The following is a 55,738-nucleotide window of genomic DNA, read 5'->3' as shown; positions in this document are numbered from 1 at the left end:
GGTCAGCCCGGCTGCGGCCCGCAGCAGCTGGTCCATTTCCGAGGCATCCAGTGCCTCGGCTGAAATCAATTCCACCCGGGAAAGCTCGCTGGGCTCGCCCGGCAGGATGGTAACAGCGCCGTCCACAACGTTTACAACGCGCCAGCCATCCCGGGTATGAATAACGGCCTTGAAGCGCAGCAGCCGGTCATCCATGGCCATCGCCAGTATCACATTTTCCTCCAGCATCAACTCAGGATGAATCCGCCAGCCTATACTATTGTGACCTTGCCCCCGGTTGGTAACCCATTGCCATGGGTTCTCATGAATTGACGGCGGCGGTGGTGTATCCGCCTCCTTGCCATGGTGGTGATGGTGCGCATGAGGCTCAGACACCTCGGGTAACGCGGCCGTGCCATCAAGCCAGCCAACCGAAAGGTGGCCATGGTTGGTGTGATACACCGGACGGCCCTCCGGTGCAAGCCGGACCGCCCATTGATCAAATGCGTGCACCTGGTTGTCTGTGCACAAGTCCGTCTTGTTCGCGACCAATATATCCGCCGCCGCCACCTGGTCCCGGAACTGAACGTTGTCCTGCACCCTGGGGTCTTCCAGTTTACGGGGGTCGACCAGGGTGATCACCGGGCCCAGTTTCAAGACGTCCTGATAATACTCGCCCGTCAGGGTATCCAGAATCTGGGAGGGATGGCCAAGACCGGTGGGTTCGATCAACAGCCGGTCGGGCTTGGCCCGGGCAATCAGCTGGTTAAGGCCAATCTGCATGGGCAGGCCGGCAACACAACACATGCAGCCGCCGGGAATTTCCCGTACCACGGCTCCCTCGGTCTCCAGGATGGCGCCGTCGATCCCAACCTCACCAAACTCGTTCACCAAAACCGCCCAAACCTCGCCTTCCGGCTTCTGCCGGAGCAAATCAAGGATGGCGGTGGTTTTGCCTACACCAAGAAAACCAAGGATCAGATTGGTAGGAACAGGACGGACGGGATCAGACATGAGTGCGGCCTCAAAAGCGTTACAACATAACAAAAATGAGGCACCCAGTACCAGTGGGGGCGCAACAACAAAAGCCAAACCATTCGATCAGCTCAGAATCGCCATAGAAGCCAGGCCAAAGCAACGATTACAACAATAAACCAGCGAGCATAATGATCCGGCTTGTCCTGCTCGTCGCGCTGCGAGGCTGCTACCACCCGGTCGGATTCGTACTCATCAATCAGAACTCTGGCCCGGTAAACATCCTCATCGTCCACATGAACATTGCTGAATCCGGCAGCACCAATCTCCCCCATCGCACCCTGCAGGTAGTGCCCGCCCACATAGGTGTCGATGCCATTGGCCTCCAACATGCCGGCAACAATGTGTGCCTCGGTGATATCCCGGGCCCGATAGGCTATTTGCAAGATGACTTTCCTCTGTATGCTTGGCCATGGTACGAAGATAGTTTCAGCATAGTTCCCTTTTTACAGGGCCCCAAAAGGAAAACCCATGCTCTGGATTCTGCTCGCTGTTGTTGCGCTCATCGTTCTCTCAACCTTCTTGCTGTTCCGGGTGCATGACCTTTCCCACTACGATGGCGGTGACTGGGCGGTGCGGGAAGTGGCTCCGAACCCCGCCCACGACGAGGTGATGGAACGCATCAAAGACATGGGGCGAGCGTCCCGGGGCCTGAAGGGCAAAGCCCGCCTGATTGCACTCAGAAATCATCTGGACAGTCTCGGTGAAGGTGTAGAGGTTAAATCCGAGATTCGCCACAACGATCAACCCCGGGGCGAATGGGTGATTGCACCGGGTGCCGATACCCGCCGCCGGGTGCTCTACATTCACGGTGGCGCCTGGGCCGCAGGAAGCCCCCGCAGTCATCGCGCCATTACCGACCGGTTCTCACAACTGGCCAATGCGGCGGTGTTTGCGTTGGATTACCGGTTGATGCCGGAACACCGTTTTATGGACGGCATTCGCGACTGCCGCCAGGCCTATACCTGGCTGCTGAACCACGGCCCGGATGGCGAAGAGAAGGCGGAGTTCATGGTGGTAGCGGGCGATTCTGCCGGTGGAAGCCATACCCTGTCTCTGCTGGCCTGGATTCGGGACAATGGGGTGCGCCAGGCCGATGCAGCTGTTGCCCTGTCACCGTCCACAGACCTCACCCTGACCGCCCCCAGCAACCGGGAAAATATCCGTACCGATCCCTTACTTGGGCCGGTTTTCGGAGGGTTGTCGAAGATTCCGCTACCGGTACTCTGGTGGGGTACCCTGGCGGCGTTTCGCATTTCCCCCACCAATCCCGTGGCGTCGCCCCTGCGCGGAAACCTTAACGACTTGCCGCCCACGCTGATTCACGCCAGCAGCACGGAGATGCTGCTGGACAACGCCACCCGATATGCCGCCAAAGCCCGGGCCGAAGGCTCTCCGGTGCAACTTCACACCTGGCAGAACATGGTGCACGTATGGCACATCTTCTCACCCCTGCTGCCGGAAGCGGAACAAGCCTTTGAGGACATCGGTGAGTTTCTGAGCCAGGTGGAGACGCAACACGCCTGAGGTTGCCTCAGACGGGGGGCGCAGCCTTGTCGTTGCACTGACGGACCACGGAGGCCACGTCGCTCGCAGGCACCGGACGGCTGAACAGGTAACCCTGGAAGCGCCCGCAGCCCATCGCCACCAGCGTTGAGAACTGGGCTTGCTCTTCCACCCCCTCGGCAACCAGGCGCATGCGATGATTCTTGCCAATGGCAATGATGCTCTCGACCATGTTTCGGGCAGGCTCGTCATCAATGATGTTATCCACAAAGCTCTTGTCGATCTTCAGTTCATCGATCGGCAGCTTGCGCAACAGGCTCAGGGACGAATAACCGGTACCGAAATCGTCCATGGACAAACTGATGCCTTCGCGCCGAAGGTGTTCCAGCACTGGGATGACCTGGTCAAAACCTGCCATGAAAACCGTTTCGGTGATCTCCAGGGTCAGGTAGTGGGGGTGCACGCCATGCTTTTGCAATTCAGACAACACCAGATCGGCAAAGCCTGACTGCATAAACTGCATGGCGGAGATGTTCACCGACAGCTCCAATGGCATTCGCGCCTGGTCAAGAATCGTCCGGAAGTCTGAGAGACTCCGGCCCAACACATAGTTGCCGAGCTCCACCATCAAGCCACAGGATTCTGCCACTTCAACAAATTCATTGGGCGGCACATACCCGAGCTCTTCATCATCCCACCGGGCCAGCGCCTCAACGCCCACTACCCGGCCACAGGCGTCCAGCTGCGGCTGGTACGCCATAAATATCCTGCCCTGGTGAATAGCCCCACGAAGTCGCTGTTCAATGTGCACGCGCCGCAAATAGCCTGCCTCAAATTCGTTCCGGTACAGGCACACATCGTTGCGGGTCCTCTTGGCCTGGTATAGCGCCAGGTGGGCACTTCGAATAACGCTGTTGAATGAATCTCCGTGGTCCGGAAACGCAGCAGCCCCCACACTGGCGCCCAATTGGAGCCCCATTGGTCCGGTGGCCATATGGCGGGCCAGCCCTCGCAGCAGATCGCTACAGAATGCCAGCAGCTTCTCAGGCTCATGGATACGGCTGATCACTGCGAACTCATCACCGCCAAGTCGCGATGCGCCGTATTGTTCACTGGTCAGCTCACGTAAACACCGGGCGAACTCGCTCAGTACCTTGTCGCCGTGTTCCTGCCCGAATCGATCGTTGATACCTCGAAAATTATCGATGTCGAGCAAGACAACGCCAAAGCCCTCGTCGCGATTCACAAGCTGCTGGATCTGGTCAATCATGCCTACCCGGTTGAGTAACGACGTCAGGTCATCGTGACGAGATTGATACATCAGGGCCGAGCGGCGTTTTTTCTCTGCGCGCTCGATCTGGCGCACGAGATAGAAGAGCAGGAAGAATAGGGCGACAAACACCGCCAACAACACCAGGGCACGATCCAGAAAGGTACTCCAGACCGAACGAATATTGGATTCAGAAACAATCCAGAGTTCATAGTCCGGGGAATACCAGGCGCCACCAATGAACGTATCACCGTCTCTATGGCTGTAATAGATACTGGGTTCCGGGCTTACTTTCAGTTCCTCAAGAGACGCATCATTGGCCGCTATCAGGCCTTGCCTGTCCTCTTCACGCTGTTCCGGTGTCCGCTGGATGTGGGCGTACATATCCGGCGTGACGCCTTCGCTGGACATAAACTGCAAATAGCCATCGTGCTCCCGGAAGATCATCACAGAGTCGTCCGCTCCGGTGTGCAGATTGTTCCCGAACACCCCTTTTTCGCCATCGGCGCGGATTCCGGCAGACATCACCGCAATCACTTCGCCGCTGGCATCCCTTATGGCTTTGCGGGCGGGAATAATCCAGGCCCCGACCGCCGGCAAATAGTAGGTGCGGCCCACCACCAACCGATCAGACTCCATAGCCCGCTGGAAGCCGTCCCGGGATTCCTCCTGCTCCAACAGGTTCGGCATCAGGCTGACATCCACAGTGGATGTCACTTTCACCAATTGCCCATCCGGCAAGGCCATACCGAAACCTGCGAGCGCCGGGCTGGCCTCCATGATATTGTCGAGAAAGGGCAACACCTCGGGGGTGTCGTTGACAAGATCCAGGCGCACAAGCTCAGCGGCGGCTACGTCCAGGATCAACTCCTGGGTACGTAACACGTTGATGGCAGATTGACTGATTAGCTCAACGCGGGACTGATGGTGAGCTTCCTGGGCACGCAGTGTGGATTGCCAGATACTGGTCAGGATAAACGACAGGACAAGCACACCAACAGCAACAACCAGCCAGAACAACATCCAAAGATTGCGCTTGAAGATTCCCAAATTAACTCCGCCAGAGTGGTTGTTGTTAAAGCTATTCCTCTGTTACTGACGTGAGTATAGGCAGAAAAACGGACTTCGCACGATCACTTGAATTTCACAGACCTGAAAACGCCAGCTGCAGGGCGATGGCGAGCATCATCAAACCAATAACACCATCAATCACCCGCCAGGCGCCCGGCCGCGACAGTAACGGTGCCAGCGAAGAACCCAGCCAGGCCAGCCCACCAAACCAGATAACGGACGCGCTGCTTGCGCCTGCAACAAAACTGGGGGCACTCGATTGCTGAGCACCCACCGCAGGAATCAGCAATAAGGTATCCAGATAAACCTGAGGGTTGAGCAGGGTGACCGCCAGAGTAGTCAACAGCACGCCTTTCAGACTTCTTCGGGCCTCTGCCCCAGCTTGAAGCGCTGCCCTGCCCCGTCCAGCCCTGACAAATGCCTGAATCGCCAACCAGCCCAGGAATACCACACCGAGCCAGCGCAACATCTCCAGAGCTTCTGGCATAGCCATCAAGGCAGCGGTTACTCCAAACATACCCAGAGTGAACAGCAGGATATCGGACGTCATGCATACGCCGGCCGACCACCAGTGATGCTCGCGACGAACCGCCTGGCTCAGTACGTAGGCATTCTGTGCACCAATTGCGACAATAATACCGCCACACACCAGCAAACCGGTCAGATAACTTTCAAACACGCCCGCTCCTCCGAAGATTGAGGGGCCAGACTAACCGCAAACCTATATACTTGAAATTCATCCTGCTAATAGTACATTAATTATACTTATGATTGATTACAAGCTGCTGGAAGCACTAGCAACCGTGGTTGAATGCGGCGGATTTGAGCGTGCCGGGGATACCCTGGGGCTCACTCAGTCCGCAGTTTCCCAGCGCATTCGTACACTGGAGATCAGACTGGGCCAACCGGTGTTGGTTCGCAGTCCCACCCTCGCGCCAACCCCCGCCGGCCGGCGGCTGCTCAATCACGTTCAACAGGTACAACTACTCGAAAGAGACCTGGCCAGAACTTTGCCAGCTTTGACCGAACGAGCCAGCCGATTACGCATTGCGCTGAACGCGGACAGTCTGGCGACCTGGTGGGCCCATGTCATCGGCGAAGTATGCATTGAAGACGAATTGCTGCTGGATCTCGTGATTGAAGATCAGGATATTGGCCTGCGGCGGATGCGGGAGGGCGATGTTGCAGCCTGCCTTTGCAGCAGCCCACAACCCCTTGCCGGCGCTCGATGCGTTGCGCTGGGCACAATGCATTATCTCCCCCTGGCAACGCCCGACTATGTCCGCCGCTATTTTCCGGACGGCATCAATCCTCAAAGCCTGAAACAAGCCCCGGCAATTGTCTTCGGGCCAGATGACCTGCTCCAACACCGCTTTCTTGCGCAATGTGGATACGATGGCGCCTTTCCCCACCATCTGTGTCCCTCATCGGAGGGTTTCGTGAAGCTCGCCTGCGCGGGGCTGGGATACGGCATGATCCCGGAGATACAGGCAACCCGGGAGCTGAAATCTGGAGAGCTGGTCAGTCTCGCCCTGGGACAATCACTGGAGGTGCCACTCTACTGGCATTTCTGGCGCCATAGCGGAGAAGCTCTGGAACGCCTGACTCAGGCACTTACCAACAACCGATTACTTGAGAAAAGTCCTCACACGCAGGTCAGGCCCTGACACCAAACCAGTGCGGATACCTCAGCAGGCAGTATATCGCCAACATGTCATAAACCGCATGCCACACCATGACCAGCTCAAGACTGCCGCTGAGCTGGTAGGCGGCACCCAGCACCAGGCCCAGGCCCGTAGCGACCAGAAAGTAGGTGAATGACACATAGTGTACAAGGCCGAACAGCACAGACGCCGCCAGTACCGCCGTCCAGGGCCCGGTGTATTGCAGCAACCAGCCCTGAACCGCGCCCCGGAACAGGAGTTCTTCACCAACGCCGGCGAGCACAGCCAATGCCAATAACACCGGCCAGCGGTAACCGGACACAAAATCATAGAGCGCTTGCATCTGGCTGCTGAGGTCATCGGGAAACAACCAGGAGTTCTGGGTCAGCAACAGCAGCGAAAGATAGGTAACAGCAGCACCAATCACGCCAAACAAAACCGCCTCGGCAAGGCTCAAGCCGCCAGACAGTATCGGAATACCGAACAGCCAGATGGCCAGAAGGCCAACCACACCAATGCCGCCCTGAAACAAAAGGGCGGCAGATGTTGAGATTGAAGAGCTCCGGCGGTCAGGCATGGATCAGTTAGAGAACAGATCCTTGACCGGGAACAGGTCATCGTAAACGGGCGCCTGTTTCTGGGCCTTTGCCTGAAAGGATTTCATCATGTCGGTGGGGCGGAACATGCCAGACTGCCAGGTAGCCATGTACTTGAGGCTGTCTTCCACACTGTGATCACGGCTGAAGTTAATCATCTCCTTGCAACCGGTTACCGCCAGGGGCGAATTGGCCGCAATCTGCGCTGCAATGGCCATGACGCCCTCCAGCATCGCTTCCTGGGATTCGTATACCGTGTTTACGAAACCAAGACGATGAGCTTCCTCTGCCCCGAACTTACGCCCAGTGTAGGCCAGTTCCCGCACCACGCCCTCGGGCATCAGCTTGGGCAGGCGCTGCAGGGTGCCCACATCGGCGGTCATGCCCAGCTCGGTTTCCTTGATGGTGAAATAGGCATCCGCGGTGCAGTAACGGCTGTCGGCCGCACACACCAGATCCAGGGCACCGCCAATGCAGCCGCCATGAACCGCTGCCAATACCGGGAGCCGCACTCTTTCCAGGGATGTGAGGGTATCCTGCAGCTGCAGCACCACCCGGCGAAGGTTCTCCGCCATCCGGCCCGGATCACCGCTCATGGGCACGGATTTGGGATCGGAGAATACGCCCAGGTCCATACCGGCGGAAAAGTGTTTGCCGGTGGAGGAAATCACAATCACCCGGGCATCGGTATTGGCTTCGATGTCCTGCACACAGCGGGGCAGTTCCAGCCAGAACGCCTTGTTCATGGTGTTCAGGGCTTCCGGGCGGCTGAACTGCACGTGGGCAATCTGGTCTTTCACTTCGATGTTAAAGCTTTCGTAGTTGGCTAGCTCAGACAAGGTGTGACTCCTTTGATTCTGTCGTTCTTGGATTGTGTTAGTACTGGCTGACAAACAGGGCAGCTGCCAGTGCCAGGCTGAGGAACGCCACGATCAGGTTGATGGTCATTCCCCAGCGGGCGTTATAGCCATTGGGAAATTCTTCCGGGCTCAGGGTTTTCAACACCGCTGCAAACTGGCGGGTGGCGTAAAAGGCTGTTGCGGCACCCAGCAGAATGAACAGCATCCCCAACCAATACATGGCCACCAGGTTCATGCTGTTGCCCGTCTCCGGTGCCAATGCCGCCAGCAGCAAACCCGCCCGCTCTACCAGAAAGCCGAAGGCTGTCAGCCCAAGGCTGGTGCGGTTCCAGGCCAACAGAGTGCGCTCTGCGGCGAACAGTACCCGGGGGTCTTTCAGGTCAGACATGGTGCGGCACGTATCCTCTAGGCAAAAGGTTTCGTATCATTAGGGGGCACATTACCGCGAAACGAGGCACGATGGAATTTACTTTCCTGGGCACATCCGCCGGAACACCAACCCGGTCACGCAATGTCACCGGACTGGCCCTGAGCCGCTCCGGCCCCAAACCCTGGTACCTGATCGACTGCGGTGAGGGTACCCAGCACCAACTGATGCGCACCCGGTATTCGGTGATGCAGCTACGTGCCATTTTCATCACTCACATCCATGGCGACCATATTTTCGGCCTGCCCGGTCTGCTCACCAGTGCCTCCATGCTCGGCCGCACAGAACCGCTGGATATCATTGCCCCGCCACAGGTCCGCCGCTTTATTGATGCGGTGATTGAAAACAGTGATTCGAGCCTGAGCTACCCGCTGAACTTCATCAACTCCGAGGCGTTGGATTTCTACTGGCAGGATGACCGTATGGGCGTTACCAACGTGGCGCTCTCCCACCGGGTAGCCTGCCGGGCCTATGTTTTTACCGAAAGAAATCTGGAGCGGCAGTTAAAGCAGGAGAAACTGGCGGCGGACGGCATAGAGGCTGGCCCGGCCTGGGGCGATCTGCAAAAGGGCAACGACGTGTTGCTGGATGACGGCCGGTTACTGAGGAGCGACGACTACACGCACATACCCAGAACCGCCCGGCGCATCATTGTGGGTGGCGATAACGACACACCGGAGCTTCTGAAAGAGGCCAGCCAAGGCACTCATGTACTCATCCACGAAGCCACGTATACACAGGACGTGGCCGACCGGGTTGGCCCCTGGCCCCAACACAGCTCAGCCCAACAGGTAGCCCGATTCGCCCAGAGCGTGAAACTGCCTAACCTGGTGCTGACTCATTTCAGCTCACGCTACCAGTCGGTACCTGGCGGCACGCCCCATATTAATCAATTGGCAGCGGAGGCGTTACAGCACTACAGAGGCCACCTGTTCCTGGCCAAAGATTTCGATACCTATCGTTTGGACAAAGACCTGACGCTGAACAAGCTCGATGACCACTGATTACCCGTTGTACCCGGGCGGCATCACCACCCATTCCGGGTCTTCAAATTCACCCAAAGGCCGGATCTCCACAAACGGCGCCGCGCTTTTGATGATGTCCATAATCCGGGGGTCCTTGGTTGCGTCCATGGCATCCCGGTCTGCCTTGCTGTCCCAGCTGGCGATGGCAATCAGCTTGTTCGGCTCACCGATCTTCCGGTGCAATTCAGTGCCCCGCGCCCCCGGCGCCTGCTGAATCAGCTCGCTGGCTCTTACCCAGGCATCTGCATAATCCTCCGCCGTGTGGCCGTCCTTCACGGTGACTTCAAAAATATACTTCATAAAGCTGCCTCTGATTTGCCGACCTGTCGTTTCATGGTCCAGACTTGAAGACATAAGTTCAAATTCTGAGCAATGGAGACTGAACCATGTACAAAAAAATACTCGTACCTGTGGATCTTTCTCACATGGACAAGATTCCCAAAACCCTGAGCACCGCCATCGACATGGCAAAGCACTATCAGGCAAGCCTGTGCTACGTGACGGTCACCAATAGCACGCCCGGCGCCGCCGCCCACAACCCGAAAGAGCTTGCCGAGAAACTTGCCGGGTTTGCCCATGAGCAAGGCCAAGCCCACGGCATAAAAACGGACGCCAAGGTACTTGAGTCTGTCGATACGGCCGTGGAACTGGATTCCAAGTTACTTGGCGCCATCAAAGATACTGGCGCAGACCTTGTTGTGATGGCATCGCACACGCCCGGACTGGGAGATAAGCTGCACCTGCTGCGTTCTAACGCCGCTGAGATCGTAAAACACAGCGACATTTCGGTTTTCGTGGTTCGCTGATCGTTGAGGTAGACTGGCCAGACACGCCTGGGGAAGTTGTTGATGTCTGCGCCTGTCATTTTTGCTGTCTTTGCCACCACTCTGCTTGCCGGGTCGTTGTTTTACCTGTTTTTCTATCGCACCTGGCGGCGAAAGCGGGAACTGCAGCAGCCCTTCCCCAAGCCCTGGCGCAGCTGTCTGAAAAAGCAGCTCCCCGCCTACAAACGGCTATCACCCCAGCAAAGAAAACGGCTTGAGCGCCTGGTGCAGCTGTTTGTCTCAGAGAAGGACTATTACGGCTGCGATGGCTTTGAGGTAGACGACAGAGTACGCGTGACCATCGCTGGCCACGCCTGCCTGCTGATTCTGGAACGGCCGTTTTCAGACTACGACGAGGTGCAGAGTATTCTGGTGTATCCGGACGTCTACCGGGCTCAGGGCACTGAGAGCGACGGCCTGGTGGTAAGCCACAGTGACCAGGTCCGCGCCGGCGAAGCTTCCTCCCGTGGCCAGGTGGTACTGGCCTGGAGCGAGTGCGAAAACGCCATCGCCGAGCCACACAGCCCCCATAATGTGATCCTTCACGAATTCGCCCACCAGCTGGACTACCTGGACGGCACCGCCGATGGCGCACCACCACTGTATGGCGAGCAGGCCCGGAACTGGCAGGAAACCATGACCAAGGCCTGGGACCACCTGCAACATCGGCTGGCACACCACCACAAGCCCTGGCTTGACCCTTACGGAGCCACTGAACCCGCTGAGTTCTTTGCGGTACTGACGGAAACTTTCTTTCAACAACCGGAACATCTGCTTGAAGCCCAACCAGACGTCTACAAAGCCCTGTGCGGCTATTATCGGCTGGACCCGAGAGACTTCAGCCGCCAACGCCCTTAACAGCCATCACCCTTTACACCAAGCCGGTCCAGGTACAGGTGCAACTCCTGCTCGCTGATGTTCACGTATTCCAGCACTCGGCCGTAGAGCATCACCGTAGGCACATTGCGGCCACCCAGCTCCTTCTGGGTTTCACTGAGGACGTAAAGTATCGTCCTTTCGGTTTTTGTGAGACCATCCCGCGCATCGGGGATTACCTCGTCTATTCCGCGTAAACTGCTCATATTTCTGAATCCGGTAAGCTGCCCATGGAAATCAAAGTCAATTATCTCGACAACCTGAGGCTTGAGGCCAAATTCGACGATTTCACCGTCGTCTCAGACCAGCCCGTCCGCTACAAGGGCGATGGCTCGGCACCCGGCCCCTTTGATTATTTCCTGGCCTCGTCCGCCATGTGCGCAGCCTACTTTGTAAAGGTTTACTGCAACGCCCGGGATATTCCCACAGATAACATCCGCCTGTCGCAAAACAACATTGTAGACCCGGAAAACCGCTACAAGCAGATTTTCAAGATTCAGGTGGAGCTGCCGGAAGACATTTCCGACAAGGACCGCCAGGGCATCATCCGCTCCATCGACCGCTGCACGGTCAAAAAGGTGGTGCAAACCGGTCCGGACTTCCAGATTGAAGTGGTCGAAAACCTGGACGAAGACGCCCAGGCACTGCTTACGGTGAAGCCGGAAGGCGAGGCGAATACTTACATCGAAGGCAAAGACCTGCCCCTGGAAACCACCATTGCCAATATGAGCGGCATATTGGCAGACCTGGGCATGAAAATCGAAATTGCCTCCTGGCGCAACATTGTGCCTCACGTGTGGTCCCTGCACGTGCGCGATACCGCCGCCCACATGTGTTTTACCAACGGCAAGGGCGCCACCAAGGAGGCCGCCCTGTGCTCGGCCCTGGGTGAGTTTATTGAGCGGCTGAACTGCAACTTCTTCTACAACGACCAGTACTTCGGCCAAGACATCGCCAACAGCGAGTTCGTGCATTACCCGAACGAGAAATGGTTCCAGCCCGGCCCGGACGGCGAGCTGCCCGAGGGCATCCTGGACGATTACTGCCTGGAGATCTTCAACCCGGATGGCGAACTGCTCGGTACCCACCTGTTCGACACCAACTCCGGCACACCGGAGCGGGGTATCTGCAGCATTCCCTACGTGCGCCAGTCGGATGGGGAAACCGTATACTTCCCCTCCAACCTGATCGAGAACCTGTACCTGAGCAACGGCATGAGTGCCGGTAACACCCTGCAGGAAGCCCAGGTACAGTGCCTGTCGGAAATCTTCGAGCGGGCGGTGAAGAAAGAGATCATCGAAAACGAAATCGCCCTGCCGGACGTGCCCGAGAGTGTGCTGGCCAAGTACCCGGAGATCGTTGAGGGCATCAAAGCCCTGGAAGAACAGGGCTTCCCGGTACTGGTGAAAGATGCCTCACTGGGTGGTCAGTTCCCGGTGATGTGCGTGACCCTGATGAACCCAAAAACCGGCGGCGTCTTTGCCTCCTTCGGTGCGCACCCCAGCTTCCACGTGGCACTGGAACGCAGCCTGACCGAACTGCTGCAGGGCCGCAGCTTTGAAGGCCTGAACGACCTGCCCGCGCCTACGTTCAACTCCATGGCGGTAACTGAGCCCAACAACTACGTTGAGCACTTTATCGATTCCAGCGGCGTGGTGTCCTGGCGCTTCTTCAGTGCCAAATCCGACTACGATTTTGTGGAGTGGGATTTCTCCGGCACCAACGAAGAAGAAGCCGCCACCCTGTTCGGCATCCTCGCGGACATGGGTAAGGAATGTTACATGGCGGTATTCGAAGACCTGGGCGCTCCGGTGTGCCGCATTCTGGTGCCGGGCTACTCCGAGGTGTATCCGGTGGAAGACCTGGTGTGGGACAACACCAACATGGCGCTGGCATTCCGGGAAGACATCCTGAACCTGCACCGTTTGGATGAAGACGAACTGACCGATCTGGTGCAGCGCCTGGAAGAGGCTGAGCTGGACGTGTACATGACCATCGTCACCCTCACCGGCATCGAGTTTGATGAGAACACCGTGTGGGGCCAGCTGACCATTCTGGAACTGAAACTGCTGATCTACCTGGCGTTGGGCGAACTGGAAGAGGCCCAGGAGCTGGTGGATATGTTCCTGCAGTTCAATGACAACACCGTCGAACGGGGCCTGTTCTATCAGGCCATGAACGCGGCGCTCGAAGCCACGTTGAACGAAGAACTGGAGCTGGACGACTACCTCTACAACTTCCGCCGTATGTTTGGTGACGAGGTGATGGACGCCGTGGTCGGCTCCATTAACGGCACGGTGCGCTTCTATGGCCTGGAGGAAACCGGCATGGACCTGCGCGGCCTGGACCGGCACCTGAAGATGATCGAGAGCTACAAGAAGCTGCATGCGGCCAGGGCCCGCAAAGCCGGGCTCTGACCACAGGCGGTGCCAGCAGGCACCGCTACTCCAGCACCACCGTTTCAAAGCCGCCGTAGATCAGTCGCTTGCCATCAAACGGCATAGGGTTCACATCCGGCTGCAGGCGCGGATCGTCCATGATTCTGGGCATGGCTTTGTCCCTCACTGCGCGGGACGGCCATTCAATCCATGAGAACACGACCGTTTCCTCGGGCTGACACTTCACAGCCATGGGAAACGACGTGACCTTGCCATCTGGCACGTCATCCCCCCAACACTCCACCATCTTGGTAGCGCCGTATTCCTTGAACACCGCGGCGGCATCGCTGGCGTGCTGGATGTACTTCTGTTTGTTTGCGGTTGGCACGGCGGCCACAAATCCATCGATATAACTCATGACTTTTCTCCTGATTCAGTCTTTCGGTGGCAGCTCCCGTACCGGCCGCACTTCAATGCTGCCGAAGCGTGCCGGTGGAATCCGGCTGGCCAGGTGCAGGGCTTCGTTCAGGTCTCTGGCTTCCAGCAGGTAAAACCCGGCCAACTGCTCTTTCGTTTCGGCAAACGGGCCGTCGGATATCAACACCTCACCATTGCGAACCTGCACGGTGGTGGCCGTGTCGGTTGGCTGCAGAGGTTGGCCGGTGACGTAATTTCCCTGTTCGGTCAGCCGCTCTACTCCGGCCACACACTCCTGGTTCAGGTCATGCCACTGCTGATCGGTCATGGCGTTGATAATGCTCTCCTGGTAATACACCAGAGCAACGTATTTCATGGATTACCCTCCTTCTGCCAGTGGGGCAGGATCTGGTTTGAACTGGGTTCGCCCGCTTTGCGCGATAAACGTCTCCTGCGGGGGGTGTTCTACTGTTTAGTCGAGCCAACACCCCGGAAATCGACAGGTCGGGAATATTTTTTCAAACACCGCCAGAAAGGGATTGAAGCCGTCGCTTCAGAAAACGGCGCTCCGGCCCCTGAGTCGCAAGCTCCAAGGCACGCTGGTAGGCAACGATCGCAGATTCGAAATCACCGGCTCTGCGCAACAGGTCGGCACGGGCCGCATGGAACAGGTGGTAGGTCAGGATTTCCTTGTTGCCCAGCAAGCCATCCAGGAGCGCCAGTCCGGCTTCCGGCTCATCCCGCATGGCAACGGCCACAGCGTGGTTAAGTGCTATTACCGGCGATGGGTGTTGGCGATACAGGGCATCGTATAACCGGGCAATTCGCCGCCAATCCGTGTCTTCCGCCCGGCGAGCCTGGGCGTGCACCGCCGCTATGGATGCCTGCAGGGTATACGGAGAGGCCGGCGTTCTCGCCAGTGCCTGCTCCAGCCACTTCAGCCCGAGTTCGATCTGCTTCTGGTCCCACCTTGAACGGTCCTGATCCTCGAGCGTAATCAGATCGCCCTGCTCGTCCTCACGGGCGCTTCGGCGGGAATCGTGCAGTAGCATCAGTGACAACAGGCCGAACACTTCACCCTCGGGAAGCAATTTTGCCAGCACCTCAGCCAGCCGAATGGCCTCGCCCGACAGGCTCACATCCACCAGCGCATCCCCATCGCTCCGGGAATAGCCCTCGTTAAACACCAGGTAAATGACCCGAAGCACCCCGGGCAAGCGCTCGGCAAGCTGCCTCGGTTCCGGCACCTCGTAGGGAATCCCCGCCTCACGGATCTTCTTCTTGGCTCGTACAATCCGCTGGGCCAGGGTGGCCGGCTTTTGCAGAAGGGCGCTGGCTACCTGCTCTGTGGTCAGGCCGCACATTTCCCGGAGGGTTAGCGCAACTCGTGCATCCAACGATAACGCCGGGTGGCAACAGATAAACAGCAACCGAAGCTGGTCGTCTTCGATACCCTCTGGAGCGGCAGCTTCAGAGTTTTCTTCGTCTACCGCCATCAGATGCGAATAGCGCCTGGCGGTCTGACCCCGGCGGATATGATCAATGCCCTTGTGATGGCCGGCCCGGATCAGCCAGGCAACCGGATTATCCGGATGCCCTTCTTCAGGCCACTGGCGCACAGCAGCGGCAAACGCCTCCTGCATGGCTTCCTCGGCCAGTTCAAAGTCACCTAACAAACGAATAAGGGTAGCCAGCACCTGCCGGGAATGCTGATGGTATAGTTGGCCGATTGCCGGATAGTCTGATGACATTGATTGCACACTGCCGTCCATTGCCTTGAGCGAAGGAAACACCACACATCATTTGATAGCATGGCACATAGATTTTTCCATGCAGGAAGCATTAACAAATGGCAACGCGAATCACCCTACATTACTGCACCGGCTGTAACTGGATGCTGAGATCCACCTGGATGGCCCAGGAACTCCTCACCACCTTTGACGGCATGGTCGACGAACTTACCCTGAAACCCGGCACCGGCGGCATCTTCGAAGTCTGGGTAAACGACACCCGTATCTGGTCCCGCAAGGAACAGGGAGGTTTCCCGGACATCAAACAATTGAAGCAATTGGTGCGGGATCAGATAGCGCCGGAGCACTCCCTTGGGCATTCAGACAAACCGGCGTAATTCAGGCCAGGGAGGTTAACGGTGGAGCTTCTTGGGAACCCACCACAGGAAAAAAGCCATCCCGAAAAGCTCCACCAGGGATTGAAACACCACCACAACGACGGCCAGCTCATACGAGGCGGGTAATGACAGCGCCAGTGGGAGGACGACAAACGAATTCCGGCTGCCAAAGCTGAACGCCAACACCCTGCCCTGCTTGACCGGTAACCGCGCAACCCTGGCGACGACCACCGACAACATCCCGGCAGCCAGCAAGAATGCGGCAAAGAGCAGCAATAGCCAGGGAAGAATTCCAACCGACGCCAAGACCAGATTCACTTGCGCGGCTGCAATACAGAAGACCACCAGGGCCAACAACGGTACCGGCAGCCAACCAAGAGCTATCACAACAGATTGCCGGTTTTTGCTCCGCGCCACCCAGGTTTCCGTCAGATAAGCCGCAATCAAGGGCGCGACTATCAACCCGACGAATGCCAGTATCAACTCCTGCTGGGCCACACTGGCGGTGATCTCTGTGCCCAGGAACAACCACACGTAAAATGGCAACAGCAGCAGCTGGAACAAAAGGCTAATGGGCGTGAACGCAATGGCACTTCTGGTGTCACCGCCCCCCAGATGGGTAAAGGTGATAAACCAGTCAGTACAGGGCACCAACAAGACCAGCAACAGACCCAACTGGACAGCTGGAATAGCCGGGCCAAGCGCCATTAATCCCCAGACGATGCACGGTAGCAAAAGAAAGTTGCCAATCACCGCCGCGAACATATATCGAGGCGCTGCAAACGCATCCCGCAGGCGCACCAGAGGCACCTGGGTAAAAGTCGCGTAGAGCAAAGAGCCCAGTAGAGGCCAAAGAATCCATTCCAGACGCCCACCAAGGTCGGGCATCCACACTCCCACCAAAAGGCCCAGGCAGATAGCCATCAGATAGATAAAGACCTGATACTCTTCCATCACTTCACGGGCCAACAGTAAAGCCTCCTGGTTCAACAGTCACGATCAGTGCAACACTCATGTGCGCTACCAGAAACAACAACATTAAGGATCTCACCATGCCCCGCATCGCCTTCCTGTTACTGAGCGTCCTCCTGATTTCCGCCTGCAGCCCTTCCGGCACCGACAGGCCGCCGGCATCCGGAACCCTGACACCCGAAGCGCTTGACCGCCATGGCGAAGAATTCCGGGAAGACGTGATTGAAGTCACCGACGGCGTTTACGTTGCCGTTGGCTTCGGCATCGCCAATTCCATCATGATCGAAGGCGATGATGCCGTCACGATTGTCGACACCATGGAATCCCTGGAAGCGGCGTAACGAATCGCCAAGCGCTTCAGGGCAATCACTGACAAGCCAGTGCGGGCCATTATCTATACCCACTCGCATCCAGACCATATCCATGGGGCGCCAGCTTTTATCAACAACGGCGACCCGGTCGAAATTTATGCTCACCACTCTCTGGAGAAAGCAGTCGACCAGACCGTGAGTGTACTCCAGCCCATCATCACCCAGCGTTCTTTTCGTATGTACGGCAGCCGGCTGCCCGATGCCGACCGAACCAATGTGGGTATCGGCCCCTTTGTGGATTTACAGGAACACAGCACCCTGCAGATTCTGCGACCGACTCAGACCTTTCAAGACGAGCTGAGCATTACCGTAGGCGGTGTGGAGATGATACTCAAGCACGCACCTGGCGAGACCGACGACCAGGTGGTGGTGTGGCTACCAAAACAGAAAGTGCTGCTGCCGGGCGACAACTTCTACCGCGCCTTTCCCAACCTCTACACCATTCGCGGCACCAGCTACCGCGACCCGAAAACCTGGGCTGACAGCCTGGAAATGATGAGGGATCTGGAGCCGGAATATTTGGTACCCGGCCACTCACGCCCGGTGACAGGCAAAGCGGAGATCCGCAAGCACCTGACCGACTACCGGGATGCTATTCGCTACGTTTATGATCAGACCATCCGAATGATGAATGCCGGCAAAACCCCTGATGAAATCGCTCATGAAATCCGTCTGCCACCCCGCCTGGCACGGTCCCCGTTCCTGCAGGAGTTTTATGGCAAACCGGAGTGGTCTGCCCGTATGGTCTTTGGCGGAACACTTGGCTGGTTCGATGGCAACCCCAGCAATCTGCACCCTACGCCACCCGGAGAAAAAGCCAAGCGCATGGCCCAACTGGCCGGCGGTGAAGATGCATTGATGACTGCTGTGGAGAAGGCTGCCAGTAACGAAGACCATCAATGGGTGCTGGAGCTGACGGACTATGTGCTGCGGCTGAGTCCGGAACACCAGGCCGCCACAGAGCATCGCATTCTCGCCTTGCATGCCCTGGCGTCAGCCGAAACCAATCCCGGAGCCCGCCATTACTACCTGACCTCCGCCGCCGAATTGGCGGGCGACATCATCCTGCCACTGATGGCGGTAACTCCCAACGATACGATGCTTGAAGGCATTCCCATCAGGGCCTTCTTCGACGGTATGAGTGTCAACCTTGAAGGTGAAGCCGCATGGGACATCTATCAATCCGTCGTGTTTGAGTTTCCCGACCTGGAGCAGAGCTTCACGCTCACGGTGAGAGGTGGCGCGTCAGAACTCCGGAAGGGCGTCTCGGAAGATGCCAGCATCCATGTGCGCATTGACAGCCTCGACTTCAAGCGGATGCTTGCCGGCATCCGCAACCCCGCATTGGCCATTCTGTCGGATTTTGAGTATGTCAAAGGGGGACGGATTGGCTTTACCCGGTTTATTCAGCTGTTTGAGCCGAATCTGGAAACCTGATTCAACGCAGAACAGTAACCACCAGGTCACCGCAGACAGAGGCAGGCACCATTTACCTGGAGCGTGGCGTAAAGTCAGTGATGATGCATCCCGGAATGGTCCATTGCCTTTTCTTTGCCGTCCAGGGGATGCACCTCCAGCTCTACGGCCATGCCCTCAGCACCGTCAAAAGCCAATTCCACAGGAATGAACTCACCCTCCGCCAATGGCTGGGTGAGCTGTTCCAACATCAGATGGTAGCTGTGAGGTTTCAACTCAACGGTCTCCCCGGCGGGAATCACCAGCCCGCCTTTGACAGGGCTCATGCGCATCACTCCGTCGTGCATGTGGGTTTCGTGGATCGACACGTTACCCGCCCGGGGTGATTGGGCACTGGTGAGGGTGACATCCTGATTGCCGTGATTACTAATGATCATGTAACCCACGCCCATGGGCGTGCCCGGGGGGGTTGGTCGGCTCCAGGGGTGCTCTATGTGAATGTCGCCCTGGCTGTAATCGTGAGCCAGGACAGGAGCAGCCAGTGTCGCGGCAGCCAACAGGAGGCCGACGTTGAATAAATGTGTGCGTTTCATGGGTACTAACTCTGTTGTTATGTGGTCTTGAAGTCTTTTCGAAGTAAGTGTTGCCATCACTTGCCGTGATGGCAAGTGTGTTTTAACCCGTTTTCATCAAATAGTGTTGGCTGGTCACGATGCGTTATTCAGGGCCTGGACCATCGCCCCCAGAAACCGCGAGGCTTCCCCGCCGGTTGCCGCCCGATGGTCGAAGGTAAGCGACAGCGGCAGGATGCGACGAATGGTCGCAGTGCCGTTATGTGGCACAACCTTATCCCGGATTCGCCCAGCCCCCACGATGGCCACTTGTGGCGGGCTGACAATAGGGTTGGCGTACTGGCCGGTCATAGTTCCGAAATTGGACAGGGTAATGGTGGCGCCCTGCATCTCTTTCGGCGGTATCTTGCGGGTGGCTACCGCCTCGCGCAGGTTCTCCAGGCCCTGGCGCAGGTCCTTCTGGCTACGATGGGTAATGTCCCGCAACACCGGCACAAACAGGCCGTCCGCAGTGTCTACGGCGATGCCCACATGCACCTCGTTCAGGAGTTGCCGGCTCAGGTTGTCGCCATCAAACCAGCAATTCAGTTCCGGCACAGCTTCGCAGGCCTTGCCGATGGCCTGCACCAGGCGCATGGTGATGTCGGTGCCCTTTTTCCAGTCACCGATATCCACGTCCTCAAAGATAGACACCGGCACTACCTGGGCGTGGGACAACGCCATGTTCTTGGCCATGGTGCGACGGGTGCCGCGCAGGGGGGCGGCGTCGCCCAGTTGTTTCTGGTGGCTGGCCTGTTTGTGCACGTCGTCAGTGGTGATCAGACCACCCGGGCCGCTGCCCTTGATGGATTCCAGGCCAACCCCCAGTCGTTCTGCCAGTGCACGCACTCCGGGTGTGGCGCGATTGGCCCGGGCCCGCTTGCTGGAAGGGGCCGCACCGACGATAAACTGATCTTGCTGCGCGCCGTTGCCATCGCCTTTTCCGGATGATTTCAGTTCCCCCACCACAGTGCCTGTGTCGTCACCCTCTCCTTCAAAAGCCAGCAAGGGTTCGCCGGTGTGAATGATGTCCCCGGGCTCGCCATAAAGTTTGGCAATGGTACCGGCCTGGGGCGACGGCACTTCAACGATGGCTTTGGCGGTTTCGACGCTGACCAGTACCTGGTCCACATCCACCGTGTCACCCACCTTGATGTGCCATTCGACGATTTCGGCTTCGGGGAGGCCTTCGCCCAGGTCTGGGAGTTTGAAGTTTTTCATGGTTATCCTCCTAGAGCGCGATCACCTGTTCGACGGCTTTAACGATGTCTTCTACCTGGGGCAGGTAGTACTGCTCGTTTCGGTAGTAAGGCATGATGGTGTCGTAACCGGTGACTCGCACCACCGGGGCCTGAAGGTCCAGGAAGGCGCCTTCGGCGATTGAAGCCGCTACTTCGGCACCAACACCGCCGTTGCGGCAGGCTTCGTGAACGATCACCGCACGGCCGGTTTTGGCCACCGAGCACAGCAGGGTTTCCCGGTCCAGGGGGCTGACGGTGGCGACGTCGATCACCTCGCAGCTGACGCCCTGCTCCGCCAGCTTGCCGGCAGCAAGCAAGGTTTCCTGCACACAGGCGCCCCAGGTGATGAGGGTGACGTCATCGCCTTCGCGCAGGGTGAAGCAAGTATCCAACGGTAGCGCCTCACCGTTGTCCTCCACGCTCTGGGTCACTGCCCGGTAGATACGCTTGGGCTCCAGAAAGATCACCGGGTCCGGATTGCGGATGGCCGCCAGCAAAAGGCCATACGCCCGTTGCGGGGAACTTGGAATGACCACTCGCAGGCCGGGGATGTGGGCAAACAGGGCTTCGGTGCTTTCCGAATGATGCTCGGGGGCATGGATACCGCCACCGAACGGTGCCCGAAACACCAGTGGGCAATGCAGGCGGCCGCGGGTGCGATTACGCATGCGGGCGGCGTGGCTGACAATCTGCTCCATACCAGCGTAGATAAAGCCCATAAACTGAAACTCCGCCACCGGCCTCAGACCCTGTGTGGCCATACCGATAGCCGTACCGGCAATCAGGTTTTCCGCCAGGGGTGTATCCATCACCCGCTTGAAGCCAAAGGCTTCTTTCAGGCCAACGGTGGCCCGGAACACGCCGCCATTGGTGGCGATATCTTCGCCCAGCACCACCACGTTAGCATCGTCTGCCATCGCCCGGTGCAAGGCCATATTGACGGCCTCCACCAGGGTCACGTCTCGGGTTTCAATGGATCGCTCTGCCCGGCTCATACGTCACCTCCCCGGTATTTGCTGGCGATCTGCTCACGCTGGGGGTGCAGCGCGGCGGGGAGGGTTTCAAACAGATAATCCAGCATCGCGGTGGGTGGCTCAGCCTCCATGGCCAGGTACTCTTCAACGGCCCGCTCAACCGTTTGCTTACATTCGGCCTGAAGGGATTTTTCTTTATCCGGGCTCCACAGGCCGCTGTCATGCAACCAGTTCTGCAGGCGTTTAACGCCGTCTTTCTCCCAGGCGCGCTTGAGATCTTCGGCGGTTCGGTAACGGGTGGCATCATCGGCGGTGGTGTGATCCCCCAGGCGATAGGTAACGGCTTCAATCACCGTCGCGCCCTTGCCGCCACGGGCCCGGCCCAGAGCTGTATCCAGAGCCTCAACCGTAGCGAAGTAGTCGTTACCATCGACAATGTGGCCCGGCAATCCGGCGCTGATGGCTTTCTGCGCGATGGTTTCCGCGCCGCTTTGCAGGCTGCGAGGTGTGGAAATCGCCCACTGGTTATTGATCACTACGAATACAACGGGCAAATGCCAGGCGCCAGCCAGATTGATACTCTCCAGAAAGTCGCCCTTGGAGGTGCCACCATCGCCAATACAGCACACCACGGCCCGATTCTCATCGCGAATCTTCATCGCCGCCGCCACGCCCACAGCATGGCAACACTGGGTGGCAATGGGCACCGAGATCGGCAAGTCTTCCGCGCAATTCTGCCAGGCGCTGCCACGCTCATCACCGCCCCAGTACAGCAGTAATTCCGTGAGACTGACGCCGCGAAGAAGATGGGCGGCCTGATCCCGATAATAGGGCACAAACACATCGGACTTCGCCATACCCTGGCCAATAGCTGTACCCACCACCTCATGCCCGAGCACAGACGGGTAGGTGCCGCACTTGCCGGTGCGTTGCAGGGCAATGGCTTTGGAATCGAAGGTGCGCGTCAGCACCATGTTGCGGTAGGCGGCCAGAACCCTGTCGGTGTTCCCGGCCTGGGGCGGCAACTCGCCCAGCGGTTTGCCGTGGTCATCCAGATAGCGGGTGCTATCCACATGGAATTCGTGGATTTGTCTCATCCCATCCTCCTGTCCCCCGGCCTCGCGATAGAAGCCTGGCTGCACAGAGAGCCTGCTTGTGGCGGGCGCCGGCAGCGTTTGGGGTGGTCGTCTTGTTGTTGGTGTGGGTTACACACCTGGGATCTTGATCAGGACATCTCTACCGATGTCCTGATTAAGTATTAGACAATAAAAACACGAAGGGCAAACTGCGAAAGGAAAGCCTCTGACTGGCTCAATCGTGCCAGTGTTCACCGGAATTCTTTCGGCTGAGCAACCAGTATGTGATACCCAGAGCCAGCGTGGTTGCGGCAATACCCAACAGGTACATCGGAGTAAGCGTATCGAAATCCAGAACAATGACCTTCCGGGAAATCGCCATCAATGCCGTGGCAACAACCAGCTGAACCGGAAACACATTGGTTCCCAAATAAAGCCGGATGTTGATGAAAATCTCCACCGCAATCAGCACCGCCATGAAGGCACCGAAGGTGAAGAAGATATCGTTGATATCCAACAGCAGAAAAGGTGGCGTCAGCAGGCGTGCGTAGATGATATACACCACATCACCCACACCCCACAGGATTACCGCCACCATCAACACCGCCAGCACGCGTATGGCAAAGCGGATAATCCGGTGCAACCCCCGAAAGAAAGGGTCGGGGAAATCAATCGGCAGCTCCTGATGAAGTTCATGCTTCCGGGCAGATTGCTCCGGCAAAACGTCCTTTTCTTTATCCACCATGGCACCGCTCCTGTGCTGCCGATGACGACGGGAATCAGGCTTTCTTCACAAACTCCGACTTGAGTTTCATAGCACCAACACCGTCAATCTTGCAATCAATATCGTGATCCCCATCCACCAGGCGAATGTTCTTGACCTTGGTGCCTACCTTAACCACCAGACTGGACCCTTTAACCTTCAAGTCCTTGATCACAGTGACCGTATCACCATCCTGAAGTTCATTACCGTTGGAATCCCGAACCACCTTACCGGCCTCGGCCTCAGCCTGTTCCGCCGCGCTCCACTCATGCCCGCACTCGGGGCAAACCAGCTGAACGCCGTCTTCATAGGTGTATTCAGAATTGCACTGGGGGCATGGGGGCAATTGAGACATTATCATTCCCTGTTAATTAAATGAGCACAGGATTATACCACTACCGCCCGGGAGACACTCTCGCAAGAACGGTCGGATTCTCCGACAGCGGCAACGCCAGAATCACCCCCTCACTGGAAGCCGGAAAAACCCCGGTCAGCGCCGTCACATTCACCTGATGCGACACCAAAATCACCGCCGCCCCCGGCTCAAGCTCATTCACCAACGCAATCGTTTGCCGCGTTTGGGTATCGCCATCACCTCGATTCCGAAAAAACGAATTCAACGCCGGCCACCCCGTCACCTCACCCATCTCCATTTCCCGAGCCGTATCCAGACACCGACACCACTGACTGGAAAACACCCTGGCCTCGGCAATACCCCGAGACTCCAGAAACGGCTTCCACGAACGCGCTTGCTCCCGCCCAACCGAATTGAGATTGCGCTGTGTGCTGCAATCCTCCAGATCAAACCCGCCGGGATCGCCGGTACCCGGCGCAAGAGCGTGACGCATCATCAGCACCGCCCGGCCCTCCGCGAGGGCAGTCCAGGCTTCGCTCTCGCCTGCCTCTGATTGCAGAGACAACAACGATAAGAGCATTAACAATCCCAAAATCAGAACGTTCATCGCGTTCCCTCATCTCTCGATTTAATTGCCAAACCGCGGAGGTATCCGAGCTGTCAGATCGGTGTCATTGGGGGCCGCTTTCCAAAAATTTCGAAGGCCATGGATGGCCTGAGAGAAGCGCACATGGATGTGCTCGTAGCGGTTTTTGGAAAGCGGCACCCAATGACACAGGCACCGGAACCCTAGACGGCATAGAGACAAATACGCGGCCCAAAACTAACAAGCTCAGCTGATGAACGGTTAAAATGCACCAACGACAAGCCAACAAAGGAACAACAAAATGCCAATCTGGGTCGACGCCGACGCCTGCCCCGTCCCCATCCGGGAAATTCTCTGCCGCGCCGCCACCCGCTGGCAAATCCAGACCACCTTCATCGCCAACCACGCCATCACCCTGCCGCCGAGCCCCTACATCAGCCGCCGCCAGGTACCCCAAGGCTTTGACGTCGCCGACAACGAAATCATGGACCAAATGACCAAAGGCGACCTGGTCATCACCCAGGATATCCCCCTGGCTGCTGAAGCCATCGAAAAAGGCGCCGACGTTTTTAACCCCAGAGGCCAGGCCTTCACCAAGGAAAACATCCGCCAGCGCCTGGCCATGAGAAACTTCATGGAAGAGATGCGCAACGCCGGGCAAGTCACCGGCGGGCCCGCCCCCTTCGGCCAGGCAGACCGCAAAGAATTCGCCGATCAACTGGACCGCTGGCTGCAACGCAACGGCCGAAGGTGATAATGATTCTATTTTAACTCAGTCAAAAATCCGCTAACCTTCCCGCCTTCAGTGAGATCAGCCACGGCGAGAAGGAAGCGGAACATGGCCACAAGCAGCCAACACACCAGCAGCTTTGCGGCACTCGGCCGCCTGTTGCGTTATGCCCGGGGTTATCGTCGGCGGATCATCGCCGCCACCACCTGCTCCGTCATCAACAAACTGTTTGATATTGCCCCCGAAATCCTGATTGGCGTGGCCATCGATGTGGTTGTGAACCAGGAACAGAGCTTTGTCGCCCGGCTTGGGTTTGAGACCGCCCAGCAACAGATCACCATCCTGGCGGTACTGACCTTTTTCATCTGGGCGGGCGAATCCCTGTTCGAATACCTGTACCAGATCCTCTGGCGCAATTTGGCCCAACGCCTGCAGTCGGATCTTCGGCAAGACGCCTATGAGCACGCCCAGCGTCTGGATATGAGCTTCTTTGAAGCTCGAAGCTCCGGGCAGCTGGTTGCCACCATGAATGACGACGTTAACCAGCTTGAGCGTTTTCTCGATGGGGGTGCCAACGCCATGATTCAGGTGGTGGTCACTGTGGTCGCGGTGGGTGCCGTGTTCTTTGTGTTGTCCCCGCTGATTGCCCTGCTGGCGTTTACACCGATCCCCCTGATTATCTGGGGCGCCTTCTATTTCCAGCGTAAAGCCGGGCCGCTGTACGCCGATGTGCGCGAGAAAGTTGGTGATTTGTCCAGCCGTCTTGCCAATAACCTCGGCGGTATTGCCACCATCAAAAGCTTTACCGCGGAACTGCGTGAAGCTCGCCGACTGAAACAGGCCAGCGAGGCCTATGTGGAGGCCAACCGGCAAGCCATCCGTATCAGTTCAGCGTTCATACCCGTGATTCGCATGGCCATTCTCGCCGGATTTCTGGCGACCTTTACAGTCGGTGGCATGATGGCATTGAACGGCGACCTCAACGTCGGTGCCTACGGCGTGCTGGTATTCCTGACCCAACGCCTGCTCTGGCCCCTGACGGGCCTCGCTGAGGTTATTGACCTGTTCGAGCGCGCCATGGCCAGCACCCGACGAATTCTCGATCTGCTGGCAGAACCGGTCAACGTTCGGGACCAGGCCGGCAAAGACCTTGAACAACCGGTTCAGGGCAGCGTGGCGTTTGACCAGGTGGGCTTTCACTATGCCAGTAGCGGTGCTGGTGTTAACGGCATCAGCCTGGAGGTACCCGCCGGCAATACCCTGGCCTTGGTGGGCGCAACCGGCTCTGGCAAATCAACCCTGATCAAACTGCTGTTGCGATTCTATGACCCCACCCACGGCGAGATCCGCCTGGATGGTCAGGCTATTCGGAACGTGAGCCTGAAATCCCTGCGGGACGCTATCGGTCTGGTCAGCCAGGATGTCTACCTGTTTGAAGGCAGCATTCGCGACAATCTGGCCTACGGTAAGCCCGACGCCACCGATGAAGAGATTATCGAAGCGGCCCGAACAGCAGAGGCCTGGTCGTTCATCAGCCAGTTACCCCAGGGCCTGGATACTCCGGTTGGCGAACGCGGGGTACGCCTCTCCGGCGGCCAGCGCCAAAGACTGTCTCTGGCCCGTGCGCTGCTGAAAGATCCTCCGGTTCTGGTACTCGATGAAGCCACCAGCGCCGTGGACAACGAAACCGAAGCGGCAATTCAGCGTTCGCTCCGGCGCATTGGCCACAACCGAACCGTGATCATGATCGCCCACCGATTGTCGACCATTGTTGACGCGGACAACATCGCGGTGATCGACGGAGGCCAGGTGGTCGAACAAGGCGACCACAAGACACTGCTGGCGCTAAACGGCGCCTACGCTGCGCAATGGCGCGTTCAAACCGGCCAGGTGAACAATGCTGACACCTGATATACATTGATAGTAATTCGCATTTAGATTATCCTGCCCGCCAAAGCCAAGGGAGAGTCTGAATGCCAGCGTTTTTTGAAGTCGACCAACTGGCGGTTCGCCTGGGTGACACCGCCATATTGCACAATGTCAGCCTGGCGTTTCAGGAAGGCGAGGTAACGGCGCTGCTCGGTCATAACGGCTCGGGCAAATCCACCTTGTTGAAGACCCTGGCCCGGCAGATATCGCCCTCCCACGGCGAAGTCCTGCTCCATGGCCAGTCTTTCCGGGCTACAGGTGCCCGAGCATTCGCAAGAACCGTGGGCTACCTGCCACAACATCCCCCGGCAACCGACGGACTCACAGTGAGAGAGCTGGTCGCACTCGGACGCTATCCCTGGCGCGGCCCCCTCGGCCGTTACACTGCCGGCGACCAGACACTGATTGATCAGGCCATCCATGACACCGGCCTGGCACGATTCGCTGGCCGCGCGGTCGACACCCTGTCGGGTGGCGAGCGGCAACGGGCCTGGATAGCCATGTTGCTGGCCCAGCAAACCCGCTGCCTGCTGTTGGATGAACCCATTTCAGCCCTGGATGTGAAGCACCAGGTGGAGACCCTGCGCCTTGTCCACCGCCTTGCCGAGGAGCGGGAACTGACCGTCATTGTGGTATTACACGATGTGGATCTCGCGGCCAGATTCTGCGACCGCCTCGTGGCCCTGAAGGCCGGACAGGTTGTGGCGGATGGAACGCCCAATGAGATCATGGACAGCGGCATATTGGAATCCATCTACGGCGTCGCCATGGGTGTAATGGAACGGGCGCCCGGCCAGTGGGTGTCTTATGTGCACTGAACAACGGGCTTACCGCCCACTGGCGTATCTCTGCTTACTTGCATTGATGATCAGCCAACCCGCGCACCCCGGAACCTGGAGCCACGAAAATGGCTCAATCACCCTGCCCCGGCCGCCTGAGCGCATCGTTGCCCTCAACTGGGCCGCAACCGAGGCGCTTTTGCTATTGGGGGTGACCCCGGTGGGCGTGGCAGACCGGGACGGCTATAGCGCCTGGGTCCAGGCCCCGGTATTACCCGGCGGCATTGCCAATGTTGGTACCCGGGTCGCTCCCAGCCTGGAAGCGATTGCCGAGCTGAAGCCAGACCTGATTGTCACCAGTGCCGAAATGGCGCCTGCGGCCGAATTACTGGAACGCATTGCCCCCACCTACGTCATCAGCGTCTACAAAGAGGGCTCCGCCCCCTTCGCCAAAGCCCGGGAAATGCTGACCACGCTTGGCGAGATGCTGAACCTCGAACACCAGGCCGAGGCTATCCTTACGGATATTGACCAAACTCTCGAGGAGCAACGCACCCGCCTGGCCGAGGCCGGCATGAATCAGCAGCCGGTGGCCCTGGTCAACTTTCTGGATGACTGACATGTTCGTATCTACGCGCACAACGGCCTATATCAGACCACCCTCAAAGCCTTGGGGCTGCGCAATGCATGGCCACACGAGGGTAACTATTGGGGGTTCTCTGTGGTTGGCCTGGAGGCCATTGCGCCCTACCACGACAGTCGTATCGTTGTCATTTCACCCACCCTGCCCGGGCTCTCGGATCACCTGGCAGGCAGTCCCTTCTGGACCTATCTGCCGCCCGTCAAGCGAAACCAGGTTTATCAAATTGAGCCGGTGTGGCCATTCGGCGGGGTGTACCCGGTAAAACGCCTGGCGATCTTGCTGGCTGATGCCCTGTTGGAGGGAGGCCGCAACAATGTTCGCTGACTCGGCACGCGTACCTGCAACCGCCCCGTCCCTCCCCAGAAGACTTCCGGTTGCCATTGCCCTGCTCTGGCTTGTCGCCCTGGCGGCCAGCTCCCTTCCCTGGCTGGGCCAGATGACACCAGGCGAGCTGTTCGCGGCGTTCTGGAGCTATACCGAAGATCATTACCCATCTGTGCTCGCTCACTACAGCTGGGCCCCCAGGGTCTCAATAGCCGTTCTGATCGGCTGCGGACTGGGCCTGGCAGGCGCTGTTACTCAGCAAATCCTTGGCAACCCCCTGGCCTCGCCCACCACGCTGGGCGTGGAAGCCGGCGGGCAGTTCGGGGTGACCATTGCCACCCTTTTTGTACCGGGTTTGCTGGCCTTCAGCCCCGACCTTGCCGCCGTGGCGGGTGGCCTTCTGGCCATTGGCCTGGTGATCGCGCTGACATGGCGCCTGGGCTTTTCACCGGTCACCGTCATTCTGGCGGGGCTGGTGATTACCTTCTTCCTCGGCGCCATGAACATGGCCTTTCTTCTGCTCAAAGGCGAATGGCTGGGCAACCTGTTTATCTGGGGTGCAGGCTCACTGGTCCAGAATAACTGGGAGCCCTTCCTGGAGTTGCTGCCGCGGGTACTGATTCTTGCGGTTGCCATGCTGATGTTGATGCGGCCACTGGCACTGCTGCAATTGGGGCAGGCTTCGGCTTCGGCACTCGGGGCCAAGGTTGCGCTGGTTCGGGGCGGCGCCCTGATTCTGGTAGTCCTGATGAGTTCCGTGGTGGTCAGCCGGGTAGGTGTGGTGGCATTCGTGGGGCTGGCCGCCCCGGTGCTGGCCAGGCTACTGGGCGCCCGCACGCTGGGTGAGAGACTGCTTTGGAGCACGGTCACCGGCGGCGGGCTCTTGCTGCTGGCAGACACCCTGGCGCACTGGGCAACAACTCTGGGTAACGGCTCCATTGTACCCACCGGCACCACCACCGCCCTGATCGGCGGCCCCATTATCCTGATGGCGTTGCAGGGCATTCGAAACACACACCATATGCCCGGCGCAGATTCGAGCCCGGCCGGGTTCATGCCCACCCGCAAGCCAACACTTCTGATCGCCGGCATTGTAATGGCGCTGCTGGTGCTGACCATCGCTGTGTCTATGGCTTGGTCGCCCGGCCTGAGTTCCTGGAACTGGACACCGGTTTCGAACTGGAGCGATGCCTGGGTGTGGCGTGGCCCCCGGCTGATGGCGGCCATTCTTGCCGGCATGGCTCTGGGCATGGCCGGCACCCTGATACAGCGCATGACCGGCAACCCCATGGGCAGCCCGGAATTACTGGGTATTAGCGGTGGTGCGGCTTTAGTGATGGTGGTCCTGGTGCTCACCGGCCTCGACATCGGCCGTGGCGGCCAACTGGTCGGAGCCACTGCGGGGGCCGCTGCTGCATTGGGCCTGTTGATTCTGCTGGCCCGCCGTCATCGCTTTGCCGGCAACCAACTGTTGTTGGGCGGGCTGGCGCTTTACGTCTTTATGGATGCCGGGTTGAGGCTGGTAATGGCTTCCGGGGGAACCGTTGCGTCGCGACTGCTGAACTGGATGTACGGCTCCACCTGGTTGGTGTCTGAACCGGAAGCCATTGGTTTGCTGGCACTTGTGCTGGGGCTTGGAGCACTGCTTTCGCTGGTTATACGACCGCTTACCCTTTTGCCTCTGGGGGATTCGGCCGCATCATCACTGGGGCTGCCGGTTGCGCGGGCCCGGCTTCTGCTCCTGCTTATGGCTTCGGTACTCACTGCAGCCGCCACCGTGGTGATCGGCCCGCTGAGCTTTGTTGGGCTGATCGCACCCCATCTTGCCAGGGTGCTGGGCCAGCAAACTGTGGGGCGTCAGCTTGTGGTTGCGGCGCTGGCAGGCGGATTGCTGCTGGCCATCGCCGATTATCTGGCGCGGGTCGTCGTGTTTCCCAACCAGTTGCCATCCGGGCTATTAGCGGCCCTGGTGGGCGGCCTGTACTTTCTCTGGGGATTGAGCCGCCATGGCCGTCACTGAGGTTTGTGGTGATCCCTGGCTGGCCAGTTATCGCCATCTGTTAACCGGACATGGCCTGAGCCCACAGAACACCCTGAACAGCGCACTGGCTCAAGACGCCGGGCAGCGCCCTGCGCTGTTTTCCCTGGCACAGGTTCTGGCTAAGCCGGAGCTGCTGGAAAATCAGCTGCTGGAGGATTATCCGGACGCGTGCCGCCCCAGGATGCACAAGGCCCGCGTGTCGGTGCTACACCAGAGCTTGGCTTTGCAGGTCATCGCCCCCCGGGTGCTACAGCTGTTCCGGGATGGAGTCTGCGCCCCCCTGAACCCCGATCGAATTTTCCTGTGCCCGCTGGAACTCGCTGACGCGCCGTCTCGCTGGGTTAACTTGAATGACGGCCAGACACCCCTGGCGCCCGGGGCATTTATTGAGATAACCGCTGATCAGATGCAGGCGTGGTATCCGGTCTTCCGGCAGTCTTTCGGGGTCAGTCCCGGCGCCTACTGGAGCAGTGTTGGCTTGGCACTGGGTGCACCATTTTCCGCGGTCTGGAATCAGGTGGACCCGGAAGCGCTCTGCGCCCTGGCCACCAGCTGGCTGGCCCGGTTTGAGTGTGAGGCAAACAGATACATCGACTGGATACCGGCTGAATTCAGCCAACAGCGCTGTGCACTGCCTCAACGGCGAGGCTGCTGCCTGAAGTACCTTTTACCCGACGGCGGATACTGCGGGACTTGCGGGATCTACCGTCGCGACCGCATGGGCAACGTCAGGGAATCAGCATCAGACAAGCCAGGGCCACCGACATAACACTGATGGCAGACACCGCAATTTTCAGCCCTTCCCGTACTTCATGCTCCATAGCCATACTTGCTCCCATTCCAATGGACAAACAATGGATCACCTGATCAGCCACAAACACCATTTGTAAACGATAACCTTTATCATTACAATCCGCGTTACAATTTTTACACCTGACCCCCAACCCATCAGAGGAATATCCAGGAATGCAGTTGCCCAATTCCACCAACAACAAGGAATACAAGCATCCGCCGCGCGGTTCGTGGACCGCAGGGCTCCTGACGCTAGCAGTGACAACCACACCGGTTCTGGCCCAGGAAACGCTTACTCCAATCGATGTCAGTGGCGAGCGTATTGAAGACCCATCTGCCCCAGTAGATGGGTATATTGCGACCTCTAGCCGGGCAGGAACGAAAACCAACACCCCGATTACCGAAATTCCACAGTCTATCTCTGTGGTTACAGCCGATCAGATGCAAGACCAGGGCGTTGCCAGTGTTCAGGAAGCCTTACGCTACACCGTGGGCGTAGGAGCCGAGCAGTTTGGTCTTGATAGCCGGGGCGACTGGCAGTCCGTGCGCGGCGGCGATCCAGTGATCTTCCTCGATGGCATGCAAAAGACTTTCGGTTTCTATCAGAGCCCTCGCACAGAGCCTTACCTGCTGGAACGCATTGAAGTCATTCGTGGGCCCTCTTCCGTGCTTTACGGCCAGGGCAACGTGGGGGGCCTGGTCAATCTCGCCACCAAACGCCCACAGGCAGAACAGTCTACCGAACTGAAACTGCAGGTAGGGAACCACTCCCGAAAGCAGGCGGCAGTCGATTCAACAGGGGCGCTTAATGAGGACGGCACGCTGCTTTATCGTTTTATTGCCCTAGGCCGTGATAGCGACACACAGGTCAACAAGGTTGAGGACAATCGAGTAGTCATCGCACCTTCGATCACCTGGCGCCCGACTGATCAGACCGAGTGGACTGTTATGGCGCTGCACCAGGAGGACCGTTCAGGCACCACCACACAGTTCCTGCCTATCGAAGGGACCCTGAAACCGTCACCATTTGGCCTGCCACAGATCCCCATCGATCTGTTCATCAGCGAACCAGATTTCGACCGCTACAACACTAAGGAAAACGCGGTGACATCGTTGTTAAGCCACCAGCTCAACAACGTTTGGACAGTGCGGCAAAGCCTCCGTTACTCGGAGACCGAGGTAGACTACCAGAGCATCTACCCTCAATTTACTCCTGCCCTCAAGGAGAACGGGGATATCGCTCGGGTCGCCTACGCCAACAAGCCAAACCTGGACACCCTGACCGCAGATCATCAGGCAGAGGCTTTGTTCTCAACGGGCAATGTGGATCACACGGTACTGCTTGGCTGGGATTACCAGCATGCGGTCAGCAGCAGCCGCCGAGCCTACAAGGCAGACATCGGCGACTTGAACGTGTTTAATCCGGTCTACGGAAACTATGACCGTTTGACCGAAAGTGATTTCAGTGACACGCCGGAAAATACCATCATCCAGAGTGGGTTCTACGCCCAGAATCAGATGACCATTAATGATCGCTGGATTGCCGTGCTGGGCCTTCGCCACGACAGCGCCCGCAACAAGACCGAGGGCGGCTCGGCCTTCACCGACGAGGAGGTCACCGGCAGGGCTGGCCTGATGTACAAGTTCAGCAACGGTATCACGCCTTTCATCAGCTACTCGGAATCCTTCAAACCGGTCACCGGTCTTGATGCTTTCAACAATCCGTTCGAGCCGTTAAAAGGTGAGCAGGTTGAAGTCGGCGTAAAGTATCAGCCGGCTGACTCCGCGAGCCTGTATACCGCTACGGTATACGATCTGCGCGAAAAGAACCGCCAGGCTCCTGACCCCGTGAATCCGAACAATCAGATTCAGAATGGCGAGACCAGCGCCCGTGGCATCGAATTGGAAGCAAAAGTGGACGTGAATGCCCACTGGGACCTGATCGCCAACTACGCCTACACCGATACCGAGGTTGAGGAGGGCAACAACAAAGGTGCCCGACTGCCAAGCATTCCCGCCCACACAGCATCGATCTGGAGCCAACATGACCTGCGTTCAGTTGGTATTCCGGGGCTTCGGGCCGGTGCCGGTGTGCGCTATGTCGGGTCAAGCTGGGATGGCACAGACCAACTCAAGACCCCCGCAGAAACCCTGCTGGACGCCATGATTGCCTACGGTCGTGACAACTGGGAACTGGCTTTGAACGTCAACAACCTGACCAATGAGACCTACTTCACGACCTGCTTGGCTCGGGGCGATTGTTTCATAGGCACCAAACGCACAGTAACGGGCACCTTGAGTTACCGTTTCTGAGTCCTTCCTGACGAACACAAAAAAGCCACCGCAAACCGGTGGCTTTTTTGTGTCGTACACTCTGGTATCGTCTAGATTACTCACTAGTCGTCGGCGTGGCACCGCTGACACTACCTTAGCTTGGAGGAGACCTCATGAACCGCTCGACTATCTTCATCGCCGCGGGCTTATCAGTACTGGCAGCGTCCCCAGTATGGTCTGACCAGACGTTCTCATCCAACAAAACCGATTTCCGGATAGAAACCGTCGCCCAGGGCCTTGAGCACCCCTGGAGCCTGGCTTTCCTGCCCGACGGCACCATGCTGGTCACCGAACGTGAGGGTCGGCTTCGCCAGATTGAAAACGGCAATCTTGTGCGAGAGCCGGTGAAGGGATTGCCGGAGCTGGTTGCCTCCGGCCAGGGCGGCCTTCTGGATGTGGTGCTGCACCCGCAGTTCACCGACAATCAGACCCTGTTTCTGAGTTACGCACACCGCAACAGTGACGGCATGACTACCCGGGTTGCCCGTGCCACCTACAACGGCGAAGCGCTTGAGAAGGTTGAAGTGATTTTTGAAGCTTTACCCCGCTCCAGCAATGGCAGGCACTTTGCGGGCAGGATGGTTTTTGACCGGAGCGGCCATCTCTACGTGGCCATCGGTGACCGGGGTGAAATGGACAGAGCCCAGGACAATCGGGACGATGCCGGTGGTGTTCATCGCATTTCCACCAACGGTGACGCAACTCCAGACAACCCTTTTATAGATGATTCCCGCACCAACAACACCTTCTACACCTACGGCAACCGCAACATCCAGGGCATGACCCTGCACCCGGACACCGGTGAAGTCTGGAGCCATGAACATGGCCCCCGGGGTGGTGACGAGATTAACATTATCAGGGCGGGGAATGACTACGGCTGGCCGAAGGTCACCTACGGCATCGACTACTCCGGCATCCCCATCTCAGACAAGACCACTATGGACGGTGTAACCGATCCACTGCACTACTGGGATCCGTCCATTGCCCCCTCTGGCATGGCATTTTATACCGGCGACCTTTTCCCCGAATGGCAGGGGGATTTGTTTGTCGGTGCCCTGAGGAGTCAAAAACTGGTGCGTCTGACCATTAACAACGAACAAGTGATTGAGGAAGAAGATCTGCTCACCAATCTCGGTGAGCGAATCCGGGATGTGCGCATGGGGCCGGATGGCGCCCTGTGGCTGCTGACCGATTCACGCCAGGGCAAGGTGTACCGGGTGGTGCCGGCCGAGTGATCAGTGCGGATCGTTGGTGCGTTCGGTTTTCTCGAACTGGGGCAGGTTGTCGGTGATATCAAACCAGTCAGACTTTGACCCCACGTAGACGTGCTGGGCCGCCTTTTTTCCCAGGGGTTCGTTGATCACGCCCACACGCAGTCTCAGGATACCGGGGATGGCGTCAACACGGCTGTATAGCTGACTGCCACAACGGGGGCAGAAAGCCCGGTATTTGCCGGGCCGGGATTCGAATTCACGCACTTGATCCTGTCCGGCAACATACCGGAAGCGCACCGTCTGAACCGGCACACTGGCTGAGAAAGCACTGCCGTGCGCCCGACGGCACTGGCTGCAATGGCACAGGGCAACCGGGCCAAGTGGGCCATCGTATTCAAACTGGATATCACCACAAAGGCATTGGCCGGTGTACATCACGCGCTCCCGATTCTGGCTCACAAACTATGGGCGCTGATCATACCGTGTCGGGCCCGGAATGCCACCCCGGGCCAGCCATTGCGTGACTCTCAGCCGCCGTACTGACTGTTCAGGTAAGCCATGATCCGGCCTGATTCAAACAGCTGCTGGCCAGTATTGGGGTCTTCCAGGTAAGGCACCTGAACACGGCCGTGTTGCTGAAAAAACGCATCCCGCTTGCCGCCCGGTATGGGCCTGTACTCGCCTGGCTTTAAACGTTGTTTGGCCGGGCCGATTTCGGTCCAGTGCTCCTTGCCCAGGTTATGCAGTGTGTAGGGAATCTCCAACTCGCACAATCTTTCCCGCACCAGACGCGAATACGGGCTACCCTCAAAACTCCAAAGGTGCAGCCCCTGCTCCGGGCGGCTACCAGAGGTGGCACGCAAGCCGCGCAGTTCACTGGCGGCCGATCCAATTGAATTTAAAGCTGGCTGCCAGGCTTTGGACTGATAGTAGCCGGGCACAGACCGACCGGCATACTGACTGAACAGGTACGCAACAATATCCTCAGATTCGTAGATCACCTTGCCGGTGTTGTGATCCACCAACAACGGAAACTGCTGTTTGCCGCCCAGGGCCTCGGCTTCCGGGCGGAAGAAACGGCCGCCTTTGGGGCAGGGTCGTATTTCCACATCCAGGTGCAGCGCGGTCAGCACTTCCCGCACACGGCGACAGTAGGGGCAGGCTTCCATATCATACAGAATGATAGGTTTCTCCGGCTGCGGAATAGCCTTGATCACCAGGCATCCACGCCAGGCAGCAAAGGAAGAGGTTGCCACGGATTCCAGTACGTTCACCTGATGTCTGATCGCTTTGAGCATATTGTTCCCTTTGTTCGTTGTATTCGGTTCACGGGCTCTGGGGCGGCATTGTCTCACAATCGCTGTCTGCCCCATTGGCCTGGGTGTCAGCAAGGTCCGGTCAAAGCTAACCCCATGATTCTGAAAGGCACTTACGTGCTGTCACAAAAACTCAATATAAACAACGACTCTACTGCCATTTTTTAACGTCATGTATAGCTTTTCTGCATAGTACAAAACCACGGGATGAGCTATTGTACAAAGAGAACATAACAACGGGCTGGTGTGATGCTGATTCAGGGTTTGCAGGCGAGGACCTGCGCTTCAAGGTGTGTAACCTCACCCAAGCGGCTGGTATTGGCCATTGCGGCTGCCTGCACCATGGCAAGCACGCCGGCCCTGGCCCAGGAAAGCAATACCGCTGCCGCAGCCTTTGCGGAATCCCGTCTCTGGGCCAGTCAGATCAAAGACTACGCAAACAAGTCCCTGAATAGCGAGCAGGCCCTCAGTGTTGCAGCCATTCCCCTTAACGGGCCGGGCATTGAGCAGTATGTGAACGCTGACGAACTGATGAGCCCTGGCTCCATCATGAAACTGGTCACCACCTACGCCGCTCTGGAATTGTTGGGCCCGACTCATCACTGGAATACCGACTTCCTGACCGACGGTACCATGGTTGGCGATACCCTGCAGGGCAACCTGTATGTGCGTTTCGGTGGCGACCCCAAACTCACCTTTGAGCGACTTTGGGGTACCCTTCGGGAACTGCGCAGCATGGGTATTAACCGGATTGAAGGCGATCTGGTTCTGGATGGCAGTTATTTTCGGGTGGATGGTGGTTTCCCTGCCTTTGAAGACAACGGCAACAATCCCCACGCGCCGTTTCTGGTGGAGCCCTCCGCTTACCTGACCAACCTTAACCTGTTGCATTTTCAGGTGCGCGCAGATGAACGGGGTACCCAGGCTTGGACTACGCCCGATCTTGGTGAAGTCACCATTGATAACCGGGTAACCGCCCTGCCGGAAGGCCCCTGCCCCGCTCGCAGCCGCTTTGACTGGAAACCGGTGTTCCATAACGATCACAGGGTAACCGTTCAGGTTACCGGCGAACTTCCGCAGGGTTGCCGGACCACAACCTATCTGTCTTTGCTGCCCCATGAGCGCTATTCCGCCTCCCTGATCCGTTCCGTGCTGTCTGAAATGGGCGTGATTGTCAGTGGCGGCGATCGCTTCGAGACTACACCGGATGAAGCACGCTTGGTTATGCGCACCACCTCACCAGACCTCGTAACCATGGTGCGGGACATCAACAAGTGGAGCAGTAACGTCATGGCCCGGCAAATGCTGCTGACCATTGGCGCCGAATTTCGCAAGGATGATGAACAGGATGACCGGGTGGCGGGCATCCGCGCCATATATGACTGGCTAGAAGGGCTTGGCATCAATACGGCGGGCATGGTGATTGATAATGGCGCAGGACTGACACGCCACGGCCGGATTACCGCGCGCCAGGGCGCCCAGATTTTGCAGCACGCCTGGAACAGTCCCTATTCTTCAGACTTGATGGCCTCCATGCCGATCATTGCGATGGATGGCACCATGTCCCGGCGCCTGAGAAATACCGGCATGGACGGCCAGGGCCGGATCAAAACCGGCTACCTTGAGCATGTGCGCTCCATCGCCGGCTTTACTCGTGATGACAGGAACACCACCTGGGCCATCGTCGGCATGGTCAATAACAACCCGGCATGGAATGGCCAGGCGGTGCTGGATCGCGTGCTTTACTCCCTGCATTTCCGGCCACCGGTCGGAACGTCCCTGTCCCAGTCACCGGCTGATGGCTCGGGGCCTTCCATCCAGTAAGGCACCGGCCAGTAAAAGCCTGAACCTACCGGGATACCCCGGCCATGTCAGGCAGCTTGTGCGCGATGCCCTTGTGGCAATCGATGCAGGTTTGCTCGCCGTCTGCCAATGCCGTTGAGTGCGCCTGGGACGCCCTTGGATCCTGCAGCGTGAAGTCCATCGAATCGAACTCATGGCAATTACGACACTCAAGGGAATCGTTGGCTTTCAGCCGCTGCCACTCCCGCTCCGCCAGCTCACGTCGCTTGGCCTCGAATTTCTCCGGGGTGTTGATGGAGCCAAATATCCAACCCCAGACTTCTTTCGAGGCTTCCATCTTTCGGCCAATCTTGTGAGTCCAGCCGTGGGGCACGTGGCAATCTGAACATTCGGCACGTACACCTGATCGGTTAGTGTAATGGATGGTTGTTTTCAGCTCCTGATACGGGTTGCTGTACATCTCATGACACCCTATGCAGAACTGCTCGGTGTTGGTCACTTCCAGCGCCGTGTTGAAACCACCCCAGAAGATGATCCCGGCAATAAAGCCGCTGAGCGTCAGGAAACCGAGGCTGTAGTGCACACTGGGCTTGCGCAACAGATTCCAGTAGAGCTTCAGCCGTTTCATCATCAGCGATCTCCTCTGTTGGAGGCACGGATCACTTCATCCACGGCTTTGAAATCTGACTCCACCAGCGGCTGGGCATCGGTTTGGGGCACATGGCACTGGGTACAGAAATAGCGCCCCGGCGTTACCTCAGCCCGCACCTGAAAGTGACGATCCATAAAGTGAGTCACGCTCACCATGGGCGCACCCGCCTGCACGGCTGCCTCGCGGCTGTGGCAATCCAGGCAACGGTTGAAGTTCTTGTCTACCTGATAGTCGCGGATGGCATGGGGAATCACCGGCGGTTGCTCCGGATAGTTACGCACTTCCCGTTTCACCTCTCTGGGATCACCGGCGATAGGCGGTGCGGGCAGATCTTGTCCGAGAGTTCCGCCTTTGCGCAGTCCATCCGGTGAAGAGGGTGACAAATGATCGCTCTCGGCATACGCCAGGAAGGCCAGGGAGGCGGCCAGAAAAAATACAAGCGTTCTCATGGTGACGTCTCCTCAAGCCAGGTTAACCAGTTCCAGACGGACAGCGCACTTCTTGAAGTCGGTCTGTTTGGAAATGGGGTCAGTTGCGTCCAGCGTGACCTTGTTGATCAGCTTTCCGGCATCAAAGAAAGGCACATACACCATGCCCTTGGGCATACGAACACGGCCACGGGTTTCCACCCGAACCCGGACTTCTCCCCGGCGGCTGATCACCTTCACCTCACTGCCGCGCCGCCAGCCCCTGTCACGGGCATCATCGGCGTTCATGTACAACAGCGCATCCGGTACTGCCTTGTGCAGCTCGGACACACGGCGGGTCATCGAACCAGTGTGCCAGTGCTCCAATACCCGGCCAGTGCACAGCCAGAACGGGTATTCGTCGTCCGGAGATTCCGCAGGCGGCTCATGGGGTACCGCGAAGATTCGTGCCCGGTTGTCCGGGTTGCCGTAAAACTGGAAACCACTGCCCTCCGCCACGTATGGGTCTGACCCTTCGCGATAGCGCCACAGGGTTTCCTTGCCGTCAACGACTGGCCATCTCAGGCCGCGGGTGGCGTGGTAGGTCTCGAAATCGGCCAGGTCTTTGCCTTTGCCGGCACCAAACTGGCGGTACTCCTCGAAAATGCCCTTCTGGATGTAGAAACCAAAGTCTTTCGACTCCTGGTTCTCATAATCCGGATGCAGGTCGTCCAGTGGATAACGGTCCACATTGCCGTTGCGGAATAGCACGTCAAACAGGGTTTTGTCCCGCGTTTCGGGTGCCTTGGCAATCAGATCCTCTGGCCACACATCGGCCACTTTGATTCGTTGAGACAGGGCCACGGTTTGCCAGAGGTCTGAGCGGGCGTCTCCTGGTGCGTTCACAAGCTGGCGCCAGAGCTGAGTCCGGCGCTCAGCGTTACCAAACGCCCCTTCTTTTTCAACCCAACCGGCGGCGGGCAGAATCAGGTCTGCGGCCTGCGCCGAAACCGTGGGATAAATGTCGGAGACAATGATAAAGGTGTCGGGATTACGCCAGCCCGGCAGGGTTTCCTGCATGGTATTGGGACCAGCCTGGATATTGTTGGTGACCTGGGTCCAGTACACCTTCAGTTTGCTGTCTTTCAGCATCCGGCTTTGCAGCACTGCGTGATAACCTGGCTTGGCCGGGATGGTGCCCTCCGGCAGTTTCCAGATTTTCTCGGCCTTGGCCCGATGCTCCGGATTAGCCACCACCATATCGGCTGGCAGGCGATGGGCGAAGGTGCCTACTTCACGGGCGGTACCGCAAGCGGAAGGCTGACCAGTCAGCGAGAACGGGCTGTTGCCCGGGGTGGCAATCTTGCCTGTCAGCAAGTGGATGTTATAGATCAGGTTGTTCACCCAAACGCCGCGGGTATGCTGGTTTACGCCCATGGTCCAGAAGGTGGTGACACGCTTGTCCGGATCAGCATATAGCTTTGCCAGGCGTTCGAGCCGTGTTTCAGAGACGCCGGAGATCTCGGCGGCCTTCTTCACATCGTACTCACGGACATGCCGGGCAAAATCCTCAAACGACATGTCTTCCCAGTCGTTGGCATTATTGGCGTTCTTGGCATTCTGCTCGCGCGGGTCTTCCGGCCTCAGACCGTAGCCAATGTCGTCTGCGCCACGCACAAACCGGGTATGTTTACTGACGAAATCCCGGTTCACCGCGTTGCTCTGGATGATGTAATTGGCAATGTAGTTCAGAATTGCCACATCGGCGTGGGGCTCCATCACCATCGGCAGGTCGGCCAGATCAAAGCAGCGATGTTCGTAGGTTGAGAGCACGGCCACTTCGGTACCGGGATGGGACAAGCGACGGTCCGTTACCCGAGTCCAGAGGATCGGGTGCATTTCCGCCATGTTGGCGCCCCAAAGCACGAAGGCATCAGCGCTTTCGATGTCGTCATAGACCCCCATCGGCTCATCGGATCCAAAGGTCCGCATGAAGCCTGCCACCGCCGATGCCATACAATGGCGGGCATTAGGATCGATATTGTTGGAGCGGAAGCCGGCCTTGAACAGCTTGCTCGCCGCGTAACCTTCCCAGATGGTCCACTGGCCGGAACCAAACATGCCAACGCTTTCCGGTCCGTGCTCCTTGATGGCACTGGTGAATTTTTCTGCCATCACATCCAGGGCTTCGTCCCAGCTGACCTCCTGAAAATCGCCCTCTTTGTGAAATTTACCGTCGCGTTTACGCAGCAAGGGCTTGGTCAGCCGGTCGCGACCGTACAGAATCTTCGACAGAAAGTAGCCCTTCACACAGTTCAGACCACGGTTCACTTCCGATTGCGTGTCGCCATGGGTCGCCACAATCTGGTTGTCCCTGGTTGCGACCATCACACTGCAACCGGTGCCACAAAAACGACAGGGCGCCTTGCTCCACTTGAGCTCAGTGAGCTCAGCATTCGTGATCAGATTACTGGCCGCCGCCGGTATCGACAGGCCGGCAGCAGATGCCGCCATGGCCAGCGCATTGGCTTTTGCGAATTCACGTCGTGTCAGGTTCATGACATTGCTTCCTGTTGTTCTGTTTCTGACTGTCCTGTAGCAATCAACTGTTGCCTCGCCTCTTCGGGCGACATCACTTCGTGGTAAACCAGAATGCATTCCAGAACGCCTGGCGCACTCTCAATCAACTCCATGGCACCGAGCAAATCCTGATGGCTACTACCCTCTGCCAGAACCACCAGTTTCCCAATCGGGTCTCGAGTGCCCTCCTCCAGGCCCGGCGTTTGCTCAAGCAGTTCAAGAACAGCATCCAGAGACTCCGGGCGCACGTGTACCAGAAAACTGGCAATGTGAATTTCGGCTTTCTGCGAATCAGGCATGGGCTGGCTCTCTCTGTTCCTGAGTAATCAGACTGATGGCATCTTCAGGGCACACGGCGACGCAGGCACCGCATCCGGTACACTCGTCTTCGGCAATCTCCGGGACGGCGACATGAGCAAGCCTGGGTGGAAATCGGATGGCCATTGGCTCGCAGGCGTCGCGGCAGGTCTGGCAATGGATATTGGCTTTGGCAAGGCAGTTATCCTGCACCTGGGCACGCCAGGGGAATGCCTCACGGGCCAGGTCAAACACCGGTTCCGGGCAGGACCTGGCGCATTCCCCACACAATGTGCAGCCTTCGCCGGTAAAGCGGATTTGCGGAAAACCGCCATCACCACGAAACAGCACCTCTTCCGGGCAGGCCTCAATGCAGCGATCGCAACGGGTGCACTGGTCAGTGATGGCCTGGCTTGTCCAGGGCGGTCGCCACTTCGACGCAACCGCTCTGCCGCCGCGCAGAAAAAGCCGGCGGGACTCGTTCACAGCCATGTTCGCCCCTATCCCCCGGGTGGCCCCGGCGGGCCCATGAATACCTGGGACATCCAGACCAGGAAGCCGTAGCCGCCCACCACGGCAACGGCCAGGATGGGAAACAGGAAGACGATGATGAAGACAAATAACCGGAATTCGCTGCTCTTGCGCTGCTCCGGCGTCAGTTGTTGGAGGTCGTCCATAAACCCGCCTTTTTTATGTGTGTATTCACCACTTTAGTCAAGGCGGGCAAACTTGGCAAAAATCAATTTTGGTATTACTTCAGAGGTATAGACACGGGGATGATGGGAGGAATTGCTCCTCACGGAGTGCGCCCTTGCCGGGCGCAAAAAAGGCCGGCTACGGCAGCCGGCCCGTCATGGATGTTTCGAGCAAGAGGCATTGTTCCAGCAATTAGTCGACCGTGAAAATCACCTTATCGATCACGTGAATCACGCCGTTGGCTGCTTCAACATCTGCCTCTATGACGTTGCTCCCTTCGATAACCAGCGCGTTGTTTTGTATATCAACGTTCAAAGTGGTGCCCGCCAGGTTCGTTACCGTGCCGCCGTTCGAGCCATATGCAGTCAGAGAATCCACCCGTATATTGAGAATATGTTGCTGTAAAATGCCCGGCAAATCCGGACTGGAAAGCAATTGCTCTGCCGTCAGCCCTTCATCAGCCAACAAAGTTTCAAAAGCGGCATCTGTTGGCGCGAACACAGTCAAGTTCGCCTCCGGATTCGAAGCCGCAGCGACCAGGTCAGGAGCTCCATCTCGACCGCTTGCTTCCACAAGTGCGTCGAGCAGAATTGTAAACTCGGCATTTACTTCAGCACTCGCGAGCGCAGTTACGATTTCTGCAATCGTTGACTCTGTATCGCTCAGAGCGCTTGGCGGGGGAACAAGCACTTTATCGATCAGGTGAATAACGCCATTGGTAGCGTCTACATCCGTAACCGTCACTCGTGAGGTGTTTACGTACAATACGTCCTCACCATTTTCCTGAGAAATGGAAAGCGCGACGTCTTTGCCGTTCACCGTTTCAACCAGGTTTTGTGGGACTGGGCTTTGGGCGACGCTGATCGCCGCATCGGCCTTCACTTCACCTACTGACGTTGTGAGAACGTGGTAAGTGAGAACCGCGTTCAGCAATTCTGTGTCAGCTAACAACTCTTCTGCCGTGAGACCCAAGTCTTCGAGTAGGGCTTCGAAGGCTGCGTCTGTCGGCGCAAACACGGTCAACTGATCATTTCCGCCAAGCAGCTCCGCGATAGACGAATCTGCAGCTAGAACAGCCGCCTCAAGAATCGTTGTGTTTTCGTTCGCCACGGCGATTTCCAAAATATTTTGCGTTGGTCCACCTGCCGAATCGTTGTCATCGTCATCGAGCCAACACCCGGACAGCATGACACTGCCCGCCAAAATCATCGGTAAAGCTATTACTTTTTTCATTTTTCTGCCCTCAATGAAGAATCGCTTGTCGATAGTTTGTGTTGGTTCGAACCTGCACTAGTTCAGTCCCTGACTAATGCGTCAAAGCAATCTACGGGGAGGGCAAAAAAACGGATTCACAAATTTTTACATTCGAGCTTACGAATGTGAGCTGAATACAATTTTTCTACTCACAGGCGCTCAGGAATGATCGTCTGCACGCGCCACCAGCCGACCAACGGTGCCATCCGCCAATTTTCCTGCTAATGGTGCGATAAAGATGACCAGGGGGAAGGCCACCACCCAGGCGACAATAAAAGAGGCACCCCAGCGGTTGATGAAACCCTCCGCCAGCCCTGTGTTGATAAGAGTGATAATGCCAGACATCATCAACGACATGATGCCGGACATGTATAACGAGAAAACCACCCGGCGCACACGCGTGATTTTATGGGAAGACATGACACCTCCTCGGCAATTGTGAGCGAACAGCATCTGAAACTTTCACCAATCCGTAACTAGACTGAAGTGATCAATGCTCAGATAGGCAAGCGCAACATCATAATAAGCATGCAAAGTTTTACCATACGGCTTTTTACCGAGAGACAGGCACCATGGATCAGCGGCACCGCACGAAAACCCTGAAGCTGACGACGCTTTCCCTTGTCGCCCTGATAGTTCTGGCTGGCTGCAGCTCTACCCGCATGGCCTATCGCTATGCGGACTGGGGTGTGGTTTGGTGGGTAGAAGATTATGTAACCCTGAGCCGGGCGCAGAAACAGCAGCTGAACCAGGACTTGGACAGCCTGCGCCAGTGGCATTGCTCAACGGAGCTTCCCCGCTACCGCGCCTGGCTGGGCGAGCTCGAAGCTGATATTGCCGATGGCGCACCGGATATCGACACCATTGAGTATCATCAGCAACAACTTCTGGTCTTTGTACCGGACCTGTTGGATCGAGCCGTGCCAGTGGCAGTGAATCTGCTGACCAGCCTGTCTGATGTCCAGGTGACCGAACTGGCCCAGAACATGGCGAAAAATCAGGCTGAGCTTGAGCAGGACATGCTGGCAGGTGACCCGCAGCAAACCGCCAAGGCGCGGGCAGAGCGAACCGCCAAACGGGTTGAACGATGGCTGGGCAGCCTGAACGGGCAGCAGCAGGCTCTGGTTGAAGAATGGTCTGCCGACCGAGGTCAGCAGACGGAAATCTGGCTGCAGGGCCGGAAGAACTGGCAACAGGCCCTGCTGGAGACCATGGAAAGCCGGGACCAGTCCGGTTTTGGTGATGCCATCCGAGACCTGGTAATGAACTCCGAAAACGCCCGAGGTCCCGAATACCAGGCCATGATGACGGAAAGCCAGCAGGCCATGGCGAACCTGATGTATGCGTTGATTAAGGCTGGCGACCAACAGCACCGGGAGCACCTGCAGGCCCGGGCAAATAAACTGAATCAGGACTTCACAGCCCTGACCTGCTCCTGATCAGACCAGCTAAACACCAGACACAAAAAAGGGCCGAAGCTAACGAACTCTCCGGCCCTTTTCGTTTCGGCGGATATTAAACCGTCAGGTAACCACCGTCCGCATTAATGCAGGCACCGGTGGTGTAGCTGGAAGCGTTGGACACCAGGTACAGCACGGTACCGGCCATTTCGTCCGGATCTGCCACCCGCTTCATGGGAATGTGAGCCATGGCCTGTTTCTTGATAGCCTCGTTGGTGGTCAGGGCGCTGGCGAACTTGGTGTCGGTCAAGCCCGGCAGCAGGGCATTCACCCGCACGTTCTGCTGGCCAAGTTCCATGGCGAAGGATTTGGTCATGGAAATCACCGCCGCCTTGGTCACCGAATAGATGCCCTGGAAGTGGCCGGGGTTTACGCCGTTCACCGAGGCCACGTTAACAATGGACCCGCCACCGTTTTTCTTCATCAGCTGGGCGCCACGGGCACACATGAAGAAGTAGCCACGGATGTTCACGTCCACGGTTTTGTGAAAAGCGCTCAGGTCGGTATCTTCCACCGGGCCAAAATACGGGTTGGCGGCGGCGTTGTTTACCAGGATATCCAGCTTGCCGTGCTCTTTTGCAATATGCTCCCACACCGCTTCAATCTGGTCCATCTCGCCGATGTGGCAGGCGAAGGCTTCGGCGCTTCCACCATCGGCACGGATGCTGCTGGCCACGGCTTCACAACCGTCAATCTTGCGGCTGCTGACGATCACGTGGGCGCCGTAGTGGGCCAGCGTGCGGGCGATGCTCTCGCCGATGCCACGGCTGGCACCGGTTACCAGGGCGACTTTGCCAGTCAGGTCGAACAGGTTTACGTTGCTCATGGATTTCCCTCAGATTATCGGAATGTCACCAGGGCGGGGTCTTCCGCTTCCAGGTGGCTATAGTTGTTGAAAACGGCCAGGCTGCGCCGGGGGCCGGAATACAGAATGCGGGACACGCTGGTGTTGGCAATCACGTTGTTCATCTCCAGCGCCTTGTGGTCGGACAACTCCAGCAGGTGCTGGGCAATCACTGCAATGGGCCCGCCGGAGGTTGAGACAATGACATCGGCACCGTCCGCCAGCTCAATCAGTTGATCCAGCGCACTGCTCACCCGCTGCCGGAAACCCTGCCAGGATTCCGCGTATTCGTGGTCATACTCGCCACTCACCCAGCGGGCGACCGCTTTTTCAAAGGCCTGCTGAAATGCCCTTGCCGGCTTCGGGAAACTGGCCAGGTCCCGAGCCATCACCTGTTTGTCCGCCCATTTCGGGCGCAGGCGCTCCACCACTTCAACGTGATCAAACTCGTTCAAGCCTTCCATCACCTGCATATCCGGCAGGCTTGCACCGTAACCGGTGGTGATCGCTTCCACGGTTTCCCGATGGCGCTGCAGGTTACCGCCAAAAATGGCACCCGGCTCCACCTTATCCGCCAGCCAGCGGCCCAGGATCCTGCCCTGCTCCCAGCCTCGCGGGGAGAGCTGATCGTAGTTCTCTTTGCCAAAACTGGCCTGGCCGTGGCGCACCAGATAAATCGTGGCCATTACAGCGAGCTCTCGCTGATCAGGCGCTGGCACCGTTTCTCCAGATAATTGGCAGCGTGGCCGAAGGCGGCAAAGCGCTTGTCTTTGGTCTGTCCATGATAGAAGCGGTAATAGATCTGCTGGACAATCACTGCCAATCGGAACAGACCGTAGATTTCGTAGAAATCGAACTTTTCAGACCGGAAGCCGGATTTCTCCATATAGTAGTCCACCACTTCCTTGCGGGTCAGCATGCCCGGCCGGTGGGTGGGTTGGCGCCGCAGCATCTGGAACGGGCCTTCGTCGTCCGCTTCAATCCAGTACGCCAGGCTGTTGCCCAGGTCCATCAGAGGGTCACCGATGGTGGCCATTTCCCAGTCCAGCACGCCAATCACTTCAAACGGGTTGTCCGGGTTCAGAACCACATTGTCGAAACGGAAATCGTTGTGGATGACAACCTGGGCGATGTCGTCCGGCATCTTGTCGTTCAGCCAGGCCATCACGTTTTCAAAGTCACCGACATCCTCGGTGCGGGCCTTGCGGAAACGGTCGCTCCAGCCTCCAATCTGGCGCTGCACGTAGCCGGCACCCTTACCCAGTTTGTCCAGGCCGGCTGCCGTGGCATCCACGGTGTGCAGGTCCACCAGCTTGTCGATCACATTCAGGCACAGCTTGCGGGTATCTTCCGCACTCAGCTCGAAATCCTTGGGGAAATCCTGGCGCAGGATGATGCCCTTGAGCCTCTCCATCACATAGAAATCACACCCCAGCACGCCGTGATCATCGCAGATGGCGACAATGTTTGGCACATAGGGGTAAACCGGCTTCAACGCGTCCATCACCCGCGCTTCCCGTAGCATGTCGTGGGCCGACTTGGCAATCTTGCCGAACGGTGGCCGGCGCAGTACGTAAGACTGCTCGCCGTAGTCCACCTGATAGGTCAGGTTGGAGGCGCCGCCGGGATACTGCTTGATGCTCGGCTGCCCTTCCAGGCCGGGAATGGCCTGTTTCATGAACTGGTCGACGGCGCTGATATCCAGCTCTTCGCCTTCCCGGATGTCTACGGCCTGGTCGATCTGAGTCATTCAATCTCTCCTGTGATGTATTCAGGCGTTCGCCTTGCCACCCATCTTGCTCATCCAGCGCTTGGTTTCCTGGTGCATCAACCAGTCAAACGCCCAGGGTGCATGGCGCTTGAGCATCCACATACGGCGCTCTTTGGCGTGGGGCAGTACCCAGAAGTCTTTGTCTTTCACGCTGCGGAAGATATCTTCGGCCACGTTTTCGGCGGTGATGTTGGACCGCTTCATCAGCTTGTTGACGTTCTGCTGGATGCCGGGAATATCCGACCGCATGGTGCTGGCCAGGTTGGTCTGGAAAAACGCGGGGCAGACGCAGCTGACGTGAATACCGGAATCCCGCAGCTCCTGGCTGAGGGTTTCAGACAGGGCAATCACCCCGGCCTTGGACACATTGTAGCTGTCCATCAGGGGCGCCAGCATAAGCCCGGCCATGGAGGCCACATTCACAAACGCGCCGGAACCCTGTTCCTTGAACAGCGGCGTAAAGGCTTTGCAGCCACGCACAACGCCCAGTACGTTGATATCGAGGATCCACTCCCAGTCGCCTATGGTGGTGTCTTCGATGGAGCCTGCGGAGGCAACGCCGGCGTTGTTGACCACAACGTCCACACCGCCCCACTTCTGTACCAGTTCATCGCGGACTTTCTCGAAGTCACTCAGGCGGCGAACGTCGCATTCAACGAAATAGCCCTCGCCGCCCGCGTTGTTCAGTTCCGCCTCGACGGCCACGCCCTGCTCCGGGTTAATGTCCCCAATGCAGACTTTCGCGCCCTCTTTGGCATACCGCAATGCAATCGCCCGACCCAGGCCACTGGCCCCGCCGGTTATGAATACTCGCTGTGTCATCGGTGTTTCTCTCCGTTATGTTTATGTTCTGGAGTTCGTGTTCTTTGTTTTGGAGTAGGAGCTGCTGCCGGGTAGGCCTTTCCAAAACCTTGCGGAGCCAGGGATGGCGGAGCCCAAGCGTCACATGGATGTGCCGAAGGAGCGTGTTTCAGAAAGCTTCTCCCACCTGCTCCCGGCACCCAATGTTTGGATTAACGGCTCAGGACTTATACTTGCGGAGCTCCAACCGAGCCACCATCGCCCGATGAACTTCGTCCGGGCCATCGGCCAACCTTAGTACCCGAGCGTAACCGAACAATGCCGTCAGCGGGAAATCATCGTCACTGACACCAGCCCCACCGTGAATCTGAATCGCATCATCCACAATCTGCTGCAGCATCGCCGGCACCACCGCCTTGATCATCGAAACCTCCTGCAGCGCACCCATAATGCCCTTCGTATCCAACGCCCAGGCACACTTCAACGTCAACAAACGCGCCTGCTCAATGTTCATACGGGCATTGGCGATGACATCCGGGTTGCCACCCAACTTGGCGATGGGCCGACCGAAGGCTTCGCGGGTCATGGCGCGCTTGATCATGAGCTCAAGGGTACGCTCAGCGGCACCGATGGCGCGCATGCAGTGGTGTACGCGGCCCGGCCCCAAACGTCCTTGAGCGATTTCGAAGCCTCGGCCGGGGCCGGCGATGATGGCGCTTTTGGGCAGGCGTACGTTGTCGAACAGTACCTGGCCGTGGCCGTATGGCTCATCGTAGGCGCCGAATACCGGCAGCATGCGCTCGATGGTGATGCCCGGGGTGTCCAGTGGCACCAACACCATGGAGTGGCGGCGGTGTTTCTGGGCGTCCGGGTCTGTCACGCCCATGAAGATACCCACTTTGCAGTCCGGATGGCCGATGCCAGTGCTCCACCATTTACGGCCGTTGAGCACCACTTCGTCACCTTCAACCATCGCGGTGGCTTCCATGTTGGTGGCGTCGGAGGAGGCAACCGCCGGTTCGGTCATGCAGAAGGCGGAGCGGATTTCGCCGCTCATCAATTTTGGCAGCCACTCGGCTTTCTGCTCTTCCGATCCGTAGTGGATCAGCACTTCCATGTTGCCGGTGTCTGGCGCGTTGCAGTTGAAGATTTCCGGGGCGATGAAGCTGCGGCCGGTTTCCTCGGCAATCAGGGCGTAGTCGGAGTTGAGCAGGCCACAGCCGTATTTGTCGTCCGGAAAGAACATGTTCCACAGGCCCTGGGCCTTGGCTTTTTCTTTCAGTTCTTTGATGATCGGCAACACCACCCAGCGGTTTTCCAGGGAGGCAAGCTCCTTGTGGTACTGCTCTTCAATGGGAAAGATCTCGTCACGCATGAACTGCTTCACGCGTTTGAGGTAATCCTGGCCTTTTTCGGAAATATTGAAATCCATGGTGCAGCTCCTCGCGCTTGCCTGCCCCAACCGGGGCGCACTTTTGTTCAGATGGAAAACAGTCTAGGAGCCAACGCGCTATTACGCGACTGAATTGTTCTTATCGTTTATCATTACCCTTACTTATTCCGAAACCGGACGCGCCTTATGGCCCTGAATCGACTGGACCTTAACCTGCTGCATGTTTTCGATACCATTTATCGGGAGGGCAGCCTGACCCGCGCCGCCAGGGCGCTGCACCTGACGCAGCCCGCGGTGAGCCATTCCCTGGCGCGGCTGCGGGATCACTTTGATGACCCATTGTTTACCCGCCAGGGTAACCAGATGGTGCCCACTCCGTTAGCACGCCGGTTTCTGGAGTCGATGCGGCCGGGGCTGAATCAGGTGCAAAGCGCGGTAAACCAGTTCCATGCCTTTGACCCAGCCAGTCAGCGCAAGACTTACACACTGGGGTTGCGGGATGTGCTGGAGTCTACCTTTCTGCCCCAGTTGATGGGCAAACTGGCACCCTACCCGGACATGGAGATTGTCTCCCAGCGGATACCAAGGCGGGATATGGAAACCCAGTTAGCCGCCGGCAAACTGGATTTCGCCATTGATGTATTGCTGCCGGTCAGCAATCAGACCAGCCATGAACTGCTTCGGCAGGACCGCCTGGTGGTGTTGGCGCGCAAGGGGCACCCGGCCATTAAAGACGGGCTGGATATGCCGGCGTACCTGAAGGCAAAACATGTACTGGTTTCGTCCCGTACCGAGGGCCCGGGTATTGAGGACTTTGAGCTGTCCCGGCACGGCGTGCAGCGCAGCATAAGGCTGCGTTGCCAGCACTATTATGCTGCCTGCCGGGTGGTGGAGAATTCCGACTTGCTGTTGACCATGCCGGAAACCTACGCACGGATCATTGCCGAGCGGGGGGAGATAGAAGTGATGAGCCCGCCGGCACAGATGCCCTCCATTGATGTGCATCTGTACTGGCACAAGGCTTATGAGCGGGAGCCTGCGCTGGTGTGGTTCCGGGACCTGCTACGCAGCCTGCCACAACATCAGTAGGCGCCTACCAGGGCAAGGAAGCCGAAGAAACCGGCAGCGGTAATGCCCAGGGAAAGCACTACAATACCAAAACCCCACCAGATGGCGGCGGCGTCTGACACTGGCACGTCGTGGCCCCGCAAGGTGCGATAGAAAGCCCAGGGGCCGAGCACAAACGAGCCCACGACAGCAAACACCAGGCCAACTGCAATGCCGGCAAAGGTCCAGGTAGCCAGCACCATGGCCCGATCCGAACTCTGCTCTTTTACACCGTGGTGTTCCAGAAACTTTTTGCAGAAGAACCACAGCAGGGCAAACAGGGCAACCACAAAGACCAGGCCGCCAACAAGCGTAATAATCCGGTACAGCACAGAGTTATCCTTTACATTTAGGTGGTCAATCCGGGAACACGGGCTCCGGCAGGCACTCGAACCCCGGCTTGGCGAACAGGTAGCCCTGATAGAGCGCAATTCCCTGGGAGCGCAGCCAGAAGTATTCCTCTTTGGTTTCTACGCCTTCCGCGATAATCCGACCACCAAGATGGCGCATCATGGTGATGATTCCAAGCACAACCGCCTGTTTATTGGAATCGTCATGAATATTCCGCACCAGCGCCATATCCAGCTTCAGGAGATCCGGCGGGCTCAGCATCATGATGTTGTAGCGGGAGTAACCGGCCCCGAAATCGTCAATCGCAGTGCTGAACCCCATCGATTGGTACGCCTCGATGATGGAGGACAGATGCTCTACGGAACTGAGATCCTCGTTTTCAATCATCTCGAAGATGATTTTCCGGGTATCAAAGTTGTAGGTTTTCGCCGCCGCCAGAGTGGTCCGGATGCAATATTCAGCCTTGTACACCGCGTTCGGCATGAAGTTGATGCTGAGAAGCGGCTGCATGTCGAGCTTGGCTGCCAGCTTGACCGCTTTGACCCGGCAAATCTGGTCAAACGCATAACGGTTGTTTTCATTGACCCTGGACAGCACCGACATGGCGCCCTCTCCTTCGGGGCCGCGCACCAGCGCCTCGTAGGCAAACACCGTTTTGTTGTCCGCGTCCACGATGGGCTGGAAAGCAAAACTGAACGCAAAATCCAGACCGTTCCCACAGGCACACTGCTCACAATGTGACTCATCAAATAGTACTTCGGGTTTATTCACACGGGCTCCGGAACAAAAAACAGATACATGTCACTTGAAGCTTAAAAGAATCAATTAGTTTCCACTATAGCTATCAACCAACGGGTCGTAAAACTTCGTCAATTAATTAAAGCCACCACCACTGGCATCTGCCCGCCCGAGGACTACACTGGGGTTGTTGTTCAAAACCCGCAAACACCGCACGTTAGGAGGCTCCGGAATGGCCCAGACCACTCGCATCGCAGTTACCCCCGGAGACGGCATCGGCCCGGAAGTTGTCGCCGAGGCAGTCCGCTGTCTGGAGACCCTGCGCGCGAAGCACAACCTGGCACTGGAATGGACCCGATTTCCCTGGCCATCCCATGCCTGGCACGAAGAGTACGGAGAATCCTGGCCGGCAGACGCGCTGACCCAGCTAAAGGCCTATGATGCCATCCTGCTGGGCGCCCTGGGCGATCCCGGCCCTATGGACGACACCAACCGGTACCTCCTGCCAGACAGCATTTCCCTGGCTCCCCTGCTGGACATGCGTAAAGGTTTCGACCAGTGGGTGTGTGAACGCCCTGCGCGACTGTTGCCCGGCGCCAGGCAGTACCTGAAAGATGATCGCGCCAAGGACATCGATATGCTGGTGATTCGCGAGAACAGTGAAGGCGAGTACGTCAGTCAGGGCGGGCGACTGCGCCAAGGCAAGCCAGACGAAGTGGCCACCCAGATGGAGGTCTTCACCCGCCGGGCCACCGAACGGATCATCCGTTACGGCTTTGAGCAGGCCCGCAAGCGGGCTGGTGAGCGGGTGCAGGAAGGCCGTACCCGCGCCTTCCGCACACTCGATGGCCGAAGCTGTGAAAGCCAGGTGTGTCTGGTGACCAAGCGCAATGCCTTGCGTTACTGGGGTGACATGTACACCGAAGTCTTTGAGGAAGTCAGCCACGACTTTCCCGACGTCGCCACCCATCACGAACTGGTAGACGCCGCCTGCATGAAGTTTGTTCAGTGCCCCTGGGCCTTTGATGTGGTGGTGGCCAGCAACCTGCAGGGCGATATCCTGACCGACCTGGCAGCCGTGCTTTCTGGCGGCATGGGCGTTGCGCCTTCCTGCAACCTCAACCCGACCGACCCGCACATGCCATCCATGTTTGAGCCCACCCATGGCAGCGCACCGGATATTGCCGGCCAGGGTATTGCAGACCCCACCGCCATGCTGTTTACCACGGCGCGCATGCTCGATTGGCTTGGCCGTAAAGACCCCAAACTGGCACAGGCCGGGAAGGAGCTGTTCGACGCAGTAGCCGCTGACCTTGCCGAACAGGGTAACCAGCAACGGGCTACCAGCCAGATTGGCGATGCCATTTGTAAACGCCTGCAGGCCTGACTAGTCTGCTAAAGAGGTATTTCATTCACTTCGGGAGGTGCCCATGACCGACCACAAAGGCAAATTGTCTCCCCTGCTCAAGCAGGCTACCGGCATTACTGCCGCCAAGGGCGAAGGCGCCTATATTATTGACCCCGAGGGCCGTCGGTATCTGGATTTCACCTCCGGCATCGGTGTCACCAGCACTGGCCATTGCCACCCGAAAGTGGTGGCCGCTGCCCAAAAACAGGTGGCTACCATGATTCACGCCCAGGCAACCACGGTGATGAACCCCAGGCTGCCGGAACTGGCGGAAAAACTCGGAGAGCTGACACCAGACCCTCTGAATGCCTTTTTCTTCTCCAACTCTGGCACCGAGGTGGCCGAGGGTGCGGTTCGACTGGTTCGCCAGGCCACCGGACGACCCAACGTGATTGTATTCCATGGCGGTTTCCATGGCCGCACCATGGGGTCATTGTCCATGACCACCTCCAGCGTTGCCCTTCGGGCCGGTGTCAGCCCGATGATGGGTGGCGTTGTGGTTGCCCCCTTTCCACACGCTTTTCACTATGGCTGGAGCCTGGATGAAGCCACCGACTTCTGCCTGCGGGAGCTGGACAGAATCTTCGTGACCTATTCCGCCCCCAAGGAAACCGCCGCCATGCTGATTGAGCCGGTTCAGGGTGAAGGCGGCTACGTGCCCGCCAACGCCCGCTTCCTGAAGGGCCTTCGGGAACGGTGCGACAAACACGGTATCATGCTGGTGTTCGATGAAGTTCAGGCCGGCTTCGGCCGCAGCGGCAAGTTCTGGGCACATGAGCATTTTGGTGTCACCCCGGACGCCATCATGATCGCCAAGGGCCTGGCCAGCGGCTTCCCGATCTCTGCCCTGGCGGCTTCCGAGGAAACCATGTCCAAAGGCTGGCCCGGTTCACAGGGTGGCACCTACGGAGGCAATGCCGTGGCTGCGGCGGCGGCTATTGCTACCATTGATGTCATTCGCGAAGAAGGCCTGGTGGAGAATGCAGACCGCATGGGCAAACGCCTGTGGGACAACCTGCACGCCCTGAAAAAGGATTATCCGGAGATGGCCGATGTCCGGGGCAAAGGCCTGATGGTAGGAGTTGAAATGCGCCGGGGCGACTGCCCCGATGGCGAACGCGCCGGCAAGATCCTCAAGGAATGCGAAAACCGGGGGTTACTGATGCTGCGCTGCGGGCCTTACCAGGAAATCGTCCGATGGCTGCCGCCACTGATCGTCACCCAGAACCAGATTGATGAAGCGACCGGCATCTTCGAGGAGGCTCTGAAAGCCACCGCCTGAGACCCATTTCGAGAAACGAAAAGGCCGGATGACATCCATCATTCGGCCTTTCTCACAGAACCTATCCTGGAACCGCGGCGGTATCATCTGTCGGCGGTGACAAACTCCAGGCGCCCGGGAGCAACCCGGATATCCACGGGTACAATGCCCAGCATCCGCTGGGCAAAGTCGTCTTCATTGAGGCGATACACCGGCATGGTTTCCAGCATCTGGGCCACCACCCGCATCACGTTGTCCGTGACCGGCGCCAGGTCGCCCTTGAAAAAGGGGGAATCAATGGAGCTCTCCAGAAGCTGAAGCCTGCGGATGTACACCGCTTTTTCCTGACTGTCATACACTGGTGCACCTTCAACCTTGAGCGCCAAGTCCAC

General features: G+C 57.9%; 61 protein-coding genes (2 of these 61 only partly in view). 23 read left to right on the top strand and 38 right to left on the bottom strand.

Features of this window, described 5'->3' with window-relative positions; all coding sequences use genetic code 11:
* Nucleotides 1–993 carry the 5' portion of a CobW family GTP-binding protein gene (locus QUE75_RS05870; RefSeq protein WP_286254299.1) on the bottom strand. 12 nt of this gene lie to the left of the window's left edge, so 993 of the gene's 1,005 nt are visible here — the first part of the coding sequence; its start codon is at nt 991–993; its stop codon lies off the left edge, out of view.
* Between the two features lie 92 nt (nt 994–1,085).
* On the bottom strand, nt 1,086–1,400 hold the full coding sequence (locus tag QUE75_RS05865; RefSeq protein ID WP_106693628.1) for a putative signal transducing protein: 315 nt from the start codon (nt 1,398–1,400) through the stop codon (nt 1,086–1,088).
* Nucleotides 1,401–1,485: 85 nt separating this feature from the next.
* Here QUE75_RS05865 and QUE75_RS05860 point away from each other — a divergent pair, with 85 nt between their 5' ends.
* Nucleotides 1,486–2,541, top strand: coding sequence for an alpha/beta hydrolase (locus QUE75_RS05860; RefSeq protein WP_286254298.1), 1,056 nt, complete (start codon nt 1,486–1,488; stop codon nt 2,539–2,541).
* A 7-nt stretch (nt 2,542–2,548) separates the two neighbouring features.
* Here QUE75_RS05860 and QUE75_RS05855 read toward each other — a convergent pair whose 3' ends face one another.
* Nucleotides 2,549–4,840: a putative bifunctional diguanylate cyclase/phosphodiesterase gene (locus tag QUE75_RS05855; RefSeq protein ID WP_286254295.1), complete on the bottom strand. Its 2,292-nt coding sequence runs from the start codon at nt 4,838–4,840 to the stop codon at nt 2,549–2,551.
* Between the two features lie 94 nt (nt 4,841–4,934).
* Entirely contained in the window at nt 4,935–5,540 is a 606-nt protein-coding gene (locus QUE75_RS05850; RefSeq protein ID WP_286254293.1) for a LysE/ArgO family amino acid transporter, read from the bottom strand.
* An 88-nt stretch (nt 5,541–5,628) separates the two neighbouring features.
* On the opposite strand from QUE75_RS05850, the gene QUE75_RS05845 reads away from it, so the two are divergent.
* Nucleotides 5,629–6,528: a LysR family transcriptional regulator ArgP gene (locus QUE75_RS05845; protein WP_286254291.1), complete on the top strand. Its 900-nt coding sequence runs from the start codon at nt 5,629–5,631 to the stop codon at nt 6,526–6,528.
* Here QUE75_RS05845 and QUE75_RS05840 read toward each other — a convergent pair.
* The 3 genes from QUE75_RS05840 to QUE75_RS05830 form a co-directional block, all read right to left on the bottom strand.
* Nucleotides 6,518–7,036: a CPBP family intramembrane glutamic endopeptidase gene (locus QUE75_RS05840; RefSeq protein WP_244178159.1), complete on the bottom strand. Its 519-nt coding sequence runs from the start codon at nt 7,034–7,036 to the stop codon at nt 6,518–6,520. The genes QUE75_RS05845 and QUE75_RS05840 overlap by 11 nt on opposite strands.
* A gap of 69 nt (nt 7,037–7,105) precedes the next feature.
* Complete coding sequence (locus QUE75_RS05835) at nt 7,106–7,960, bottom strand: crotonase/enoyl-CoA hydratase family protein (protein ID WP_061333335.1); 855 nt, start codon at nt 7,958–7,960, stop codon at nt 7,106–7,108.
* A 37-nt stretch (nt 7,961–7,997) separates the two neighbouring features.
* The gene (locus QUE75_RS05830; protein WP_058090609.1) at nt 7,998–8,369 is read right to left on the bottom strand and encodes a YidH family protein; all 372 of its coding nucleotides are present in this window, start codon (nt 8,367–8,369) and stop codon (nt 7,998–8,000) included.
* 71 nt (nt 8,370–8,440) lie between these two features.
* Between QUE75_RS05830 and QUE75_RS05825 the strand changes: the two genes are divergently transcribed.
* Nucleotides 8,441–9,412, top strand: a complete 972-nt coding sequence (locus QUE75_RS05825; RefSeq protein WP_286254283.1) for a ribonuclease Z — start codon at nt 8,441–8,443, stop codon at nt 9,410–9,412.
* On the opposite strand, the gene QUE75_RS05820 is transcribed toward QUE75_RS05825, so the two are convergent.
* Nucleotides 9,413–9,733, bottom strand: coding sequence for an antibiotic biosynthesis monooxygenase family protein (locus QUE75_RS05820; RefSeq protein ID WP_286254281.1), 321 nt, complete (start codon nt 9,731–9,733; stop codon nt 9,413–9,415).
* An 86-nt stretch (nt 9,734–9,819) separates the two neighbouring features.
* Between QUE75_RS05820 and QUE75_RS05815 the strand changes: the two genes are divergently transcribed.
* Both QUE75_RS05815 and QUE75_RS05810 read left to right on the top strand, forming a co-directional pair.
* Nucleotides 9,820–10,239 (top strand): universal stress protein, encoded by a 420-nt coding sequence (locus QUE75_RS05815; RefSeq protein WP_286254280.1) that lies wholly within the window; start codon nt 9,820–9,822, stop codon nt 10,237–10,239.
* A gap of 42 nt (nt 10,240–10,281) precedes the next feature.
* Nucleotides 10,282–11,115, top strand: a complete 834-nt coding sequence (locus tag QUE75_RS05810; RefSeq protein WP_286254278.1) for a M90 family metallopeptidase — start codon at nt 10,282–10,284, stop codon at nt 11,113–11,115.
* On the opposite strand, the gene QUE75_RS05805 is transcribed toward QUE75_RS05810, so the two are convergent.
* The gene (locus tag QUE75_RS05805; protein ID WP_199008221.1) at nt 11,112–11,339 is read right to left on the bottom strand and encodes a hypothetical protein; all 228 of its coding nucleotides are present in this window, start codon (nt 11,337–11,339) and stop codon (nt 11,112–11,114) included. The two genes, QUE75_RS05810 and QUE75_RS05805, sit on opposite strands and share 4 nt — an antisense overlap.
* A gap of 24 nt (nt 11,340–11,363) precedes the next feature.
* Here QUE75_RS05805 and QUE75_RS05800 point away from each other — a divergent pair, with 24 nt between their 5' ends.
* Nucleotides 11,364–13,550, top strand: a complete 2,187-nt coding sequence (locus tag QUE75_RS05800) for an OsmC domain/YcaO domain-containing protein (protein WP_061333340.1) — start codon at nt 11,364–11,366, stop codon at nt 13,548–13,550.
* Between the two features lie 25 nt (nt 13,551–13,575).
* Here QUE75_RS05800 and QUE75_RS05795 read toward each other — a convergent pair whose 3' ends face one another.
* From QUE75_RS05795 to QUE75_RS05785, 3 genes are all read right to left on the bottom strand, one after another.
* Entirely contained in the window at nt 13,576–13,929 is a 354-nt protein-coding gene (locus tag QUE75_RS05795; protein ID WP_106693610.1) for a DUF1428 domain-containing protein, read from the bottom strand.
* A gap of 15 nt (nt 13,930–13,944) precedes the next feature.
* Nucleotides 13,945–14,304 (bottom strand): YciI family protein, encoded by a 360-nt coding sequence (locus QUE75_RS05790; RefSeq protein ID WP_061333342.1) that lies wholly within the window; start codon nt 14,302–14,304, stop codon nt 13,945–13,947.
* A gap of 142 nt (nt 14,305–14,446) precedes the next feature.
* Entirely contained in the window at nt 14,447–15,679 is a 1,233-nt protein-coding gene (locus QUE75_RS05785; RefSeq protein WP_106693651.1) for an RNA polymerase sigma factor, read from the bottom strand.
* Between the two features lie 98 nt (nt 15,680–15,777).
* Between QUE75_RS05785 and QUE75_RS05780 the strand changes: the two genes are divergently transcribed.
* A complete protein-coding gene (locus QUE75_RS05780; RefSeq protein ID WP_106693606.1) occupies nt 15,778–16,056 on the top strand; it encodes a SelT/SelW/SelH family protein in 279 nt (92 codons plus the stop codon).
* Nucleotides 16,057–16,071: 15 nt separating this feature from the next.
* Here QUE75_RS05780 and QUE75_RS05775 read toward each other — a convergent pair whose 3' ends face one another.
* Entirely contained in the window at nt 16,072–17,025 is a 954-nt protein-coding gene (locus QUE75_RS05775) for an arsenic resistance protein (protein WP_286254266.1), read from the bottom strand.
* A gap of 83 nt (nt 17,026–17,108) precedes the next feature.
* Here QUE75_RS05775 and QUE75_RS05770 point away from each other — a divergent pair, with 83 nt between their 5' ends.
* Complete coding sequence (locus QUE75_RS05770) at nt 17,109–17,369, top strand: hypothetical protein (RefSeq protein WP_286254264.1); 261 nt, start codon at nt 17,109–17,111, stop codon at nt 17,367–17,369.
* A 39-nt stretch (nt 17,370–17,408) separates the two neighbouring features.
* Complete coding sequence (locus QUE75_RS05765) at nt 17,409–18,836, top strand: alkyl sulfatase dimerization domain-containing protein (protein WP_286254262.1); 1,428 nt, start codon at nt 17,409–17,411, stop codon at nt 18,834–18,836.
* 74 nt (nt 18,837–18,910) lie between these two features.
* On the opposite strand, the gene QUE75_RS05760 is transcribed toward QUE75_RS05765, so the two are convergent.
* The 7 genes from QUE75_RS05760 to QUE75_RS05730 form a co-directional block, all read right to left on the bottom strand.
* A complete protein-coding gene (locus QUE75_RS05760) occupies nt 18,911–19,408 on the bottom strand; it encodes a copper chaperone PCu(A)C (protein ID WP_061333345.1) in 498 nt (165 codons plus the stop codon).
* Nucleotides 19,409–19,522: 114 nt separating this feature from the next.
* Complete coding sequence (locus tag QUE75_RS05755) at nt 19,523–20,647, bottom strand: dihydrolipoamide acetyltransferase family protein (RefSeq protein WP_286254257.1); 1,125 nt, start codon at nt 20,645–20,647, stop codon at nt 19,523–19,525.
* A gap of 10 nt (nt 20,648–20,657) precedes the next feature.
* Nucleotides 20,658–21,662 carry an alpha-ketoacid dehydrogenase subunit beta gene (locus tag QUE75_RS05750; RefSeq protein ID WP_286254255.1) on the bottom strand — a complete coding sequence of 335 codons (1,005 nt, stop codon included), beginning with the start codon at nt 21,660–21,662 and terminating at the stop codon, nt 20,658–20,660.
* On the bottom strand, nt 21,659–22,738 hold the full coding sequence (pdhA, locus tag QUE75_RS05745; protein ID WP_286254253.1) for a pyruvate dehydrogenase (acetyl-transferring) E1 component subunit alpha: 1,080 nt from the start codon (nt 22,736–22,738) through the stop codon (nt 21,659–21,661). The genes QUE75_RS05750 and pdhA overlap by 4 nt, the downstream gene beginning before the upstream one ends.
* A gap of 214 nt (nt 22,739–22,952) precedes the next feature.
* Nucleotides 22,953–23,462: a phosphate-starvation-inducible PsiE family protein gene (locus tag QUE75_RS05740; protein ID WP_106693599.1), complete on the bottom strand. Its 510-nt coding sequence runs from the start codon at nt 23,460–23,462 to the stop codon at nt 22,953–22,955.
* Nucleotides 23,463–23,496: 34 nt separating this feature from the next.
* Nucleotides 23,497–23,835, bottom strand: a complete 339-nt coding sequence (locus tag QUE75_RS05735; RefSeq protein ID WP_138437723.1) for a zinc ribbon domain-containing protein YjdM — start codon at nt 23,833–23,835, stop codon at nt 23,497–23,499.
* A gap of 40 nt (nt 23,836–23,875) precedes the next feature.
* Nucleotides 23,876–24,415, bottom strand: a complete 540-nt coding sequence (locus QUE75_RS05730; RefSeq protein WP_286255611.1) for a histidine phosphatase family protein — start codon at nt 24,413–24,415, stop codon at nt 23,876–23,878.
* Nucleotides 24,416–24,722: 307 nt separating this feature from the next.
* On the opposite strand from QUE75_RS05730, the gene QUE75_RS05725 reads away from it, so the two are divergent.
* The 9 genes from QUE75_RS05725 (at nt 24,723) to QUE75_RS05685 (ending at nt 35,228) form a co-directional block, all read left to right on the top strand.
* Nucleotides 24,723–25,175: a YaiI/YqxD family protein gene (locus QUE75_RS05725; RefSeq protein ID WP_106693594.1), complete on the top strand. Its 453-nt coding sequence runs from the start codon at nt 24,723–24,725 to the stop codon at nt 25,173–25,175.
* 84 nt (nt 25,176–25,259) lie between these two features.
* A complete protein-coding gene (locus QUE75_RS05720) occupies nt 25,260–27,062 on the top strand; it encodes an ABC transporter ATP-binding protein (protein WP_286254250.1) in 1,803 nt (600 codons plus the stop codon).
* Between the two features lie 62 nt (nt 27,063–27,124).
* The gene (locus QUE75_RS05715) at nt 27,125–27,898 is read left to right on the top strand and encodes an ABC transporter ATP-binding protein (RefSeq protein ID WP_106693593.1); all 774 of its coding nucleotides are present in this window, start codon (nt 27,125–27,127) and stop codon (nt 27,896–27,898) included.
* Nucleotides 27,888–28,478, top strand: a complete 591-nt coding sequence (locus QUE75_RS05710) for an ABC transporter substrate-binding protein (protein ID WP_286254248.1) — start codon at nt 27,888–27,890, stop codon at nt 28,476–28,478. Before QUE75_RS05715 ends, QUE75_RS05710 begins: the two co-directional genes overlap by 11 nt.
* A gap of 102 nt (nt 28,479–28,580) precedes the next feature.
* Nucleotides 28,581–28,826, top strand: a complete 246-nt coding sequence (locus QUE75_RS05705) for a TroA family protein (RefSeq protein WP_286254247.1) — start codon at nt 28,581–28,583, stop codon at nt 28,824–28,826.
* Nucleotides 28,816–30,846: a Fe(3+)-hydroxamate ABC transporter permease FhuB gene (gene fhuB / locus QUE75_RS05700; RefSeq protein ID WP_286254245.1), complete on the top strand. Its 2,031-nt coding sequence runs from the start codon at nt 28,816–28,818 to the stop codon at nt 30,844–30,846. Before QUE75_RS05705 ends, fhuB begins: the two co-directional genes overlap by 11 nt.
* On the top strand, nt 30,833–31,636 hold the full coding sequence (locus tag QUE75_RS05695; RefSeq protein WP_286254244.1) for a (2Fe-2S)-binding protein: 804 nt from the start codon (nt 30,833–30,835) through the stop codon (nt 31,634–31,636). Before fhuB ends, QUE75_RS05695 begins: the two co-directional genes overlap by 14 nt.
* 197 nt (nt 31,637–31,833) lie before the next feature.
* Nucleotides 31,834–33,972: a TonB-dependent siderophore receptor gene (locus QUE75_RS05690; RefSeq protein WP_106693587.1), complete on the top strand. Its 2,139-nt coding sequence runs from the start codon at nt 31,834–31,836 to the stop codon at nt 33,970–33,972.
* A gap of 134 nt (nt 33,973–34,106) precedes the next feature.
* Nucleotides 34,107–35,228 (top strand): PQQ-dependent sugar dehydrogenase, encoded by a 1,122-nt coding sequence (locus tag QUE75_RS05685; RefSeq protein ID WP_286254242.1) that lies wholly within the window; start codon nt 34,107–34,109, stop codon nt 35,226–35,228.
* Here the strand turns inward: QUE75_RS05685 and QUE75_RS05680 are convergent, their stop codons facing one another.
* Together QUE75_RS05680 and QUE75_RS05675 are read right to left on the bottom strand one after the other, a co-directional pair.
* Nucleotides 35,229–35,642 carry a GFA family protein gene (locus QUE75_RS05680; RefSeq protein ID WP_061333361.1) on the bottom strand — a complete coding sequence of 138 codons (414 nt, stop codon included), beginning with the start codon at nt 35,640–35,642 and terminating at the stop codon, nt 35,229–35,231. It abuts the gene before it with no gap.
* 92 nt (nt 35,643–35,734) lie between these two features.
* Nucleotides 35,735–36,505, bottom strand: a complete 771-nt coding sequence (locus tag QUE75_RS05675; RefSeq protein WP_286254238.1) for a glutathione S-transferase N-terminal domain-containing protein — start codon at nt 36,503–36,505, stop codon at nt 35,735–35,737.
* 267 nt (nt 36,506–36,772) lie between these two features.
* Between QUE75_RS05675 and dacB the strand changes: the two genes are divergently transcribed.
* Nucleotides 36,773–38,347: a D-alanyl-D-alanine carboxypeptidase/D-alanyl-D-alanine endopeptidase gene (gene dacB, locus QUE75_RS05670; RefSeq protein WP_396631692.1), complete on the top strand. Its 1,575-nt coding sequence runs from the start codon at nt 36,773–36,775 to the stop codon at nt 38,345–38,347.
* A 25-nt stretch (nt 38,348–38,372) separates the two neighbouring features.
* Here the strand turns inward: dacB and QUE75_RS05665 are convergent, their stop codons facing one another.
* The 8 genes from QUE75_RS05665 to QUE75_RS05630 form a co-directional block, all read right to left on the bottom strand.
* Nucleotides 38,373–38,957, bottom strand: a complete 585-nt coding sequence (locus QUE75_RS05665; RefSeq protein ID WP_072677850.1) for a NapC/NirT family cytochrome c — start codon at nt 38,955–38,957, stop codon at nt 38,373–38,375.
* Nucleotides 38,957–39,427: a nitrate reductase cytochrome c-type subunit gene (locus QUE75_RS05660; protein WP_058090636.1), complete on the bottom strand. Its 471-nt coding sequence runs from the start codon at nt 39,425–39,427 to the stop codon at nt 38,957–38,959. Before QUE75_RS05660 ends, QUE75_RS05665 begins: the two co-directional genes overlap by 1 nt.
* A 12-nt stretch (nt 39,428–39,439) precedes the next feature.
* Nucleotides 39,440–41,944, bottom strand: a complete 2,505-nt coding sequence (napA, locus tag QUE75_RS05655; RefSeq protein ID WP_286254233.1) for a nitrate reductase catalytic subunit NapA — start codon at nt 41,942–41,944, stop codon at nt 39,440–39,442.
* Complete coding sequence (locus QUE75_RS05650; RefSeq protein ID WP_138437734.1) at nt 41,941–42,264, bottom strand: chaperone NapD; 324 nt, start codon at nt 42,262–42,264, stop codon at nt 41,941–41,943. Before QUE75_RS05650 ends, napA begins: the two co-directional genes overlap by 4 nt.
* Nucleotides 42,257–42,754, bottom strand: coding sequence for a ferredoxin-type protein NapF (gene napF / locus QUE75_RS05645; RefSeq protein ID WP_286254230.1), 498 nt, complete (start codon nt 42,752–42,754; stop codon nt 42,257–42,259). The genes QUE75_RS05650 and napF overlap by 8 nt, the downstream gene beginning before the upstream one ends.
* Before the next feature lie 8 nt (nt 42,755–42,762).
* The gene (locus tag QUE75_RS05640; protein ID WP_072677854.1) at nt 42,763–42,939 is read right to left on the bottom strand and encodes a periplasmic nitrate reductase, NapE protein; all 177 of its coding nucleotides are present in this window, start codon (nt 42,937–42,939) and stop codon (nt 42,763–42,765) included.
* Nucleotides 42,940–43,150: 211 nt separating this feature from the next.
* Complete coding sequence (locus QUE75_RS05635; RefSeq protein WP_286254228.1) at nt 43,151–44,191, bottom strand: fasciclin domain-containing protein; 1,041 nt, start codon at nt 44,189–44,191, stop codon at nt 43,151–43,153.
* Between the two features lie 180 nt (nt 44,192–44,371).
* The gene (locus QUE75_RS05630; RefSeq protein WP_286254226.1) at nt 44,372–44,632 is read right to left on the bottom strand and encodes a DUF2798 domain-containing protein; all 261 of its coding nucleotides are present in this window, start codon (nt 44,630–44,632) and stop codon (nt 44,372–44,374) included.
* 152 nt (nt 44,633–44,784) lie between these two features.
* Here QUE75_RS05630 and QUE75_RS05625 point away from each other — a divergent pair, with 152 nt between their 5' ends.
* Nucleotides 44,785–45,651 (top strand): DUF6279 family lipoprotein, encoded by an 867-nt coding sequence (locus QUE75_RS05625; protein WP_286254224.1) that lies wholly within the window; start codon nt 44,785–44,787, stop codon nt 45,649–45,651.
* Nucleotides 45,652–45,727: 76 nt separating this feature from the next.
* Here the strand turns inward: QUE75_RS05625 and QUE75_RS05620 are convergent, their stop codons facing one another.
* The 5 genes from QUE75_RS05620 to QUE75_RS05600 form a co-directional block, all read right to left on the bottom strand.
* A complete protein-coding gene (locus QUE75_RS05620) occupies nt 45,728–46,498 on the bottom strand; it encodes an SDR family oxidoreductase (RefSeq protein WP_286254221.1) in 771 nt (256 codons plus the stop codon).
* A gap of 14 nt (nt 46,499–46,512) precedes the next feature.
* Nucleotides 46,513–47,202 (bottom strand): histidine phosphatase family protein, encoded by a 690-nt coding sequence (locus tag QUE75_RS05615; RefSeq protein ID WP_286254218.1) that lies wholly within the window; start codon nt 47,200–47,202, stop codon nt 46,513–46,515.
* Nucleotides 47,202–48,266, bottom strand: coding sequence for a phosphotransferase family protein (locus tag QUE75_RS05610; protein WP_138437740.1), 1,065 nt, complete (start codon nt 48,264–48,266; stop codon nt 47,202–47,204). Before QUE75_RS05610 ends, QUE75_RS05615 begins: the two co-directional genes overlap by 1 nt.
* Nucleotides 48,267–48,287: 21 nt before the next feature.
* Nucleotides 48,288–49,109, bottom strand: a complete 822-nt coding sequence (locus QUE75_RS05605) for an SDR family oxidoreductase (protein ID WP_286254217.1) — start codon at nt 49,107–49,109, stop codon at nt 48,288–48,290.
* A gap of 199 nt (nt 49,110–49,308) precedes the next feature.
* Nucleotides 49,309–50,520 (bottom strand): acyl-CoA dehydrogenase family protein, encoded by a 1,212-nt coding sequence (locus QUE75_RS05600; protein ID WP_152437503.1) that lies wholly within the window; start codon nt 50,518–50,520, stop codon nt 49,309–49,311.
* A 147-nt stretch (nt 50,521–50,667) separates the two neighbouring features.
* Here QUE75_RS05600 and QUE75_RS05595 point away from each other — a divergent pair, with 147 nt between their 5' ends.
* Nucleotides 50,668–51,570 carry a LysR family transcriptional regulator gene (locus QUE75_RS05595; protein ID WP_106693559.1) on the top strand — a complete coding sequence of 301 codons (903 nt, stop codon included), beginning with the start codon at nt 50,668–50,670 and terminating at the stop codon, nt 51,568–51,570.
* On the opposite strand, the gene QUE75_RS05590 is transcribed toward QUE75_RS05595, so the two are convergent.
* On the bottom strand, nt 51,564–51,920 hold the full coding sequence (locus QUE75_RS05590; protein ID WP_072677863.1) for a hypothetical protein: 357 nt from the start codon (nt 51,918–51,920) through the stop codon (nt 51,564–51,566). The two genes, QUE75_RS05595 and QUE75_RS05590, sit on opposite strands and share 7 nt — an antisense overlap.
* Nucleotides 51,921–51,945: 25 nt before the next feature.
* Nucleotides 51,946–52,710: an EAL domain-containing protein gene (locus QUE75_RS05585; RefSeq protein WP_208622790.1), complete on the bottom strand. Its 765-nt coding sequence runs from the start codon at nt 52,708–52,710 to the stop codon at nt 51,946–51,948.
* Between the two features lie 199 nt (nt 52,711–52,909).
* Here QUE75_RS05585 and QUE75_RS05580 point away from each other — a divergent pair, with 199 nt between their 5' ends.
* Nucleotides 52,910–54,064: an isocitrate/isopropylmalate dehydrogenase family protein gene (locus QUE75_RS05580; protein ID WP_286254209.1), complete on the top strand. Its 1,155-nt coding sequence runs from the start codon at nt 52,910–52,912 to the stop codon at nt 54,062–54,064.
* A 43-nt stretch (nt 54,065–54,107) separates the two neighbouring features.
* Nucleotides 54,108–55,367 (top strand): aspartate aminotransferase family protein, encoded by a 1,260-nt coding sequence (locus tag QUE75_RS05575; protein WP_058090647.1) that lies wholly within the window; start codon nt 54,108–54,110, stop codon nt 55,365–55,367.
* An 83-nt stretch (nt 55,368–55,450) separates the two neighbouring features.
* Here QUE75_RS05575 and QUE75_RS05570 read toward each other — a convergent pair whose 3' ends face one another.
* Nucleotides 55,451–55,738 carry the 3' portion of a DUF1439 domain-containing protein gene (locus QUE75_RS05570; protein ID WP_286254207.1) on the bottom strand. Its footprint extends 285 nt past the window's final position, so 288 of the gene's 573 nt are visible here — the last part of the coding sequence; the start codon falls outside the window, past its right edge; the stop codon is at nt 55,451–55,453.

It is taken from the genome of Marinobacter shengliensis, assembly GCF_030297115.1.
Classification (GTDB): domain Bacteria; phylum Pseudomonadota; class Gammaproteobacteria; order Pseudomonadales; family Oleiphilaceae; genus Marinobacter; species Marinobacter shengliensis.
This window is presented reverse-complemented; position numbering and strand designations above follow the sequence as displayed.

Excerpts from the sequence above, each read along its gene's own strand:
- QUE75_RS05860 (WP_286254298.1), top strand. The coding sequence starts at position 1,486 with ATGCTCTGGATTCTGCTCGCTGTTGTTGCGCTCATCGTTCTCTCAACC.
- QUE75_RS05845 (WP_286254291.1), top strand. The coding sequence starts at position 5,629 with ATGATTGATTACAAGCTGCTGGAAGCACTAGCAACCGTGGTTGAATGC.
- QUE75_RS05830 (WP_058090609.1), bottom strand. The coding sequence starts at position 8,369 with ATGTCTGACCTGAAAGACCCCCGGGTACTGTTCGCCGCAGAGCGCACT.
- QUE75_RS05825 (WP_286254283.1), top strand. The coding sequence starts at position 8,441 with ATGGAATTTACTTTCCTGGGCACATCCGCCGGAACACCAACCCGGTCA.
- QUE75_RS05820 (WP_286254281.1), bottom strand. The coding sequence starts at position 9,733 with ATGAAGTATATTTTTGAAGTCACCGTGAAGGACGGCCACACGGCGGAG.
- QUE75_RS05815 (WP_286254280.1), top strand. The coding sequence starts at position 9,820 with ATGTACAAAAAAATACTCGTACCTGTGGATCTTTCTCACATGGACAAG.
- QUE75_RS05810 (WP_286254278.1), top strand. The coding sequence starts at position 10,282 with ATGTCTGCGCCTGTCATTTTTGCTGTCTTTGCCACCACTCTGCTTGCC.
- QUE75_RS05805 (WP_199008221.1), bottom strand. The coding sequence starts at position 11,339 with ATGAGCAGTTTACGCGGAATAGACGAGGTAATCCCCGATGCGCGGGAT.
- QUE75_RS05800 (WP_061333340.1), top strand. The coding sequence starts at position 11,364 with ATGGAAATCAAAGTCAATTATCTCGACAACCTGAGGCTTGAGGCCAAA.
- QUE75_RS05795 (WP_106693610.1), bottom strand. The coding sequence starts at position 13,929 with ATGAGTTATATCGATGGATTTGTGGCCGCCGTGCCAACCGCAAACAAA.
- QUE75_RS05790 (WP_061333342.1), bottom strand. The coding sequence starts at position 14,304 with ATGAAATACGTTGCTCTGGTGTATTACCAGGAGAGCATTATCAACGCC.
- QUE75_RS05785 (WP_106693651.1), bottom strand. The coding sequence starts at position 15,679 with ATGTCATCAGACTATCCGGCAATCGGCCAACTATACCATCAGCATTCC.
- QUE75_RS05780 (WP_106693606.1), top strand. The coding sequence starts at position 15,778 with ATGGCAACGCGAATCACCCTACATTACTGCACCGGCTGTAACTGGATG.
- QUE75_RS05770 (WP_286254264.1), top strand. The coding sequence starts at position 17,109 with ATGCCCCGCATCGCCTTCCTGTTACTGAGCGTCCTCCTGATTTCCGCC.
- QUE75_RS05760 (WP_061333345.1), bottom strand. The coding sequence starts at position 19,408 with ATGAAACGCACACATTTATTCAACGTCGGCCTCCTGTTGGCTGCCGCG.
- QUE75_RS05755 (WP_286254257.1), bottom strand. The coding sequence starts at position 20,647 with ATGAAAAACTTCAAACTCCCAGACCTGGGCGAAGGCCTCCCCGAAGCC.
- QUE75_RS05750 (WP_286254255.1), bottom strand. The coding sequence starts at position 21,662 with ATGAGCCGGGCAGAGCGATCCATTGAAACCCGAGACGTGACCCTGGTG.
- pdhA (WP_286254253.1), bottom strand. The coding sequence starts at position 22,738 with ATGAGACAAATCCACGAATTCCATGTGGATAGCACCCGCTATCTGGAT.
- QUE75_RS05740 (WP_106693599.1), bottom strand. The coding sequence starts at position 23,462 with ATGGTGGATAAAGAAAAGGACGTTTTGCCGGAGCAATCTGCCCGGAAG.
- QUE75_RS05735 (WP_138437723.1), bottom strand. The coding sequence starts at position 23,835 with ATGTCTCAATTGCCCCCATGCCCCCAGTGCAATTCTGAATACACCTAT.
- QUE75_RS05730 (WP_286255611.1), bottom strand. The coding sequence starts at position 24,415 with ATGCTCTTATCGTTGTTGTCTCTGCAATCAGAGGCAGGCGAGAGCGAA.
- QUE75_RS05725 (WP_106693594.1), top strand. The coding sequence starts at position 24,723 with ATGCCAATCTGGGTCGACGCCGACGCCTGCCCCGTCCCCATCCGGGAA.
- QUE75_RS05720 (WP_286254250.1), top strand. The coding sequence starts at position 25,260 with ATGGCCACAAGCAGCCAACACACCAGCAGCTTTGCGGCACTCGGCCGC.
- QUE75_RS05715 (WP_106693593.1), top strand. The coding sequence starts at position 27,125 with ATGCCAGCGTTTTTTGAAGTCGACCAACTGGCGGTTCGCCTGGGTGAC.
- QUE75_RS05710 (WP_286254248.1), top strand. The coding sequence starts at position 27,888 with ATGTGCACTGAACAACGGGCTTACCGCCCACTGGCGTATCTCTGCTTA.
- fhuB (WP_286254245.1), top strand. The coding sequence starts at position 28,816 with ATGTTCGCTGACTCGGCACGCGTACCTGCAACCGCCCCGTCCCTCCCC.
- QUE75_RS05695 (WP_286254244.1), top strand. The coding sequence starts at position 30,833 with ATGGCCGTCACTGAGGTTTGTGGTGATCCCTGGCTGGCCAGTTATCGC.
- QUE75_RS05690 (WP_106693587.1), top strand. The coding sequence starts at position 31,834 with ATGCAGTTGCCCAATTCCACCAACAACAAGGAATACAAGCATCCGCCG.
- QUE75_RS05685 (WP_286254242.1), top strand. The coding sequence starts at position 34,107 with ATGAACCGCTCGACTATCTTCATCGCCGCGGGCTTATCAGTACTGGCA.
- QUE75_RS05680 (WP_061333361.1), bottom strand. The coding sequence starts at position 35,642 with ATGTACACCGGCCAATGCCTTTGTGGTGATATCCAGTTTGAATACGAT.
- QUE75_RS05675 (WP_286254238.1), bottom strand. The coding sequence starts at position 36,505 with ATGCTCAAAGCGATCAGACATCAGGTGAACGTACTGGAATCCGTGGCA.
- dacB (WP_396631692.1), top strand. The coding sequence starts at position 36,773 with ATGCTGATTCAGGGTTTGCAGGCGAGGACCTGCGCTTCAAGGTGTGTA.
- QUE75_RS05665 (WP_072677850.1), bottom strand. The coding sequence starts at position 38,957 with ATGATGAAACGGCTGAAGCTCTACTGGAATCTGTTGCGCAAGCCCAGT.
- QUE75_RS05660 (WP_058090636.1), bottom strand. The coding sequence starts at position 39,427 with ATGAGAACGCTTGTATTTTTTCTGGCCGCCTCCCTGGCCTTCCTGGCG.
- napA (WP_286254233.1), bottom strand. The coding sequence starts at position 41,944 with ATGAACCTGACACGACGTGAATTCGCAAAAGCCAATGCGCTGGCCATG.
- QUE75_RS05650 (WP_138437734.1), bottom strand. The coding sequence starts at position 42,264 with ATGCCTGATTCGCAGAAAGCCGAAATTCACATTGCCAGTTTTCTGGTA.
- napF (WP_286254230.1), bottom strand. The coding sequence starts at position 42,754 with ATGGCTGTGAACGAGTCCCGCCGGCTTTTTCTGCGCGGCGGCAGAGCG.
- QUE75_RS05640 (WP_072677854.1), bottom strand. The coding sequence starts at position 42,939 with ATGGACGACCTCCAACAACTGACGCCGGAGCAGCGCAAGAGCAGCGAA.
- QUE75_RS05635 (WP_286254228.1), bottom strand. The coding sequence starts at position 44,191 with ATGAAAAAAGTAATAGCTTTACCGATGATTTTGGCGGGCAGTGTCATG.
- QUE75_RS05630 (WP_286254226.1), bottom strand. The coding sequence starts at position 44,632 with ATGTCTTCCCATAAAATCACGCGTGTGCGCCGGGTGGTTTTCTCGTTA.
- QUE75_RS05625 (WP_286254224.1), top strand. The coding sequence starts at position 44,785 with ATGGATCAGCGGCACCGCACGAAAACCCTGAAGCTGACGACGCTTTCC.
- QUE75_RS05620 (WP_286254221.1), bottom strand. The coding sequence starts at position 46,498 with ATGAGCAACGTAAACCTGTTCGACCTGACTGGCAAAGTCGCCCTGGTA.
- QUE75_RS05615 (WP_286254218.1), bottom strand. The coding sequence starts at position 47,202 with ATGGCCACGATTTATCTGGTGCGCCACGGCCAGGCCAGTTTTGGCAAA.
- QUE75_RS05610 (WP_138437740.1), bottom strand. The coding sequence starts at position 48,266 with ATGACTCAGATCGACCAGGCCGTAGACATCCGGGAAGGCGAAGAGCTG.
- QUE75_RS05605 (WP_286254217.1), bottom strand. The coding sequence starts at position 49,109 with ATGACACAGCGAGTATTCATAACCGGCGGGGCCAGTGGCCTGGGTCGG.
- QUE75_RS05600 (WP_152437503.1), bottom strand. The coding sequence starts at position 50,520 with ATGGATTTCAATATTTCCGAAAAAGGCCAGGATTACCTCAAACGCGTG.
- QUE75_RS05595 (WP_106693559.1), top strand. The coding sequence starts at position 50,668 with ATGGCCCTGAATCGACTGGACCTTAACCTGCTGCATGTTTTCGATACC.
- QUE75_RS05580 (WP_286254209.1), top strand. The coding sequence starts at position 52,910 with ATGGCCCAGACCACTCGCATCGCAGTTACCCCCGGAGACGGCATCGGC.
- QUE75_RS05575 (WP_058090647.1), top strand. The coding sequence starts at position 54,108 with ATGACCGACCACAAAGGCAAATTGTCTCCCCTGCTCAAGCAGGCTACC.